The organism is Paracoccus onchidii (genome assembly GCF_028294535.1).
Classification (GTDB): domain Bacteria; phylum Pseudomonadota; class Alphaproteobacteria; order Rhodobacterales; family Rhodobacteraceae; genus Paracoccus; species Paracoccus onchidii.
In genome coordinates this window covers 115343-173013 of sequence record NZ_JAQBIE010000008.1, presented here as the reverse complement: position 1 = coordinate 173013, position 57671 = coordinate 115343, and the positions used below count along the sequence as shown (strand labels likewise).

General features: G+C 60.4%; 53 protein-coding genes (2 of these 53 running past the window's edge). 31 read left to right on the top strand and 22 right to left on the bottom strand.

Annotated elements, in window-relative coordinates:
• The 3 genes in view from araD to PAF17_RS07765 are tightly spaced (at most 14 nt apart) and all read left to right on the top strand, a layout consistent with a single transcriptional unit that may run on beyond the window.
• Window positions 1-1034 carry the 3' portion of an L-arabinonate dehydratase gene (gene araD / locus PAF17_RS07775; RefSeq protein ID WP_271888533.1) on the top strand. The gene continues 715 nt to the left of window position 1, outside the view, so 1034 of the gene's 1749 nt are visible here — the last part of the coding sequence; its start codon lies beyond the left edge, outside the window; it ends in the stop codon at window positions 1032-1034.
• 11 nt (window positions 1035-1045) lie between these two features.
• On the top strand, window positions 1046-1849 hold the full coding sequence (locus PAF17_RS07770; RefSeq protein ID WP_271888532.1) for an HpcH/HpaI aldolase family protein: 804 nt from the start codon (window positions 1046-1048) through the stop codon (window positions 1847-1849).
• A 14-nt stretch (window positions 1850-1863) separates the two neighbouring features.
• Entirely contained in the window at window positions 1864-2997 is a 1134-nt protein-coding gene (locus PAF17_RS07765) for a mandelate racemase/muconate lactonizing enzyme family protein (RefSeq protein WP_271888531.1), read from the top strand.
• A 36-nt stretch (window positions 2998-3033) separates the two neighbouring features.
• Here PAF17_RS07765 and PAF17_RS07760 read toward each other — a convergent pair whose 3' ends face one another.
• Genes PAF17_RS07760 through PAF17_RS07750 form a run of 3 tightly spaced genes read right to left on the bottom strand, consistent with a single transcriptional unit; the run spans window position 3034 to window position 5950 of the window.
• Entirely contained in the window at window positions 3034-4524 is a 1491-nt protein-coding gene (locus PAF17_RS07760; RefSeq protein ID WP_271888530.1) for a tripartite tricarboxylate transporter permease, read from the bottom strand.
• Window positions 4524-5021 (bottom strand): tripartite tricarboxylate transporter TctB family protein, encoded by a 498-nt coding sequence (locus PAF17_RS07755; RefSeq protein WP_271888529.1) that lies wholly within the window; start codon window positions 5019-5021, stop codon window positions 4524-4526. The genes PAF17_RS07760 and PAF17_RS07755 overlap by 1 nt, the downstream gene beginning before the upstream one ends.
• Window positions 5021-5950 carry a Bug family tripartite tricarboxylate transporter substrate binding protein gene (locus tag PAF17_RS07750; protein ID WP_271888528.1) on the bottom strand — a complete coding sequence of 310 codons (930 nt, stop codon included), beginning with the start codon at window positions 5948-5950 and terminating at the stop codon, window positions 5021-5023. Before PAF17_RS07750 ends, PAF17_RS07755 begins: the two co-directional genes overlap by 1 nt.
• Window positions 5951-6178: 228 nt before the next feature.
• On the opposite strand from PAF17_RS07750, the gene PAF17_RS07745 reads away from it, so the two are divergent.
• Window positions 6179-7231, top strand: a complete 1053-nt coding sequence (locus tag PAF17_RS07745; protein ID WP_271888527.1) for a LacI family DNA-binding transcriptional regulator — start codon at window positions 6179-6181, stop codon at window positions 7229-7231.
• Between the two features lie 21 nt (window positions 7232-7252).
• Here the strand turns inward: PAF17_RS07745 and PAF17_RS07740 are convergent, their stop codons facing one another.
• Genes PAF17_RS07740 through PAF17_RS07720 form a run of 5 tightly spaced genes read right to left on the bottom strand, consistent with a single transcriptional unit; the run spans window position 7253 to window position 12653 of the window.
• A complete protein-coding gene (locus PAF17_RS07740; protein WP_271888526.1) occupies window positions 7253-7840 on the bottom strand; it encodes a histidine phosphatase family protein in 588 nt (195 codons plus the stop codon).
• On the bottom strand, window positions 7837-8922 hold the full coding sequence (locus PAF17_RS07735) for an MBL fold metallo-hydrolase (RefSeq protein ID WP_271888525.1): 1086 nt from the start codon (window positions 8920-8922) through the stop codon (window positions 7837-7839). Before PAF17_RS07735 ends, PAF17_RS07740 begins: the two co-directional genes overlap by 4 nt.
• The gene (locus PAF17_RS07730) at window positions 8915-9991 is read right to left on the bottom strand and encodes an ABC transporter ATP-binding protein (protein ID WP_271888524.1); all 1077 of its coding nucleotides are present in this window, start codon (window positions 9989-9991) and stop codon (window positions 8915-8917) included. The genes PAF17_RS07735 and PAF17_RS07730 overlap by 8 nt, the downstream gene beginning before the upstream one ends.
• On the bottom strand, window positions 9979-11685 hold the full coding sequence (locus PAF17_RS07725) for an ABC transporter permease (RefSeq protein WP_271888523.1): 1707 nt from the start codon (window positions 11683-11685) through the stop codon (window positions 9979-9981). Before PAF17_RS07725 ends, PAF17_RS07730 begins: the two co-directional genes overlap by 13 nt.
• On the bottom strand, window positions 11682-12653 hold the full coding sequence (locus tag PAF17_RS07720; RefSeq protein ID WP_271888522.1) for an ABC transporter substrate-binding protein: 972 nt from the start codon (window positions 12651-12653) through the stop codon (window positions 11682-11684). The genes PAF17_RS07725 and PAF17_RS07720 overlap by 4 nt, the downstream gene beginning before the upstream one ends.
• A gap of 190 nt (window positions 12654-12843) precedes the next feature.
• On the opposite strand from PAF17_RS07720, the gene PAF17_RS07715 reads away from it, so the two are divergent.
• The 3 genes from PAF17_RS07715 (at window position 12844) to PAF17_RS07705 (ending at window position 15201) form a co-directional block, all read left to right on the top strand.
• Window positions 12844-13611: a DeoR/GlpR family DNA-binding transcription regulator gene (locus PAF17_RS07715; RefSeq protein ID WP_271888521.1), complete on the top strand. Its 768-nt coding sequence runs from the start codon at window positions 12844-12846 to the stop codon at window positions 13609-13611.
• A gap of 96 nt (window positions 13612-13707) precedes the next feature.
• Complete coding sequence (locus tag PAF17_RS07710; RefSeq protein ID WP_271888520.1) at window positions 13708-14391, top strand: fumarylacetoacetate hydrolase family protein; 684 nt, start codon at window positions 13708-13710, stop codon at window positions 14389-14391.
• 93 nt (window positions 14392-14484) lie between these two features.
• Window positions 14485-15201, top strand: coding sequence for an SDR family NAD(P)-dependent oxidoreductase (locus PAF17_RS07705; RefSeq protein WP_271888519.1), 717 nt, complete (start codon window positions 14485-14487; stop codon window positions 15199-15201).
• Window positions 15202-15285: 84 nt separating this feature from the next.
• On the opposite strand, the gene PAF17_RS07700 is transcribed toward PAF17_RS07705, so the two are convergent.
• Complete coding sequence (locus tag PAF17_RS07700; RefSeq protein ID WP_271888567.1) at window positions 15286-16086, bottom strand: enoyl-CoA hydratase; 801 nt, start codon at window positions 16084-16086, stop codon at window positions 15286-15288.
• A 266-nt stretch (window positions 16087-16352) separates the two neighbouring features.
• On the opposite strand from PAF17_RS07700, the gene PAF17_RS07695 reads away from it, so the two are divergent.
• The 4 genes from PAF17_RS07695 to PAF17_RS07680 all read left to right on the top strand — a co-directional run bounded on the left by PAF17_RS07695 (window position 16353) and on the right by PAF17_RS07680 (window position 21163).
• Window positions 16353-18362, top strand: a complete 2010-nt coding sequence (locus tag PAF17_RS07695) for a TonB-dependent receptor domain-containing protein (RefSeq protein ID WP_271888518.1) — start codon at window positions 16353-16355, stop codon at window positions 18360-18362.
• A 76-nt stretch (window positions 18363-18438) separates the two neighbouring features.
• A complete protein-coding gene (locus tag PAF17_RS07690) occupies window positions 18439-19335 on the top strand; it encodes an ABC transporter substrate-binding protein (protein WP_271888517.1) in 897 nt (298 codons plus the stop codon).
• Window positions 19332-20414, top strand: a complete 1083-nt coding sequence (locus tag PAF17_RS07685) for a FecCD family ABC transporter permease (protein WP_271888516.1) — start codon at window positions 19332-19334, stop codon at window positions 20412-20414. The genes PAF17_RS07690 and PAF17_RS07685 overlap by 4 nt, the downstream gene beginning before the upstream one ends.
• Window positions 20411-21163, top strand: a complete 753-nt coding sequence (locus tag PAF17_RS07680) for a heme ABC transporter ATP-binding protein (protein WP_271888515.1) — start codon at window positions 20411-20413, stop codon at window positions 21161-21163. Before PAF17_RS07685 ends, PAF17_RS07680 begins: the two co-directional genes overlap by 4 nt.
• An 81-nt stretch (window positions 21164-21244) precedes the next feature.
• On the opposite strand, the gene PAF17_RS07675 is transcribed toward PAF17_RS07680, so the two are convergent.
• From PAF17_RS07675 to PAF17_RS07665, 3 genes are all read right to left on the bottom strand, one after another.
• On the bottom strand, window positions 21245-21736 hold the full coding sequence (locus tag PAF17_RS07675) for a hypothetical protein (RefSeq protein ID WP_271888514.1): 492 nt from the start codon (window positions 21734-21736) through the stop codon (window positions 21245-21247).
• 178 nt (window positions 21737-21914) lie between these two features.
• A complete protein-coding gene (locus tag PAF17_RS07670) occupies window positions 21915-22109 on the bottom strand; it encodes a hypothetical protein (RefSeq protein WP_271888513.1) in 195 nt (64 codons plus the stop codon).
• Between the two features lie 348 nt (window positions 22110-22457).
• Entirely contained in the window at window positions 22458-23492 is a 1035-nt protein-coding gene (locus tag PAF17_RS07665) for a LacI family DNA-binding transcriptional regulator (protein WP_271888512.1), read from the bottom strand.
• Between the two features lie 94 nt (window positions 23493-23586).
• Between PAF17_RS07665 and PAF17_RS07660 the strand changes: the two genes are divergently transcribed.
• From PAF17_RS07660 to PAF17_RS07650, 3 genes are all read left to right on the top strand, one after another.
• Window positions 23587-24774: a phytanoyl-CoA dioxygenase family protein gene (locus PAF17_RS07660; protein ID WP_271888511.1), complete on the top strand. Its 1188-nt coding sequence runs from the start codon at window positions 23587-23589 to the stop codon at window positions 24772-24774.
• Window positions 24775-25000: 226 nt separating this feature from the next.
• On the top strand, window positions 25001-27166 hold the full coding sequence (locus tag PAF17_RS07655; protein WP_271888510.1) for a malate synthase G: 2166 nt from the start codon (window positions 25001-25003) through the stop codon (window positions 27164-27166).
• A 162-nt stretch (window positions 27167-27328) separates the two neighbouring features.
• The gene (locus PAF17_RS07650) at window positions 27329-28174 is read left to right on the top strand and encodes a bifunctional allantoicase/(S)-ureidoglycine aminohydrolase (protein WP_271888509.1); all 846 of its coding nucleotides are present in this window, start codon (window positions 27329-27331) and stop codon (window positions 28172-28174) included.
• Here the strand turns inward: PAF17_RS07650 and bhcR are convergent.
• Window positions 28171-29019, bottom strand: a complete 849-nt coding sequence (gene bhcR / locus PAF17_RS07645; protein ID WP_271888508.1) for an HTH-type transcriptional regulator BhcR — start codon at window positions 29017-29019, stop codon at window positions 28171-28173. The two genes, PAF17_RS07650 and bhcR, sit on opposite strands and share 4 nt — an antisense overlap.
• A 169-nt stretch (window positions 29020-29188) precedes the next feature.
• Between bhcR and bhcA the strand changes: the two genes are divergently transcribed.
• The 4 genes from bhcA (at window position 29189) to bhcD (ending at window position 33600) form a co-directional block, all read left to right on the top strand.
• Window positions 29189-30379, top strand: coding sequence for an L-aspartate--glyoxylate aminotransferase BhcA (bhcA, locus tag PAF17_RS07640; RefSeq protein ID WP_271888507.1), 1191 nt, complete (start codon window positions 29189-29191; stop codon window positions 30377-30379).
• Window positions 30379-31350: a beta-hydroxyaspartate dehydratase BhcB gene (gene bhcB / locus PAF17_RS07635; protein ID WP_271888506.1), complete on the top strand. Its 972-nt coding sequence runs from the start codon at window positions 30379-30381 to the stop codon at window positions 31348-31350. Before bhcA ends, bhcB begins: the two co-directional genes overlap by 1 nt.
• 38 nt (window positions 31351-31388) lie before the next feature.
• Window positions 31389-32552 carry a 3-hydroxy-D-aspartate aldolase BhcC gene (bhcC, locus tag PAF17_RS07630; RefSeq protein ID WP_271888505.1) on the top strand — a complete coding sequence of 388 codons (1164 nt, stop codon included), beginning with the start codon at window positions 31389-31391 and terminating at the stop codon, window positions 32550-32552.
• An 82-nt stretch (window positions 32553-32634) separates the two neighbouring features.
• Complete coding sequence (gene bhcD / locus PAF17_RS07625) at window positions 32635-33600, top strand: iminosuccinate reductase BhcD (RefSeq protein ID WP_271888504.1); 966 nt, start codon at window positions 32635-32637, stop codon at window positions 33598-33600.
• 58 nt (window positions 33601-33658) lie between these two features.
• Here bhcD and PAF17_RS07620 read toward each other — a convergent pair whose 3' ends face one another.
• A complete protein-coding gene (locus PAF17_RS07620; protein WP_271888503.1) occupies window positions 33659-34591 on the bottom strand; it encodes a LysR family transcriptional regulator in 933 nt (310 codons plus the stop codon).
• A 122-nt stretch (window positions 34592-34713) separates the two neighbouring features.
• Here PAF17_RS07620 and xdhA point away from each other — a divergent pair, with 122 nt between their 5' ends.
• From xdhA to PAF17_RS07590, 6 genes are all read left to right on the top strand, one after another.
• On the top strand, window positions 34714-36171 hold the full coding sequence (gene xdhA / locus PAF17_RS07615; RefSeq protein WP_271888502.1) for a xanthine dehydrogenase small subunit: 1458 nt from the start codon (window positions 34714-34716) through the stop codon (window positions 36169-36171).
• An 85-nt stretch (window positions 36172-36256) separates the two neighbouring features.
• Entirely contained in the window at window positions 36257-38584 is a 2328-nt protein-coding gene (gene xdhB, locus PAF17_RS07610) for a xanthine dehydrogenase molybdopterin binding subunit (RefSeq protein WP_271888566.1), read from the top strand.
• 1 nt (window position 38585) lies between these two features.
• On the top strand, window positions 38586-39410 hold the full coding sequence (gene xdhC / locus PAF17_RS07605) for a xanthine dehydrogenase accessory protein XdhC (RefSeq protein ID WP_271888501.1): 825 nt from the start codon (window positions 38586-38588) through the stop codon (window positions 39408-39410).
• 71 nt (window positions 39411-39481) lie between these two features.
• On the top strand, window positions 39482-41086 hold the full coding sequence (locus tag PAF17_RS07600; protein WP_271888500.1) for a xanthine/uracil/vitamin C permease: 1605 nt from the start codon (window positions 39482-39484) through the stop codon (window positions 41084-41086).
• Between the two features lie 69 nt (window positions 41087-41155).
• The gene (guaD, locus tag PAF17_RS07595) at window positions 41156-42457 is read left to right on the top strand and encodes a guanine deaminase (protein WP_271888499.1); all 1302 of its coding nucleotides are present in this window, start codon (window positions 41156-41158) and stop codon (window positions 42455-42457) included.
• Window positions 42454-42894 carry a GlcG/HbpS family heme-binding protein gene (locus PAF17_RS07590; protein WP_271888498.1) on the top strand — a complete coding sequence of 147 codons (441 nt, stop codon included), beginning with the start codon at window positions 42454-42456 and terminating at the stop codon, window positions 42892-42894. Before guaD ends, PAF17_RS07590 begins: the two co-directional genes overlap by 4 nt.
• A gap of 52 nt (window positions 42895-42946) precedes the next feature.
• Here the strand turns inward: PAF17_RS07590 and PAF17_RS07585 are convergent, their stop codons facing one another.
• From PAF17_RS07585 to puuE, 3 genes are read right to left on the bottom strand one after another with little or no spacing between them, the layout of a single operon-like run.
• Complete coding sequence (locus PAF17_RS07585) at window positions 42947-44371, bottom strand: uracil-xanthine permease family protein (protein ID WP_271888497.1); 1425 nt, start codon at window positions 44369-44371, stop codon at window positions 42947-42949.
• Window positions 44372-44427: 56 nt separating this feature from the next.
• On the bottom strand, window positions 44428-44913 hold the full coding sequence (locus PAF17_RS07580; RefSeq protein ID WP_271888496.1) for an ureidoglycolate lyase: 486 nt from the start codon (window positions 44911-44913) through the stop codon (window positions 44428-44430).
• Window positions 44910-46322 carry an allantoinase PuuE gene (gene puuE / locus PAF17_RS07575; RefSeq protein ID WP_271888495.1) on the bottom strand — a complete coding sequence of 471 codons (1413 nt, stop codon included), beginning with the start codon at window positions 46320-46322 and terminating at the stop codon, window positions 44910-44912. The genes PAF17_RS07580 and puuE overlap by 4 nt, the downstream gene beginning before the upstream one ends.
• 152 nt (window positions 46323-46474) lie before the next feature.
• Between puuE and uraH the strand changes: the two genes are divergently transcribed.
• Window positions 46475-46828, top strand: a complete 354-nt coding sequence (uraH, locus tag PAF17_RS07570; RefSeq protein WP_271888494.1) for a hydroxyisourate hydrolase — start codon at window positions 46475-46477, stop codon at window positions 46826-46828.
• Here uraH and PAF17_RS07565 read toward each other — a convergent pair.
• A complete protein-coding gene (locus PAF17_RS07565) occupies window positions 46813-47754 on the bottom strand; it encodes a LysR family transcriptional regulator (protein WP_271888493.1) in 942 nt (313 codons plus the stop codon). The two genes, uraH and PAF17_RS07565, sit on opposite strands and share 16 nt — an antisense overlap.
• Window positions 47755-47854: 100 nt before the next feature.
• Between PAF17_RS07565 and PAF17_RS07560 the strand changes: the two genes are divergently transcribed.
• The gene (locus PAF17_RS07560; RefSeq protein WP_271888492.1) at window positions 47855-49084 is read left to right on the top strand and encodes a urate hydroxylase PuuD; all 1230 of its coding nucleotides are present in this window, start codon (window positions 47855-47857) and stop codon (window positions 49082-49084) included.
• A 42-nt stretch (window positions 49085-49126) separates the two neighbouring features.
• Here PAF17_RS07560 and PAF17_RS07555 read toward each other — a convergent pair whose 3' ends face one another.
• Window positions 49127-50140 (bottom strand): zinc-binding alcohol dehydrogenase family protein, encoded by a 1014-nt coding sequence (locus PAF17_RS07555; RefSeq protein WP_271888491.1) that lies wholly within the window; start codon window positions 50138-50140, stop codon window positions 49127-49129.
• Between the two features lie 137 nt (window positions 50141-50277).
• Between PAF17_RS07555 and PAF17_RS07550 the strand changes: the two genes are divergently transcribed.
• Window positions 50278-51195 (top strand): LysR family transcriptional regulator, encoded by a 918-nt coding sequence (locus PAF17_RS07550; RefSeq protein WP_271888490.1) that lies wholly within the window; start codon window positions 50278-50280, stop codon window positions 51193-51195.
• 36 nt (window positions 51196-51231) lie between these two features.
• Here the strand turns inward: PAF17_RS07550 and nagA are convergent, their stop codons facing one another.
• From nagA to PAF17_RS07535, 3 genes are read right to left on the bottom strand one after another with little or no spacing between them, the layout of a single operon-like run.
• On the bottom strand, window positions 51232-52377 hold the full coding sequence (gene nagA, locus PAF17_RS07545; protein WP_271888489.1) for an N-acetylglucosamine-6-phosphate deacetylase: 1146 nt from the start codon (window positions 52375-52377) through the stop codon (window positions 51232-51234).
• Window positions 52378-52405: 28 nt separating this feature from the next.
• On the bottom strand, window positions 52406-53155 hold the full coding sequence (locus tag PAF17_RS07540) for a GntR family transcriptional regulator (RefSeq protein ID WP_271888488.1): 750 nt from the start codon (window positions 53153-53155) through the stop codon (window positions 52406-52408).
• Window positions 53142-54017 (bottom strand): BadF/BadG/BcrA/BcrD ATPase family protein, encoded by an 876-nt coding sequence (locus tag PAF17_RS07535; protein WP_271888487.1) that lies wholly within the window; start codon window positions 54015-54017, stop codon window positions 53142-53144. The genes PAF17_RS07540 and PAF17_RS07535 overlap by 14 nt, the downstream gene beginning before the upstream one ends.
• A gap of 149 nt (window positions 54018-54166) precedes the next feature.
• Between PAF17_RS07535 and PAF17_RS07530 the strand changes: the two genes are divergently transcribed.
• The 4 genes from PAF17_RS07530 to PAF17_RS07515 all read left to right on the top strand — a co-directional run.
• Window positions 54167-55057, top strand: coding sequence for an N-acetylmuramic acid 6-phosphate etherase (locus PAF17_RS07530; protein WP_271888486.1), 891 nt, complete (start codon window positions 54167-54169; stop codon window positions 55055-55057).
• A 31-nt stretch (window positions 55058-55088) separates the two neighbouring features.
• A complete protein-coding gene (locus tag PAF17_RS07525; protein ID WP_271888485.1) occupies window positions 55089-56342 on the top strand; it encodes an ABC transporter substrate-binding protein in 1254 nt (417 codons plus the stop codon).
• 66 nt (window positions 56343-56408) lie between these two features.
• Window positions 56409-57323: a carbohydrate ABC transporter permease gene (locus tag PAF17_RS07520; RefSeq protein WP_271888484.1), complete on the top strand. Its 915-nt coding sequence runs from the start codon at window positions 56409-56411 to the stop codon at window positions 57321-57323.
• 10 nt (window positions 57324-57333) lie between these two features.
• Window positions 57334-57671, top strand: partial view of a carbohydrate ABC transporter permease gene (locus PAF17_RS07515; RefSeq protein WP_271888483.1) — the start only. Its footprint extends 502 nt past the window's final position; only the first 338 of its 840 coding nucleotides appear in the window; its start codon is at window positions 57334-57336; the stop codon falls past the right edge of the window.

Here is a 57671-nt window from a genome sequence, read left to right as displayed (position 1 = left end):
TGGCGGCTGCCTGTGGAATGCGTGCGGTCGAGATGGTCTGGGAGGATCTGAAACCATCGGACATCCTGACTAAAGCCAGCATTCACAACGCTTTGGTCACCTATATGGCCCTTGGCGGCTCAAGCAATGCGGCGATCCATCTGATCGCCGTTGCGCGACGCGCGGGTCTTGCGCTGACGCTGGACGACATGGATGACATGGCTGCGAAAATCCCGGTTCTGGTTAATCTGTTCCCATCGGGCCGCCACCTGATGGAGGATTTCTATTTCGCCGGTGGCCTGCCCGCCCTGCTGCACAAGCTGGAACCCCATCTGGACGGTTCGGCAATGACCGTCGAAGGCCGCACGATCGGCGAGGCGGTTCAAGGCAGTGAATGCTTTGACGACGACATCATCCGAGACCCCGACAACCCGGTCGTCCCGCTCGAGGCTGGCCGGACGCTGGTCTTGTTGCGCGGCAACCTTGCGCCGCAGGGGGCCATCATGAAAACCTCGGCCGCCGATCCCGACAAGTTGCGTCATCGTGGCCCCGCCCTTGTCTTTGACAGCCCGGCGGACATGGCCGCCAGAATACATGATCCGGATCTGGACATTACGAAAGACACGGTTCTTGTGTTGCGCAATTCCGGGCCGGTCGGCGGGCCGGGTATGCCTGAATGGGGCAATCTGCCCATTCCCAAAAAGCTTCTGGAACAGGGTGTCACTGATCTGGTCCGGATATCCGATGGACGCATGAGCGGCACACATTATGGCACCTGTGTGCTGCATGTTGCACCGGAATCCGCCATTGGTGGTCCGCTTGCCTTGATCCGCACCGGCGATTTTATCCTGCTTGATGCCCTTGCGGGACGGCTGGATGTCGAGTTGTCCGATCAGGAGCTTGCAGACCGCAGGCAGGGCTGGACCCGCCCGCCATCACCCTACACGCGCAGTTTCACAGCGCTGTATCAACGGCATGTATCGCAGGCCCATGAAGGCTGTGATTTCGACTTTCTCGAGGGCACCGACCCCGTGCCAGAACCTTCGATTTACTGACAGGCGACATCATGACCATCCGCAACAACTTCAAGTCCGCGCTCGCGTCCGGCAGTCAGATCCCCCTTGGCACATGGCTGATGTCCGGGGCACCGGCGACTGCCGAAGCCCTTGGCCATGCCGGTTTCGATTTCCTGGTGCTCGACATGGAACATGTCCCGGTCGGAATCGAACAGGTGACCCATATCCTGCGCGCCATTGGCCTGACAGCGGCGGATGCCCTGGTTCGCTTGCCCTGGAACGATCCGGTCACCATCAAACGCGTTCTCGACGCGGGCGGGCAGTCCATCATGCTGCCCTTCGTGCAGAATGCAGACGAGGCCCGCGCCGCCGTGTCTGCCGCAAAATACCCGCCAATGGGCACGCGCGGCGTTGCCGCCGTGCATCGCGGCTCGTCCTATGGTGCCGATACAGGATATCTGCACACTGCCAATGACCAGACCTGTGTGATCGTGCAGTTGGAAACCCCCGAAGCCATCGCCAACATGCCCGAAATTGCGCGAATCCCGGGGTTGGACGGAATATTTATCGGCCCGGGCGACCTGGCCGCCGCGATGGGGCATATCGGCAAGATCGATCATCCCGATGTTCAGGCTGCACTTGCAGATGCGGCAGCGCAAGCGGCATCCTTGTCAATTCCGGTGGGCATTGTTGGCGCATCACCTGCAATGGTTGGCACCTATATCAGCATGGGTTATCGTTTCGCGGCTGTCGGTTCGGACATGTCGATGATGACGGCGCGGGCCCGCCAGGTTCTTGGCGACCTCAAGGATCAGGACGCCCGACCGGAAACCGCGGCTGTATCAGCCTATTGAAAGAGAGAATGTGAATGACGCGCTTGACCCGAATCCAGGCCTGGGCCTGCCGCAGCCCCATTCACATTCCGGTTGAAACATCCTTCGGGCGCATGAAAGACCGGCCCGCCGTCTTCCTGCGCATCGAGGATGACTCGGGCGCATTTGGCTGGGGCGAAATTTTTGCGAACTGGCCTGCTTCGGGTGCAGAGCATCGGGTCAACCTGCTGGCCGAAGACATCGCCCCGATGGTGATCGGACACCCGCTTGCGCCCCCGGAATCCATGTTTCATGATCTGGAACAGCGCACGCATATTCGCGCATTGCAATGCGGCGAATTCGGGCCGTTCCGACAGGTCTTGGCGGGACTGGATCAGGCCATGTGGGACATGCTTGCCCGCCGCGCGGATCAACCGGTTCAACAGGCTCTGACCGGCGGACAGGCCAAGCGCGTTCCGGCCTATGCCAGTGGCATCCCCATCGCGGCCGCCCCGCAGATGATTGCCCGGGCGCGAACCGATGGGTTCACCCGCTTCAAGGTCAAGGTCGGTTTCGGGACATCAGATGAAATCGAACAGGTTCATCGCGTCCATGCCAATCTGGCACCGAATGAAACCCTGATGCTGGATGCCAATCAGGCATGGACTGCATCACAGGCGGCGCAATTCCTGGACCAGATCGCCGACCTGCCGATCGGCTGGCTCGAGGAACCGATCCGCGCCGATTGTCCTGATGACGACTGGCGACAGCTGATGGGCCGCATCCCTTTGGCTGGAGGTGAGAATATCGCCGGGCTGACGGATTTCGATGCCGCATTGGCCCTGGGCGTTCTGGATGTCTATCAGCCCGACATCGCGAAATGGGGCGGTTTCTCGGGATGTCTGGCCGTTGCCAGACGCGCGCTGACCCAAGGCCACATCTATTGCCCCCATTTCCTGGGCGGTGGAATTGGGCTTGCCGCATCGGCCCAACTGTTGGCCGCCGCCGGGGGCCCGGGCATGTTGGAGGTGGACGTGAATCCGAACCCCCTACGCGATGCCTTCGGCCCGATAGCAGATCAGATCGAGAACGGTTTCTGGAAATTGCGGGACGCACCCGGTATCGGAATCAACGCCTTGCCCGACGCGGTTCTGGATCTGGTCACACATTACCGCGAACTGACCGCCTGAAACAGGCGGTCAGTTCGTTCGTCCCTCGCCACCGCGCTATGCAAAGACGCCGCGAAGGCGCGCAAAACCGGCGCGCAAAACCGGCCCGAAGATCGCAAGCCCCACGCAGAGAAACAAGAACGCCGCGATCGGACCGTCGGTAAAGAAGGCAAGGAAATTGCCATCATTCAACAAAAGCCCGCGGCGCAGGTTTTGTTCGAATTGCGGCCCAAGCACCAATCCGATCACCAACGGCGCCAGCGGGAAACCCGTCAGCCGCAACACCAGCCCGAAAAAGCCAAAGCCCACCGCCGTCAACACGTCCAAGGGATTGCCGCGCACGGTAACGGCCCCAACGATCCCGAAGGTCACGATTCCGGCGGTTACGATATGCTGGGGGATGGAAAGCAACCGTCCGAAAACACGCACCAGGGGAAAGGCCAGAACGAACATCGCCAGATTGATCAGGATCAGCACGATAAAGATCGCATTCACCAGATCCAGATGTTCGGACATCAGGCGCACACCGGGCGTCACGCCATGCACCACCAACGCACTGAGAAGAATAGCGGTGACGACGTCACCGGGAATCCCCAACGCCAGTGTCGGAATCATCGCGCTGCCGGTCACCGCGTTATTCGATGATTCCGCGGCGACCAGGCCTTCCGGCTCTCCCGTCCCGAATTTGTCGCCCTTGGGGGACAATTGGCGCGCACTTGCATAGCTGATGAACGATGCCGTCGCGGCTCCGGTGCCGGGCAGCGCGCCGACGACGCAACCGATGGCCGAACTGCGCAACAAGGTCGCGATCCGGCTTTTCCATTGCCCCAAGGCCGGCAGCCGGATACGTGTTCCCGACACTTCTGCGGTACCGGAATCGCCGGTTGCAACGCGAAACAAGGCTTCTGACAGGGCAAACAGGCCGATCACGATCGCAATCAGGTCAAACCCCGCCGACAGGAATTGCGTGCCGAAGGTGAAACGCGCGGCGCCGGTTACGGGATCCGTGCCAACCAAGGCCAGCGATAATCCAACCGCGCCCATCAGCAGTCCCTTGGTCGTATTGCCACGCGACACCGCCGCGATGCAGGTAAGGGCCAGCACGATCAGTGCGAAGATCTCGACAGAACCAAAGCTGGTGGCAAATCTTGCCAGCTGGGGCGCAGCCACGATCAGCACCACGCAAGAGATCAACCCCCCAAGCACCGAACTGACGCTGGCCCACCCCAGGGCAAGCCCCGCCTCCCCGCGTTGGGCCATCGGATACCCGTCAAGCGTTGTGGCCGCCGCCTGCGGTGTCCCCGGCGAGTTGATGAGAATTGCCGAAATCGACCCGCCAAAAACCGATCCGCAATAGACCCCAAGCAACAGGGTCAGGCTGGGCACCGTGTCCATTCCAAAGGTGAAGGGCAGGCAGATGGACAGCCCGACCACCGATCCCAACCCCGGCAGGGCGCCAATGACGATCCCCAACCCGGTGCCAAACACCAATGCAGCCAACGTCCCGAAACTGAGGACCGTGGCCATGATTGTCGCCAGATCACCCATCAGAACAGCCCTCCTGACATCAGAACCGGAAGGCGCAGACCCAGAACATGATGAAACAACAGCCAGATCCCGGGTCCAAGCAGAAGCAAGGTCAGGCCAAAGCGCAGCATCTGGCGTTCACCCAGACACCACAATAAAGCCGCCACACCGATCGTCATGGGGACGAGATATCCAAGGAACAGGATCCCCGTGGCCAATGCCAGCAAAATCCCGCCAAACAGGACGACGCGCCCCACGAAATATCGGTCAGGGCCGGCTGCCCGGGCCCAGAACGCCGCATACAACGCACAAAATATGCCCAGCACGATCCATATGACCAATAATATTCGCGGCAGCTGCATCGGTGAATCCGTCGATGCCACGTTCCCGGCGCCCGCCCCCGAGAACGAAGACAGGAACGCGGCAATGGCGATGGCAATCAACGCGATCGCGACCGCCATCTCGCCCGGACGTATTGGAATTGCGCGCCTTTCGGGCACCGGTCCGTCTTGTTGCATCACTTGACCAATCCGGCCTCTTTCAGAATGTCGGCATTCATCTGGCCATTCGCGCGAACAAACGCCTCGAATTCCTCGGGGCCTTGATAGCGGATTCCGGTATTGGTCTTGGCCGCAAGATCGGCGAACGCGTCCGATTCGACGGCTGTCTTGCAGGCAGCGGAAAAGCTGGCCTTATCTTCTTCGGACATGCCCGCAGGTCCGAAGACCCCCTGCCAGACCGAGAATTCCAGATCAAATCCGGCTTCGGCCATGGTTGGCACATCCGGATAGGCATCCAGTCGCTCGGCGGCAAACACAGCCAAAGCAGTGACGTCATTCCCCTCAAGCACGGTTGCCGTATCGACAAAAAGGTCGATCTCTCCGCCGGCCATGGCGTTCATGGCCATCCCGGTTCCGTCGAAAGGCAGGTGAATGGCATTCATTTGCGCAGCCGATGCAAAAGCCGCCATCGCCAGATGCGGGATCGTGCCGGGTCCGGACGATCCATAGACCACCCTGCCCGATCCGCCTTGGTCAACCCAATCCTGCACCGAGGCCTTGTCTGCGCCGGACGCCTGCAACAGGAACACCGGTGTCGAAGTCGTTTGACAGATATAGGAAAATTCGTTCAGACCATAGGCCGTATCACGCAGCGATGGCTGGATCGCCACCGGGCCGATCGGCAGATATCCGATGGTGTTCCCATCAGCTTTGGCCGCAGCCACCGCGGCGGCGCCGATCGTGCCGCTGGCACCGGCATTGTTGCGAATGACGACGGTCCGGTCCAAAGCTGCGGCAAAAGGCGGTTCGAACACGCGTGCGACCGTATCGGTGCCGCCCCCGGCGCTGAACGGCACCACCATTTCCAATGTCTGCGCCTGCGTCGCAGCCGACATGGCGGCGACCGCCAGCGCGGTCTTGAAGCCCAACTTAAGTTGATTATTCATGTGTTCCTCCCCTCGTGGTGCTGCAGGTGGGCCATATCACCGACCCGAACATGACCGGAAACTGGCACCCGCTGACAGCAACAGATAATAGCGCTACGATTTACAAGTCAAACATTCTCTTTAAGATTCGCACCGGCCGGTGTCGGGGTTGCAGGCCTGCGTGGCGGGATCTTGTTCCATCTCGCGACCTCGCGCTATCTATGACAGGCAGGGAACAAGGGAGCAGACATGGACTCCGGCAATTCGGGCGGCGCCAGACCGCCACGCACACGGCGCAAGATGCAGCGCGTCACGATGTCAGACGTCGCAAAGGCGGCCGCTGTGTCACCTTCGACGGTGTCCCTGTTCCTGCGCAAACCATCAGCGGTATCCGAACGCATCGCCTCACGCGTGCAACGCAGCATCGACGAGCTGGGCTATGTGCCCAACTATGTTGCAGGGGGGCTGGCCGCGGCGGGTTCGAAAGTGGTCAGCGTCATCGTGCCATCGCTGCGCAATGCATTCTTTTCCGAAACCGTAGCCGAGTTAGAGCGCCTGCTGGCGCGTGGAGGGTTGCAAACGCTGGTCGGACATACCGAATATTCGCTGGATCAGGAAGAGGCGCTGGTACGTGCCGCCTTGTCCTGGGCACCGGCTGCGGTTGTATTGACCGGGTGTCGACACAACGCCGCCACCCGAAAACTGCTACTGCGTTCAAACACCCCTGTGGTGGAAATGTGGGAACTGGGCGGTCAGGTCATCGATCAGGCCGTTGGCTTCTCGCACGAGCAGGTCGGACGACATATCGCACGACGCTTCATCGATCAAGGCTATGAAAGCGCGGCATTTATCGGCGCGCGTCTGGATGAGGACTTTCGCGCTGCGCAACGCAGCGAAGGATTTCTGGCAGAAATGCAAGAGGCGGGAATCACGGCGCGCTTGGTTGAAAACAGTGCGCCGGCCAGCACATCCAACGGGGTCAGACTCTTTGAAGAGGTTTGCATGAACCCGGTTCGGGCAATCGCCTGTTCCAACGACACATTGGCCCTTGGTGTGCTCTTCGAAGCTCAGCGGCGCGACCTGTCCATCCCGACAGAACTGGCGCTGGCAGGATTCGGCGATCTGGATTTTGCAGCTCAGATGGTGCCGCCATTGACGACGGTTCGCCCCGCGGCTGACAAGATCGCCCGGAAAGTCGCGGAATGCATCCTGAGACCGCAAGCAGAGACCGACCGCCAGAACAGCCCCTTCCCGACAGAACATGACACCGGCTTTACGCTGGTGCCCCGCGCCAGTGGCTGAGCCTTTGTAATAATCGCAGCGCTATGATCGCGCCGAGACCAGGGTTTCTGCGGCCCAGGCGGAATCCCGCATGGCCAATGCAACCTCTTGCCAGCCATCCCCGTCGGCCTTGAACAGATAGGGGGTCGTGTTTTCAGGGGCCGGGCCACCAGCAATGCCACCTGTCAGTTCGCGGGCTGCACGAATAACACCGGAATGCGCGACCAGAACCGGGAAACGGCCTTTGGCATGATCATGGGCGACGGCAATGGAATGCGCGACCCGCGTCACCATATCGGCCCAGGCCTCGCCCTGATCCGGCGTATGCTCGCGCGGCAGAAGATCGGCGACCGGCCGCCCTTCATAAACACCCCAATTGCGTTCACGAATACCGTCCAGCAGGAATGGCTCTTGCCCCGGAAATCCCAGCCTCGCAGTTTCCTGCGCCCGGTTCTGGGGGCTGGCGAACAGCACCATATCCTTGGGCCAGATCCACTCGGACAGACGCTTCGCGCCTTGCCGGCCAGCTTCCGTCAGGACCGCCTCGATCCGTCCGGCGACACGTCCATCGCGATTGGCATCGGTCTGCCCATGCCGGATCAGCACGAATGAAGCATGAGGGATTTTCACAGATTGCACCTTTCATTCAAGAGCAGCTTGGCCCCGAAGCGGGGTTCAAGCAGATAATCTTCGGGTTGCGCACAAAAGAGAGGCGCAAAACGTTCCGCCATCAAGTCGCGCGTCATCGCGATCTGATGGGACAGGGGCGGGTGCACATTCCATCGCAGGAAATATCCGCCCTGCGCAACAATTTCATGCGCAAAGGCTGTCATGTGGCCGGTAAATACAACCGTGGCATCGTCCGCAAAACGGCCCGCGCGCCGCCAGGATTGCAGGATCTGATACGCCATGCCCGTTTCGGCATTCGGTGAATCACAGATCAGAAAGCGTGCGTCCGGATCAAACCCCTGCCGCAAGATCGGGTCCAGCATGATCGCATCGTCCCTGAGGCTGCCCGAATTTATTGCCCGCAAGGTTGCAGCGCGACACGCATCATCCATCGTGACCGCGCCATGCTGCATCAAATGCAGCGCAAGCTCCGGCGCCCGCCCGGATGGCGGCGCGGGGAACAGCAATTGCCGCCCTCTGGTTTCTTGCAGCAGACGATCAAGTGCATCGCGCCGGATCATCTGGGGAACATCATCAAGGTGATATGACGCGTCGATCAGGGCGGTCGCCGCGGGTGGTGGCGGGTCGAATGCAAACCACCGGCTTTCTTCGGACCAATCGCCGGAAAAGAACAATCCCCGCCCCAGGCCGAAATGCAACCACACGCCCCCCAGGGCATGGCCATTCCGACCGGTAATCACCGTCACCCCGTCAATCACGGTTGTGCCGGATTCCGGCAACGGCATGACGGCGGCACCGCCCGGCAAGGATTGCGCCGTCTGAGCGGTGCAATGTATCGGCAAACCCGCGGCAACGGCATATGCCGCACCACCGATGTGATCGACATGATCATGGGTAATGAAAACCCGCGAGCATCCTTCGAGCCACGCCGGATCAAAGGATGATGTCGGCTCTGGCCCGACACCCGCATCCAGCAGCCACAAGGCCTGCCCCGTCCACAGCCTGACGCAAGCCGGCCCCTTTTCACCCAAACCCGACAGAACCTCGACCCAAGCGGAACCGGGGTTTGGCCGGTTATGCATAGCTGGGCATCCCGGTCACGCGAACCTCATGGTCGGGATCGTGAAATGCCCAGACATCATCGATGGACATCCCGACCCCTTCGCCGATCGCGGCGCGGCATGACGAAAACGCAACCAATGTTTCGCCCGCCGCATCCAGCGACAGGCGGAATCTGCCGCCCAGATAGGTGCAATTGGTGACGCGCGCCCGCAACATGGCGGAATCCGAAAGCGTGATCGCCTCGGGGCGGATACTGACATGGGTCGGGGTCGCGGTCCGGCTGCGGGCCCGAACCTCTTGCCCCAACACATCCAGCACCATGCATTCGCCTCGTGTTTTGCCGGTCAACCGCGCGGATACAACCGCACCATCCCCGACGAAACCGGCCACGAAACAATCGGCCGGCTCGCGATACAGGACTTCCGGCGCCGCGAATTGCCGAATTTTGCCGGACTCCATCACCGCGACGCGATCGGCAAGGGCCAGAGCCTCGCCCTGATCATGGGTCACATATACCATCGTGGCACCGGTGCGGCGATGAAACATCGAGAACACCTCTTGCATCGACGCCCGCAACGCCAGATCCAGATTGGCAAGGGGCTCGTCCAACAACACGGCGCGCGGTTCGAACACCAGACAACGCGCCAACGCGACACGTTGGCGCTGCCCCCCCGACAATTGCGCCGGCATCCGGTCCCCATATGCCGTCAATCCGGTCAGCGCCAATGCCTCGGCGACGCGCGCGCGCCGCGCCGCGCGGGGCACGCCACGCACCTCAAGCGGGTAAGCAACATTCGCGAAAACGCTCTTGTGGGGCCACAACGCATAGGATTGAAACACGATGCCGATTTCGCGCGCTTCGGGCGCGACAAAGCGCCCATGACCCGCCACCACCTGATCATCCAGACGAATTTCACCCGCCGTAGGCTGATCGAAACCAGCTGTCAGACGCAAAAGCGTAGTTTTGCCGCAACCCGATGGCCCCAGCAGCGCAACAAATTCGCCCGACCGGATCGTTGCGTCGATCCCTTGCAGCGCCGGCGCGCCGTCGAACTGCTTGGACACATTGGAAAAGCCTAGCTCTGCCACGGAATGACCCCCTTGGGAAATTGCTTCGCGCCGGCCTGAACCAGCCCCATGAGCAACACGATGAGAAGCACGATCGACATCGCCAGGGCCGAAGCCATGACTGTTTCCCCGCTGTCTTCCAGATTGTAGATGACGACGCCAAGGGTCTCGGTTCCCGATGACCACAGCAACGCCGATACTGTCAGCTCGTTCACCGCCGTCAGAAACACCAGAATGGCCCCGGCCGCCGCCGATGGCGCGGCCAGCGGCAAGACAATATCGCGCAACCGGCGACCCAGCCCTGCCCCAACGCTTGCCGCGGCCTCTTCCATGGCAGGATCAAGCTGGGCGATACTGGCCTGAATGGGGCGCAGCATGACCACGAAAAACCGCGCCAGATACGCCATCAGGATAATCCAGATCGTGCCATACAAGGTCAGATCCGTGAACGGCAGGTTCAGGAATGTCAGGATGCAGGCGATCGACAAGACCACCCCAGGCAACGCATAAGGCAGGTCGATCAGCGCATCCAGGGCACGGCTGGCCCAGGAACCGCGGCGTTCCATCAGCCAGGCCAGTGGCAGGCTGATCACCAACAGGATTGCCGCGGCGCTCAGGGCAAGAAACAGCGAATTTCCATAGGCCCGCCTCGTGACGGGCTGATGAAGCAAGACTTCTCGCCAGGCTTCGAATGTGGCGCTTTCCAATGTCAGTGCCACACCATAGGCCGGCAACAACGAGGTCGCCAGCAATGCCGTCAACGGCAAGGCCAGAATGACAAAGATAAAGACCCATAGCGCGATCTCGACCGGCAGGCGCGCCTTGCCCAGCAACAGGGAAAGGGGTTGCGCCGATAGCCCCGCAAGGCCAAAGCCGCGCCGCGCCAGAACATATCGCCCAAACAGCACACCGATGATCGCAACCACGCCGATCAGCAATGCCAGAACCGCGACCTCGGGCAGGACCGAAGGCCCCATCCCGACAAGCCTTTGATAGATCAAGGTCGGCAAGGTGTCATATTGCGCCGGAATCCCCAGCATTGCGGGAATCCCGAAATTTCCCAGCGCCGTCACAAAAGCCATCGCGCCCCCGGCAATCAGCGACGGCATGGACAATGGCAGCACGATCTGCGCCCAGACACGCAGGGAACCAGCCCCCGACATACGGGCCGCCTCGACCAGATCGGCGGGGATCATGCGCAATCCCGCCCGCAAGGTCAGAAACACCAACGAAGCATGCTGGATGCCCAGCAAAAGGATGATCCCCCCCGCCGAATGCAAAGGCTGCGGGCTGCCCAAAGGCGGTGCAAGTCCCAGAATCTTCAGCAAGGTCGATGACGGGCCCGCCATCTGCATCCAGGCCAATGCGGTGATCTGCGGAGGAATCATCATCGGGATCATCAGGCAGAACACCAATGCGGCCTTGCCCCGTATATTCGTCAGCGCCACCAGAAAGGCAAAGGCCCCTCCGATCAGGATCGACAGCAATGTGCCGCCCCCCGCCGTCACCAGGGAATGTTTCAGCGCCGTGCCTGTCGAGGGGCGCGAAAGAACCGTGCTCAGATGGGTGGTCGTGAAACCGTCGCCAAAACCGACCCCTTCCAGCAGCAGGCGTGTGACCGGCCCAAGCGCGACCAGCGCCACCGGCAAGAGGACAAATGGCAACAGCCGGTCAAGTGACCGACTGCCTCCGTGTCGTGTCGAAGCCACGCTCATTGAACGCCGAAAACCTCGCTGAAGCGTGCCTTGTTGGCTTCGGTATCGGCAAGTGCCTTGGCGGGGTCGAAATCCATCAGTGTGATATCGTCACGCGCCGGAAAACCGGCGGGGCTGGCCACGCCATTGCGCGCCGGCATATATCCCATGTCGACAACCAGCTGCTGGCCGGCCTCGCTGAGCAGGAAGTCGACGAATTGCTGCGCCGCTTGCAGTTGTTCCGTTCCCGCGCGGATTGCCACCGGCTCGGTCACATAAGACACCCCTTCTTCGGGAAACACGAACTCGACAGGCGAACCATCGGCCTTGGCCCGTATCGCCAGAAAATCGACCAGCACGCCATAGGGCTTTTCACCCGCCGCGACCGCCTTGAACGTGCCGCCATTGCCGCCCTCGGCGCGGGTGTTGTTCTGCGCCAATGCCTCGTAATAGTCCCAGCCCAGGGACTCGGTTCCCGTCAGGGTCGCCAGATGGATCAAAGCCGCGCCCGAATACAGCGGCGACGGCATCGCCACCATGTTTTCCATATCCGGCTTGGCCAGATCCGCCCAAGCGGTCGGCACCGTTTCCGCGCCCGTGTTATAGACGATCCCGGTCGTGATCAGTTTCGTCGAATGATAAAAGCCCTGGTCGCTATAGAGGGCGGAATCATATGCCTCTGCCTCGGGCGAACGATAGGCCGCCAGCTGGCCGTCCTGGGCCATGCCTTCCAGCGTGACTGTGTCAGCAATAAGAAGCAGATCGAATTGCGGCTGGCCAGCTTCGATTTCGGCGGCGACACGGGCCATCAGCTTGGTCGTGCCATCGCGCACCCATTCGACATCTATATCGGGATTTGCGGCCGTGAAGGCATCAACGGTCTGCTGCGCATCGGCATTCGGCTGAGACGTATAAAGTGTCAGGGTCTCGGCGGCGACAAGCGACGGAAAGACCAATCCTGCAGCGGCGGCCAAAAGCAAACGGGGCATCAATTTCTCCTGCGTGATGCGGCTTCGTTCGAAAATCCGACAAACCGAGTCGGCTTCCTTGGCGGCTACCTACGCGCGGGATGTGACAATTCGATAACGATCAACGAATGTTGGTGAAATTTATATTTCTTGAACCGAGACGGCAGAAGCAAATAGTTTTTCCAGGCAGATTACAAAGGCTCGTTCGAAAATGCCCATTACCGAGGCCGCACGCCGCCGCGACCATATTGCCAACCTCTTGTCGAGCTATGGAGAGCTTTCGGCGAACACACTGTCCCAGATGCTGGGTGTCACGGTCCAGACCCTGCGATCAGACCTGCGGATCCTCGACGAACAGGGCATCGTGCGTCGTCGCCATGGTGGTGCCAGCCTGATCCTCCGCGGCGAGAATATCGACTATCAGCCCCGGCTTGAAGTATCGCGCGACGAAAAGAACCGGATCGCCGCTGCAGTTGCGGATATGGTGCCCAATGGCGCGACGGTCGCGTTGGGAACGGGGACTACGGTCGAGGCCGTGGCACGGGCATTGGTGGGGCATCGGGGGCTGACCGTTGCCACGAACAACCTTCACGTGGTGCTGGCCTTGCGCATGGCCAAGGACATTTCGGTCCTACTTGCAGGGGGAAAATTGCGGCTGCGCGATCTGGACCTGATCGGTGCAGAAGCCAGCGAGTTTTTCGGCGGCATCCGTTTTGATCATGCCATCTTTTCAGTCGGAGGGGTATCGCCGGACGGCGCCCTTCTGGACTTCAACCTGGATGAGATCCGTGCCCGGCAGGCCATATCCGCCGCAGGTCGGCAACGTATTCTGGTGATGGATCATGCCAAGCTGCACCGCAGCGCGCCACATCGCTGGGGGCGGCTGCACGATCTGGACCGCGTGGTCACCGGCGGAATGCTATCTGGCAAGCTTGCGGACGAGCTGACCACGCAGGGTTGCGAATTGATCATGGTTTGACCGATCGCGTTGGCGCATCGGCGGCGTTAGCCAGAGATTGCGAAAATCGCGATGCAAAGTTAGCAATCAAGACATGTGATGCCACCGGAGAACGTCATGACCTATTGCTTTTCACCGCCGCCTGTCATCGGTTTGCCCGTTCGCGGTCAGAAAGCGCTGTTTCCCGTGCGCCGTGTCTATTGCATCGGGCGCAACTTCGCGGCCCATGCCATCGAAATGGGGCATGACCCCGACCGCGAACCTCCATTCTTCTTCCAGAAGAACCCGGACAATCTCGATCCGTCGGGCAATTTTCCCTATCCAGGCAACAGCAACGACGTGCATCACGAGGTCGAGCTGGCAGTGGCCCTGAAAAGCGGCGGCAGCGACATCATCGTGGCCGACGCGCTGAATCATGTGTTTGGCTATGCTGTCGCGCTGGACATGACGCGGCGGGATTTGCAAGGCCAGGCCAAAAAGGCCGGACGCCCCTGGGAAACCGGCAAGGCATTCGAACATTCGGCACCGATCGGGCCGATCCAGCCGGTCACCGCAGTCGGCCACCCTGCCACAGGCCCAATCGAGTTGCTCATAGATGGCCAGAGACGACAATCAGGGAATCTGGATCAAATGATCTGGAAAGTGCCTGAAATCATTTCTTACCTGTCGAAATACTTCGAACTGGCCGCCGGTGATATCATCCTGACCGGGACACCGGCAGGCGTCGGCCCGGTTCAGCGTGGCGACAGGCTCACCGCATCGATCGCGGGCCTTGGCGATTGGAACGTGGCCGTCATCTGATACCATCTCGGGACCATCGCCCCCGGACGCACCCGCGGCCCGACAATCAAAGGCCAGATATTTGCGACCAGCTTGACCTGAAAGGATGTTGTCGTGACCGAAACTGCCCTGATCGTCGGCGCCGGAGACAGCCTTGGCGCCGCCCTTGCACGCCGCTTTGCCCGCGAAGGACTGCATGTTGTTGCCACGCGACGGCGCGGAAATCTTGACGGGTTGACCGCACAAATCCGCGATGCGGGGGGACAGGTCACGGGCCTGCATTCGGACGCGCGCGACGAAGAGGCCGTAAAACAGCTGGTCGCCCAGGCTGAATCCATCGGACCAATCGCGGCATGCGTGTTCAATGTCGGTGGAAACGTGCGTTTTCCCGTCGCCGAGACCACCGCACGGGTTTATCGTAAGGTTTGGGAAATGTGTGCCCTGGCAGGCTTTCTGATCGGGCGCGAGGTTTCGGCATCGATGCTGGAACGCGGGCGCGGCACCATCCTGTTTACCGGCGCAACCGCCTCATTGCGCGGCAATGCGGGCTATGCCGCATTTGCGGGCGGCAAACATGCGCTGCGCGCGCTGGCTGAAAGCATGGCGCGCGAATTGGGGCCACGGGGCATCCATGTGGGACATGTCATCATCGACGGCCTGATCGACAACCCCGAAACCAAGAAGCTGTTTCCCGACATCTTCGAAACCCGCGGCCAGGACGGCATATTGCGGCCCGATGATATCGCCGAGGCCTATTGGCAGTTGCATGCCCAGCCCCGCAACGCCTGGACCTTTGAACAGGATCTGCGTCCGTTCAAGGAACCCTGGTGATGCCGCCACGGACCTGACCGGAATCCACGACTTGCCAATACCTGAAGATGACGCCGGAACGCCTGTCGGTGCAGGTTTCCCTGATCAGGAATCCTGCCAATGCGGCGCACGCTTGTCGATAAAGGCGTTTATGCCTTCCTCGGCGTCCCTGGCCAGCATGTTGTCGACCATGACCTTGCTTGCATATTCATATGCCTCACCAATGGCCATGTCGCGCTGTTCATAAAATGCCCGCTTGCCCGTTGCCAGCGTCATGCTGGATTTCCCGGCGATCTTGCGTGCCATTTCCATGGTCGCATCACGCAGCGCCCCTTTGGGCACGACCCGGTTCACCAGGCCCATCTCGGCGGCGCGGGCCGCGGGCACCATGTCGCCGGTCAGCAACATTTCCATGGCATGTTTGCTGGCAACATTGCGCGACAATGCGACCATCGGCGTGGAACAGAACAGTCCGATATGCACCCCCGGCGTGCTGAAACTGGCCCCCTCATCCGCAATCGCCAGATCGCAACTGGCCACCAGCTGGCAGCCGGCGGCCGTCGCCACGCCACTGACCTCGGCAATGACCGGCTTGGGGCAGGACAGGATTGCCTGCATCAGCGCCGAGCAACTTGACATGATCCGCGCGAAATATTCACGGCCGCGATCCGGGGCAGCCCGTGCTGCCGTAAGCTCCTTCAGGTCGTGACCCGCGCAAAAGGCCGGCCCGTTCGCGGCCAGCACCACGACCCGAACGGCCCGATCTGACGACGCGGCCTGCATCACGCGCGTCAATTGCCCCAACATGCTTTCCGACAATGCATTGCGCCGCGCCACATCGTTCAGCGTTACGCGCAGCACGCCGTCCCCGTCCAGTTCTTGCAGCAAAATCTCCTGTCCGCCCATCGTTCCCCCCAATTCGCGCATCACCTCGGCAGGATGTCGATTTCTGATACAATCGCAAGGGGAACACCCGATGGCCCTGCCAGGGAAAGCACGTTGGCCCCGGCCACCTCCGCCTGTCGCAAAAAGATCACACAGCGCAGAAAAGTCCCCCAGAACCAAGATTTATCACGCCGATCCCTAGTGTCACCGACACGACGATGCCTAAACGAGGCCAGCCAGCGCCCTCGCTAGCCAGATTTCGAACGGTTGGAAAAGAGGGTGCCGAGATGACAAGCAAAATCAATCATATCACGACCATCGGGGTGATGGCGATGTTGCTGGGCGGCGTCGCCCTGCCGGCCATCGCTCAGGATGATCCCGGCCAGGACAATGCGCAGGCGCTGGACGAAATTGTCCTGACGGCCACCGGCTATGCCCAGCAGATCACCGATGCGCCTGCCACGATCACCGTCATCGACGGCGAGGAAATCGCCGAACGACATTACACCAGCATTTCCGACGCGGTGCGCAATGTGCCGGGCGTTGTCGTATCCTCACCTTCTTCCCGCTCGGGCGCCGATGAAATCTCGATCCGTGGTCTGGGCGAGGAATATGTGTTGATTCTGGTGGATGGCCGTCCGTTGGGGAATTCGGAAGAGGCATCCTATAACGGGTTCGGCGCAGGGCTCGCCAAAACACAACTGCCCCCGGCCGCAGCCATTGAACGGATCGAAGTCATTCGCGGGCCGATGTCTTCGCTTTACGGTTCGGCGGCCTCGGGCGGGGTGATCAATGTCATCACCAAACCGGTTTCGGACGAATGGACCGGCAGCATCAATATCGGCGCGACCAGCTATGAGAACAGCGATCTGGGCCAGTCTTCGGAAGGGCGCTTTTATCTAAGTGGGCCGCTGGTCAACGATCGCCTGGGCTTTAGCCTGTTCGGATCATTCTATGACCGCGACAAGCCGCGCATGCGTTACTCATCGCGCGGGACGATCGCGACACAGGAACAGGATCTTTTGCGCCGGTCGCTTGGTGCACGAATGGACTGGGTGATCAACAGCGATCAGGATCTGCGGTTCGAAATTCTCGGCAGCGACAACGACACCACGACCATTGCCGAAGATGGCTCCGTCGGGGGCATCGAGGCCGACAACATGAACTACAGCGTGACGCATAACCTGCGCTGGGGTGCGGGTTTTGACACGACCTCTTATGTGACTTTCGAGGACACCGATTTCGTCAATGGCGACAACGTATCGGGCTATGAGATGTTGAACTTCAACACCAAGACCAACATGTCGTTTGGACGGCACGAGGTCACCGTCGGTCTGGATTACCGCGACGAAAAAACCGTTCACGACCTCGATCGCTTCCTTGCCAATCCGCAAGACCAGAACGCCCGCCCAGAGGCCGAAATGACGCGCTGGAACTGGGCATTGTTCGGTGAAGACAATTTCAGCATCACCGACGACCTGATCGCGACCTTCGGGCTGCGCTATGATGACAACGAGAACTATGGCGACCATTTCACACCGCGCATCTATGGTGTCTGGCACGCCAGCCCCAGCCTGACCATCAAGGGCGGTATCAGCGGTGGATATAACGTGCCAACGCTGAAACAGGCGGACAGCAACATCTTTGAATCGGCCGGTGGCGGAAGTGGAACAGATCAGGGCAACACGAATCTGAAGCCCGAGGAAACGACCAACTATGAAATCGGGGCCGTCTGGGAAAGTCAGGGCGGTGTGCAGCTGGGCCTGACCGCCTATCACACCGAGTTCAAGAACGGCATCGACAGGGAAACCGTCTGTGACATCGATATCGACGGCGATTGCGGGTTGCGACCGGACGGCAGCACCAATTTGTGGATCCAGCAATATGTCAACCGTGACCGCGCCAAGCTGAGCGGGGTCGAAGCGACCGCCGATTTCACCTTGGGCGCGGTCGATGTTGCAATGAACTATACCTATGCCGACAGCGAGATCACCTCGGGCGATGCCAAGGGCGAGAATTTCAATGACAACCCGCGCCACGTGATCAATGTCGATCTGGGCTGGCAGGCAACCGACAGCATCTACACCTGGGCGAACGCTCAGTACCGAAGCGAAACCCAGGACGAAAGCGACGATTACATCGAGGCCCACACGCTGCTTGATATCGGCATGGATTATCAGTTCAGCCAGAACCTGACCGCGAATGCCGCGATCTACAATGTCGGCAACAAGACCTTTGGCACGACCAACTATAATGATGGTCGCGCATTCTATCTGGGCCTGACAAGCACGTTCTGATCCGCATTACCGGGGCCGGACTCGAGTGCCGGCCCCGACAAAGACCGTTTCCATCGAGCCGGCACAGGATAGCGCCATGTTTCGTTACGCAACCGCCCTCTGGGCCATCTTACTGATCGCCCCGGCTCAGGCCGACGTCATCGATCTGGCCGATCAACCGGCATTGCCACGATCCGTTGCCATCTCGCAAAACCCGGACTCGAGCCGCGATCTGGTGCTGTTGGGCGCAGATCTGGTCGAGATCGCGGTCGCGCTTGGGGCGGCAGATCGCATCCTTGCGCGCCCCGAAGCCGTCGATCTGCCGGGACTGGAAGACACCCCGCACAAGATGCGCGAATATGCCGGGGTCGAGGGTATCGCATCCATGCGCCCTGGCGTCGTGGTGGCCTCGAATGCAAGGTTCGAGCAGCTTTTGGCAGGGTTGAGTGACATCCGCATTCCCAATCAGCTGATCGACCGCAGCTTGCCCGCCACCGAAAAAGTCACGCGGATGGCCAGGCTGCTGGAACTGGACGCACGCGGCGAACAGTTAAACCATGAAATCCGGTCAAGCTTTGCCAAGGCACAAGCCATCACCCGGTCCGAACGACCGCTGAGGATCCTGCATGTGTCAAAACAGGGCGCCGGCGGCAGCTTTTCCGCAGGCGGGGCCGGCACGGGCGTGGACAATCTGATCCGGCGCGTCGGTGCCCAGAACGCAGCGGCGGCAATCGGCATGGACCGCTATCGTTCGGTAACGCCAGAGGGGGTCATCCTGATGCAGCCGGATGTGGTGCTGATCTCGCAGGCCGAGCTGCCCGCTTTCGGCAATATCGACGACATCTGGAACGACTATCCCGGGCTGGCCCTGACCCCGGCGGGGCGCGCGAACAACCTGATCATCATGCGGGATCTGCATGTCCGCGCGGACGCGGCCTCCAGCGGCGTGGCGACCCTGGCCCTTGCACAAGCACTGGTCGAGATGTTTCCATGACCACCCCAAACAGCATCGCCAACACCCTCGGCACAACACCCCACCGCCCCAGAGACCACACCCGGCTGATCGGATCGGTGATCGCCATCGTCTTTGGCACCGTCTTTTTGGCAACGATTGCCATCGGGCCGGTCTCGCTGCAATTCGGACAGGTGCTTTCGGCCCTGGGCGCGCGATTTTCCGATGCACCGCTGGACGCGGATACGGCATTGAATGTGGCCGTGGTCTGGGATTTGCGTCTGGCGCGCAGCGTGACCGCGATCATCGTGGGGGCAAGCCTGGCCACATGCGGTGCAGCCATGCAGGGCCTGTTCGGCAACCCGCTGGCTGATCCCGGAATCGTCGGGGTTTCGTCGGGCGCTTCGCTTGGGGCCATCGCGGTCATTGTCCTGCAAGTTTCGACCTTTGGCATCTGGACCCTGCCGATCGGGGCCTTCCTTGCCGGAGTAGGCACGACTTTCCTGATTTATGGTCTGGCGCGCCCCGGTCGCGAAGGGACGGACAGTTCGCAATTGCTTCTTGTTGGAATTGCCGTCAACGCAATTGGCGGTTCAGTCGCCGGATACCTGACCTATCTTGCCACGGCCGAACAACTGCAAAGCCTGACATTCTGGGCAATGGGATCGCTGTCCACCGCCAAATGGCTGACCGTCGGCATCACCATAGGCCCGGCCATCGCAGGCATGGTCCTGCTGATGATCTGGGCGCGACAGCTTGACCTGCTGGCGTTGGGGGAAAGGCAGGCGCGACATCTGGGCGTCGATGTGCCGAAACTACGGCGCAAACTGATCTTTGTCACGGCGTTGCTGGTGGCGGCCGCGGTTTCATTCAACGGAACGATCGGATTCGTGGGGCTGGTGGTGCCCCATATTTTTCGCCTGTTGATCGGGCCGGGGCACCGCCGCCTGATACCGTTTTCAGCCATTGGCGGCGGATTGTTGGTGATGCTGGCCGATCTTGTGGCGCGGTCAATGGACCCGCCGAACGAAATTCCCATCGGGGTGATCATGGGGTCACTGGGCGGGCCATTCTTCCTGTGGATGATCTGGACCGGAAGGGCGCAGGGAAAAGGCACATGATCGAACTGAGGAATATCAGCTTGCGGGCAGATGAGAAAATTCTGCTGGATCGTGTCAACCTGAGTTGCGAACCGGGCACGGTCACCGCATTGGTCGGGCCGAATGGCGCCGGGAAATCAACCCTGCTTTCGGTCATTGCCGGTGATGTCAGACCGGATCAGGGCGAGGTTGTTCTGCAGGACCGTAACATCGGCAAGTTCAGCGTGCGCGATCTTGCACAGATCCGCGCGGTCTTTCCCCAGGGATCCGGGATCCGCTTCGGGTATCACGTGCATGAGGTTGTCTCGATGGGGCGGGCGTTTCGCGACCTGCCCACCAATCAGGATGCCGCCGCGATCGAAGCTGCCATGATGCAATCCGAAGTGGCCCATATGGCTTGGCGCAACGCCCAGACATTGTCGGGCGGCGAACAGGCCCGCACGACATTTGCACGGGTTCTGGTGCAGGAATGCCCTGTCGTTCTGCTCGATGAACCCACGGCGGCGCTTGATCTGCGCCATCAGGAAAAGGTTCTGGAATCCGCGGTCGATCTTGCAAGGGGCGGTGCAACGGTTCTGGCGGTCTTGCATGATCTCAATCTTGCGGCGGCTCATGCCGACCGGATCGTGCTGATGTGCAACGGAGCGATTGCCGCAACCGGCACCCCATGGGAAGTATTGACCCAGGAACAGGTTGGCCGGGTCTATCGGCAGGATGTCTGCGTCATGCCCCATCCATTGCGCGAATGCCCGGTGGTGCTGACATGTTGACCCCCTGCCCGACCCTTTGCCCTGCCCGAACCCCTACAGTGCTTGGATTTATGGTGCCCGTCAGGGTTCCCTGACCGGTCACTAAAGGGATCGGCCAACCGCCCGGGCAAGCTGATGCATGTGCTTCAGGAAATCGCGCGTATCACCACCTTCGCACAAAACCATTGCATGACCATGCGCCAATGAAGTCTGTTCGTGCATACAGGCACGAAACACCGCTATGAACAGGCGTTCCTCATTGGTCAAACGCCCCTGACAGCATTGGCAGAAGGGATTGGCATAGGTGAAACAACTGTGCCGCGCCCGCCGCATCGCATTGATGACCAGCAACATGCGCAACGGCACCGCGGACCCTAACGCCCCCGGATCAACCTGCAATGCCTGATCCAACGGCATCTGGTCATTTTCAACCAGCGCCTGATTGTGAAAAATACGCCGGACGATACGCAATACCCCCGCCTCAGAGCGGGCCAGGTTTTCATATCGGCGTTCCCGGCTGATACGCCGGCGGAGAATTCGGTTCAGCATCGTGCCCTCGGGATGTTGTGCGGCGGGCTGGTTTCGGCTGGCCATACATAAACCTTATTATTTTACTCAGGTTATATCAAGGCCAATCGTCGGCCGCCATGACAACAGGAAAGGCCCGTCCGGCATGCGAACGGGCCTTTCATTGCAGGCTTGCTGGATTCAGTGATCTGGCTGGGTGGCGTCGTGGCTGCCTGACTGGATCCTGAATCTTGCTGGCGCAATCTTATGCGGCATCGGCCTGAAAATGGCCGCACCAATCGCTTTCATTGACCACAGGCCACAGGCCGCGCCCTTCGGCGCTTGGCTGCGACACCGGCGGATTGAAACGGCACAGCCCGGCATCATCCAGCTGTGCGGCGTTGTTCGCCTTGTGATCCTCGAAGAAAGCGCACTGGCTGCAATTGTTCTGGCTGCTCATATTGAAGTTTCCCGTTTCTCGAATTTTCAATGACGCCCGGCGCCTTTGTTCATGAACAGACTTCTAAGCCGAAACGGTCTAATCTTCAATATTTAATTCAACGTTTTCAATTAGTTGACTCATTTCGTCAGTAATGAAACCCGATTGATTTCTTAGGGTATCGCGCGCTTCCGGCAAGCCAATGAAAGGATTGGGAAAATGCCAATGCCGCAGGCGACGAAAGCGGCTCCGCCGTCACAAACACCCCCGAAACCACCAATTTCCACGCAAATACCTGGGGAAAATAACCATATTTGTCAGGATATTACGCCGAAGCAGATCAAAGCCCGCCCGAATCGCCAAGACGAATCAATCGGATTGAGCTTCACCGCAAGCAAGCATTGGGGGCAGCATCAATCGCAATACGGCACCCTTGGCCGGCATTGGCACCGTGCCACGGCTGTGGAGCGACATGAAACATTGGCAGGCGTGGCGAATATCCTCGGCCAGATCGTGATAGATAACGGCATCGATGCGTTCACTGGCCAGCAGTGCGCGGTTTTCCGGGTCAAGATCATGGCCGATCCACAACGGCCGTCGCATGCCCCTGGCGTTCAGCTCATCAAGGATAGGTCGGTTCCATCCGCCAATCGAATAGACCGCCGCCACGGGATGGGCCGCCAACCCATCCGCAACCCGGTGGGAAAAGGCCGGACCATCGCTGCCTTGCACCATGGTGACGATCTGGGCATCCGGCCAATCCTGCGCCATCGCGGCACGAAAACCTTTCTCGCGGTCGGTTTCGCCGTGAAAGGCTTCGTTGCGCTTGGTGACCAATACGCGTTGCGGCGCGGCCGGCGGGCACCATTTGCGGATCAGCCAGGCGGCGGTCTGACCCGCGTTGAAATTGTCCAGTCCGACATAGGCCGCGCGCCCGGTAACCGGCATATCCGTCGCAAGCGTGACCACGGGGATCCCCTCGGCGACCAGTTGGTTGACCGCCTCGCGCAGGATGGCGGTATCGGGTGCCATGACGATGACCCCATCGCTTTTCAACCGCGCCGCACGCCGCAATGACGCCGACATCGCATCTGGCGCGAAACTGGCACGCAGATCGCTGCGGACTCTGAAAATCGCGGTCTGGATCAACGGCAATTCCTGGGTCACGGCGTCTTGCAGTTCATTCAGAAAGGCGACCGGCGCTTCGACCAGAAGATCGATCATCAGTTTGCGCCCCGCCATCGCAAGCTGGGCTTCCTGTGCCTCCAACTGCCGGATCGCGGCCTCAACGCGGTTCGCGGTCTGGTGGCGAATGCCTGCGCGCTGATTCAGCGCCCGATCGACCGTCGCGGTACTTAGCCCGGCCTGACGGGCGATTTCTTTGATCGGAAAACGATGGCTCATCTTGCTGATGGATTTCTGATGGATCTGGCGGACGACGGATGCAGATCGCGACCCTAACCTGAGATCAGAGGAAATCAAATCAGGAGGAGAGACCATGCTTGATCAGAACAGCGTTCACAAACCGGTCTGGCTCGACGACCAGAGCTGCGATATTGCAGAGTTCGAGCGCCACATCGCGCAGGAAACACGCGCCGACCACTATCCGAACGCCGTGGAAATCGCCAGCAACATCCCCATCTATGACGGCGATGCCATGCGGCGGGCGATGGGTGACGAAACCAGGGCGCGCGCAGTAATGGCCGAATGGAATCGCGCCTTCGAGAACGGCCCGGGCATCATCGCGATCCGCAATGGCTTTGACGATCCTGCATTGCTTGATGCAGTCACCGATGCGCTTGGCGCGATCATTGCCGAAGAAGAAGCAGGCGCGGCGGGCAAAGGTGATCATTTCGCCTCTGCGGGTGCCAACAGCCGCATCTGGAACGCGCATGAAAAACTGGCCCTCAAGGCACCCGAACTGTTCGTGCGGTACAATGCCAATGAATTGGTCAGGCGCGTCAGTGAGGCCTGGCTGGGTTCCGGGTATCAGATCACCACACAGGTAAATGTCGTGCGACCGGGTGGCAAATCGCAAACGGTTCATCGCGACTATCACATGGGCTTTCAGGATGTCGAAACGCTGAAAGGCTATCCGGCTTCGCAACACATGCTTTCGGCGTCATTGACCCTTCAAGGCGCCGTCGCCCATAGCGACATGCCCCTGAACAGCGGCCCGACGAAGTTGCTGCCTTACTCGCAAAGCTATCTGCCCGGCTATCTTGCTGTATTGTTGCCCCACTTCCGCGAAATGTTCGAAGCCCGCTATGTGCAACTGCCCCTGAAGAAAGGAGACATGCTGTTTTTCAACCCGGCAACCTTCCACGCCGCCGGTGAAAACCACAGCAGCGACATCCAGCGATTTGCCAACCTGATGCAGATCGGTTCTGCCTATGGTCGCTCGATTGAAATCGTGGATCGCAGCCGCATCTCTTTGGCGATTTATTCCGACCTGATGCAATTTCTGGAAACCGGGGCCCTTACGCCGCGCGAGGCGGACAATGTCGTGGCGGCCGCGGCGGAAGGCTACCCTTTCCCGGCAAATCTGGACATCGATTCCCCATTGTCGGGAATGGCGCCGCCAAGCCAGCAACACATCCTGCGCCAGGCGCTTGCCGAAAACTGGGACCTTGCGCGGCTTGAACGCGAAATCTCTGAACAAAACTCGCGCAAACGCTCGCATTGAGGACGGGCATGGCACCGTCCTTTCGGTGCCATGCTGCCCTGCATCGCGCATTCTCCAATTGGGTCACGCCTGAATACCGGTCGACACATCAAGGTTTTTTTGAAAGTCTTTTCTGAATTTCAGAACGGTTTCCGCGCTGAAATCTGCTAGAACCCGACAAATATCTTTGATTGTACACCACCGTATACCACCCAGTGCGCCACGCTGCCCCGCCAAGGAAGACATGATGCAAAACCCGAATGCGGATTACGCCGTCCTGAACGACCTGAAAATCGACAAGGGCCTGCAACGCTTTGTCGAAGACGAAGTTCTCAAAGGGCTGGATGTTTCACCGGATCAGATCTGGGCAGCCTTGTCGGAAATCGTGCACAAGTTCTCGGACAAGAACCGCGCCCTGTTGCAAACACGCCAGGACATTCAGGCGAAAATCGATGACTGGCATCTTGCCAATCGTGACCAGCCGCATGACCGCGTGGCCTATAAGACGTTCCTGGAAGAGATCGGGTATATCGTCCCCGAAGGCGGGGATTTCTCGATCGAAACGGCCAATGTCGACCCCGAAATCGCCACGGTTGCGGGGCCGCAATTGGTCGTGCCCTCGACGAATGCCCGTTTCGTCCTGAATGCGGCGAATGCGCGTTGGGGCAGCCTGTATGATTGCCTTTACGGCACCGATGCGATGGGTGCGCCGGCCCCCGGCGGCAAGTTTGATGATGGCCGGGGCGCAAGGGTGGTGGCGCGGGCCGCCGTTTTCCTGGACGAGGTTTTCCCGGTCGAATCCACCAGCCATGCAAAGGCGGCAAGCTATCGCATCGTGGATGGCGCGCTAGAGATCGACGGTGCCGCGCTGAAAGACCCCACCTCATTTGTCGGTTATCTGGGCGAAGCCGAAAACCCGCGTTCGGTCTTGTTGCGCAACAACGGCCTGCATGTCGAGCTGGTCTTTGACAACACACATCCCATTGGCGCGGCGTCGCCTTCGGGCCTTGCGGATGTGGTCCTGGAATCGGCAATGTCGGCAATCATAGACCTCGAGGATTCAGTGGCCTGTGTCGATGCGGAAGACAAGGTGCTGGCCTATCGCAACTGGCTGGGGCTGATGCGTGGCGATCTGCAGGAAACCTTCGACAAGGGCGAAAAGCGGATCACTCGCCGCCTGAATGGTGATCGCGGTTTTGTCGGTGCAGATGGGGCTGCGCTGGACCTGAAGGGGCGCTCATTGCTGCTGGTGCGCAATGTCGGCCACCTGATGACCAATCCGGCCATTCTGGACCGAAATGGCAACGAGGCCTTTGAGGGATTGATGGATGCCGTGATCTCGGTTCTGATCGCGATGCATGACCTGAACAAGACGCAAGGCCCGCGTAATTCGGTCAGCGGTTCGGTCTATGTCGTCAAGCCCAAGATGCACGGCCCCGCCGAAGTCGCCTTTGCCGACGAGATCTTCGGCGACGTGGAGCGCGCGCTGGGATTGCCGGAATACACCGTCAAGCTGGGCATCATGGATGAAGAACGTCGCACCAGCGTCAACCTGAAGGAATGCATCCGCGCGGCCAAACATCGCGTTTGTTTTATCAACACGGGCTTTCTGGATCGCACCGGTGACGAGATCCACACCTCGATGGAGGCCGGCCCCTTCAGCCGCAAGGATTTCATCAAGCGCAAGGGCTGGATCACGGCCTATGAAAACCAGAATGTCGATATCGGGCTGGAATGCGGCCTGTCCGGCAAGGCGCAGATTGGCAAAGGCATGTGGGCCATCCCCGACAAGATGGCAGCCATGTTGGAACAAAAGATCGAGCATCCGCGCGCCGGCGCGAATTGCGCCTGGGTGCCCAGCCCGACCGCAGCCACGCTGCATGCGACGCATTACCACAAGGTGAATGTTGCGGCGGTGCAGGCCGATCTGGCGCGAAACGGGCGGCGGGCCTATGTGGAATCGCTGCTGGACATCCCGCTTGCCGCCTATCGGAAATGGACACCCGAGCAGATCCGGCGCGAGGTCGAGAACAACGCCCAGGGCATTCTTGGCTATGTCGTGCGCTGGATCGACCAAGGGGTCGGATGCTCGAAAGTGCCCGACATCAACAATGTCGGCCTGATGGAAGATCGCGCGACCTGCCGCATCTCGGCCCAGCATATCGCAAACTGGCTGCATCACGGCGTGGTCAGCCGCCAGATGGTGGCCGAGATCATGCAGCAGATGGCCGCCGTCGTTGACCGCCAGAATGCCGATGACCCGCTTTATCGCCCGATGGCCCCGGAATTCGACAGCATCGCCTATAAGGCCGCCTGCGATCTGGTCTTTGAAGGGCGCGCGCAGCCTTCCGGCTATACCGAGCCAGTGCTTCATGCCCGCAGGCTGGAACTGAAGGCCGGGCAGCCGGGCTGATAATCGGGAAAGCGGCGGGTCTCACCGCCGCTTTCATCTTTTCCGACAACGCCACGCATATTTTCAAATCTTTCGGAATAGAGCTGTAGTCTCTTTGCATGTGGTCCGTGCCTGACCGGCATCGCATATTCGATTGAAACAATCGTGCGTTCAGGAGCAGTCATGAAACCCAAGTATTATGCGCCGCAGGGCGGGCATCCCGGACAAGAACAGCTTCTGACCGATCGCGCGGTCTTTACCGACGCCTATGCCGTCATCCCCAGGGGCACGATGCGCGACATCGTGACCAGCTTCCTGCCCTTTTGGGAACAAACCCGCCTTTGGGTCATTTCGCGCCCGCTCAGCGGCTTTGCCGAGACGTTCTCACAATATATCATGGAAGTGCAGCCGGGCGGCGGGTCCGACCGCCCCGAAACCGATCCCCGGGCCGAGGCCGTGCTATTTGTCGTCGAGGGTCATGCGACCCTGAATATCGCGGGTGAAGCCCATCAACTGCGCCCCGGCGGCTATGCCTATCTTCCCCCCGCAAGCGCCTGGACATTGCATAACCACGGCAGCGGGACATTGCGCTTTCACTGGATCCGCAAGGCCTATGAGGCCGTGGACGGGTTAGACCTGCCAGATGTCCTGATCCTGAATGAAAACGACATCACCCCGACCCCCATGCCCGGAACCGATGGGAAATGGGCCACCACGCGCTTTGTGGATCCGGCCGATCTGCGTCACGACATGCATGTCACCGTTGTGACCTTTGAACCGGGTGCCGTGATCCCGTTTCTTGAAACGCATGTCATGGAACATGGACTTTACGTGTTGGAGGGCAAGGCAGTCTACCGGTTGAACAATGATTGGGTCGAGGTCGAAGCCGGGGATTACATGTGGCTGCGCGCCTTTTGTCCGCAGGCATGTTACGCAGGCGGGCCGGGGCGGTTCCGCTATCTGTTGTACAAGGATGTAAACCGGCACATGCCCCTTGGACCAGCGGGGCTGCCGGGCGGCACGCGCTAACCCGGCGCAGCGCCGGGTTCACCGCCAATCGCCAGCGTCAATTGCCGTGCCGCCGCGATCACGTGCCGACTGAGCCTTGCGATTTCATCCGCGTGAATGCGGCTGGTCGGCCCGGAAACCGATATGCCTGCCACAGCCTCGCGGTTCACGTCAAAGACGGGGGCCGCGATGCAGCGCATGCCGGTGTTCTTTTCCTCATCGTCGACCGAAAAACCCGCGGCACGAATCTTGTCCAGATCCTGCATCAGCCCGGACCGCGACGTGATCGAACGGGCCGTATATTCCCGCAACGGCATGGCCGCCAGCACCCGCTGCAACCGGTCTTGATCCATATGCGCCAACAGCGCCTTGCCGATCCCAGACGCATGCATGGAAGACAATGTTCCCGGCGGGAAAAATGCCCGGATACTGGCATGGGTTTCCACCTGACTCAGGAACAGGACCGCGCCCTCTTTCTCGACCCCCAGATTTGCGGTTTCGCCGGTCACTTCCATCAGCTTGCGCAGCACGGGACGGGCCCGTTCAACAAGACTGGTGCGGCGCAGAAATCTTGATCCGATGACAAAGGCCCGCGGCCCGATATGCCAGACCTGATCCTGATGGTCGAACTCGACCAGCCCCCGGCCCTCCAATGTAACAAGGATCCGGTAAACCGTCGCGGGCGATTGCCCCATATCGCCGGCAAGGCCCGTCAGCGTCTTGCCCTGAGACTGGCTCAGATATTCGAACACCTCCATCGCGCGGTCCAGTGACTTGATCGTATTCTGGGCGGTGTTGTCGTCCCACCCACGCGGCCTGCCACGCGGCTTTCGGTTGGTGCCGGGTTGATTATCCTGAAACTCCATAAGCAACCTTCGCTCATTTGTGAAAGCCAAGTTCAGTGTATGAAAAAATCAACCTGTTGACAATAAACGGTTAAGTGTCGAACCTTCAAAAATGAAACTTGATTTCAAAATAATTTCCAAGATCTCCCCGCGTCCCTATCCTGCCTGTAACGATGGAAGGAGATCATCCATGAGCTTTCAGAATCCGGTTTTCATCCCCGGTCCGACGAATATCCCCGAAAGCCTGCGCAAGGCTTGCGACATGCCGACAATCGACCACCGCTCGCCCTTGTTCGGCCAGATCCTCCACCCCGCGCGGCAGGGTGTCAGCAAGGTGCTGAAAAGCGAACAGGCCGAGATCTTCATTTTCCCCTCGACCGGCACCGGAGGCTGGGAAACCGCGCTGACCAACACGCTGTCGCCGGGCGACAAGGTTCTGGCGGCACGCAACGGAATGTTCAGCCATCGCTGGATCGATATGTGCCAGCGCCACGGTCTGGATGTCGAAATCATCGAGACCCCGTGGGGCGACGGCCTGCCCGCCAATCGCTATCGCGAGATCCTCGGCGCCGACAGGGATCATCGGATCAAGGCGGTGTTGGCGACCCATAATGAGACCGCTACCGGCGTGAAATCGGATATCGGCGCGCTGCGTCACGCGCTGGATCAGGCGGGGCATCCTGCCATGCTGTTCGTTGACGGCGTGTCCTCGATCGGATCAATGGATTTCCGCTTTGACGAATGGGGCGTCGATATCGCCGTCACCGGATCGCAAAAGGGCTTCATGTTGCCGGCAGGTCTGGCGATCGTCGGCTTCAGCGCCAAGGCGATGGCAGCAACGCAAACGGGCACCCTGCCCCGCACCTTCTTTGACATACATGACATGGCCAAGGGTTATGCCAATAACGCCTATCCCTATACCCCGGCAGTTGGCCTTCTGAACGGTTTGAACGAGGCTTGCACGATGCTGCTGAACGAGGGCCTGGGCAACGTGTTCCAGCGCCATCATCGCATCGCCGAGGGCGTGCGTGCGGCTGTCCACGCCTGGGGGCTGGAACTTTGCGCGACGGATCCCTCGGTCTATTCCGACACGGTCAGTGCGATCCGCACGCCCGCGGGTTTCAACGCCACCGACATCGTGACCCATGCAGCCGAGAAATATGGCGTCGCCTTTGGTGTCGGTCTCGGCGAGGTCGCAGGCAAGGTCTTTCGCATCGGCCATCTTGGCAGCCTGACCGACGTGATGGCGCTTTCGGGCATCGCCACAGCAGAAATGTGCATGGCCGATCTGGGGCTGGACATCAGGCTTGGCGCCGGCGTTGCGGCGGCGCAGGAATATTACCGCGCGACCCCGTCCATTGCCCAAAGGAACGCCGCGTGATGAGAGACGACGCCCTCGATATTCCCAGCTACGAGGATATGCTGGCCGCGCATGATCGCATCAGGCCGCATATCCGATGCACGCCCGTGCGCGTCTCGGATTACCTGAACGATCTGACCGGCGCGTCGCTCTTCTTCAAATGCGAGAATTTTCAGGAACCCGGCGCCTTCAAGGTGCGTGGCGCGGCCAATGCGGTCTTCGGGTTGAATGACGAACAGGCCCGCCGGGGCGTGGCCACCCATTCCTCGGGCAACCATGCCTCCTGCCTCAGCTATGCGGCGATGCGGCGGGGCATTCCCTGCAATGTCGTGATGCCGCATACGGCCCCGCAGGCGAAAAAGGACACGGTGCGCCGCTATGGCGGTCAGATAACGGAATGCGAGCCCTCGACCACCTCGCGCGAGGCAACCTTCGCGCAGGTTCAGGCGGCCACTGGTGGCGATTTCGTGCATCCCTATAACGATCCGCGCGTGATCGCCGGTCAGGGCACCTGTTCCCGCGAATTCATCGAACAGACCGACGGGCTGGATAGTGTCGTCGCGCCAATTGGCGGCGGGGGCATGGTGTCGGGATGTTGTCTGACATTGTCGACGCTGGCACCGGAAACGCAGATCATCGCCGCCGAACCGGAACAGGCCGATGACGCCTATCGCAGCTTCAAGGCAGGGCATATCATCGCCGATGATGCGCCCAAGACCGTTGCGGACGGGTTGCTTGTGCCGCTGAAGGAACGCACCTGGCATTTCGTTTCGCGCCATGTCACCGACATCCTGACCGCATCCGAGCAAGAGATCATCGACGCCATGAAACTGGCATGGAAGCATCTGCGCATCGTGGTCGAACCATCTTCGGCCGTGCCGCTGGCGACGGTTCTGAAAAACCCTGACCGTTTCGCGGGCAAGCGCGTCGGCATCATCATCACCGGTGGCAATGTCGATCTGGACAGGCTTCCCTGGCTGGGTTCCGCCTGACACGGACCGACAGCCTTTACCGTCAAAGGACTATGGACATGAAAGACATGAGCAATCTCGACGACTTCGAAGTCGGCTATGACATCCCCGCCAAGCCCGGCATGGACGAGGCCGACATCCAGACGCCCTGCCTGATCCTTGATCTGGACGCGCTGGAACGCAACATCACCAAGATGGGCGATTATGCCAAGGCGCATGGAATGCGCCACCGGGTGCATGGCAAGATGCACAAATCGGTCGATGTGGCGCAATTGCAGGAACGCATCGGCGGCGCGGTCGGCGTCTGCTGTCAGAAAGTGTCCGAGGCCGAGGTCTTCGTGCGCGGCGGCATCAAGGATGTGCTGGTCTCGAACCAGGTGCGCGACCCGGCCAAGATCGACCGCCTTGCACGCCTGCCAAAACTGGGCAGCCGCATCATCGTCTGCGTCGACGATCTGGCCAATGTCGCCGACCTGTCCGCCGCCGCCGTCAGGCATGGCACACAGCTTGAGGTCTTTGTGGAAATCGACTGTGGCGCGGGCCGCTGCGGCGTGACCACGACCCCCGCCGTGATCGAGATCGCCAAGGCCGTCCAAGCCGCCGAGAACCTGAAATTCACCGGCATTCAGGCCTATCAGGGCGCGATGCAGCATCTGGACAGCTATGAGGCGCGTCAGGAAAAGCTGGACATCGCCATCGCCATGGTCAGGGACGCGGTCGCCGGGCTGAAAGCCGAGGGGATCGAGTGCGAACTGGTTTCCGGCGGTGGCACGGGATCCTATTATTTCGAGTCGAATTCCGGCGTCTATAACGAATTGCAATGCGGCTCCTACGCCTTCATGGATGCGGATTACGGCCGCATTCTGGACAGGGACGGCAAGCGGATCGATCAGGGCGAATGGGAAAACGCCTTCTTCATCCTGACCTCGGTCATGAGCCACGCCAAAGCCGACAAGGCCATCGTCGATGCCGGGCTGAAGGCGCAATCGGTCGATAGCGGCCTGCCCGTCGTCTTTGGCCGCGACGATGTGGAATATGTCAAATGCTCGGACGAACATGGCGTCGTGTCCGACCCTCAGGGCGTGCTGAAGGTCAATGAAAAGCTGAAGCTGGTGCCCGGCCATTGCGACCCGACGGCGAATGTCCACGACTGGTATGTGGGCGTGCGCAACGGCAAGGTCGAATGCGTCTGGCCGGTTTCGGCACGCGGCCGCGCCTATTGATATCGCCGTTCCGACCTGTCCGCCCTTGGCCGCAATCAGGCCCGGGGCGCGACATGCTGACTTGCCCTATCAGGAGAATGACATGCTGATCGTCCCCGAACGCCATATCGCCGATCTGATGACCCGCGAAGCTGCGTTCGACGCGGTAGAACGCGTCTTTGCTGCCATGGCCGCAGGTGATGCCTATAATTTCCCCGTCGTGCGTGAGGCGATCGGCCATGAAGATGCGCTGTACGGGTTCAAGGGCGGGTTCGACCGGGCGGGCCTGACGCTGGGACTGAAGGCCGGGGGGTACTGGCCGAACAATCTGGAAAAGCGGGGGCTGATCAACCACCAGTCGACGGTCTTCCTGTTCGACCCTGACACCGGCAAGGTCAAGGCGATGGTCGGGGGCAACCTGCTGACCGCGCTGCGCACGGCGGCCGCGTCCTCGGTCTCGATCAAGCATCTGGCCCGGACCGACGCAAGGGTTCTGGGCATGGTTGGCGCGGGCCATCAGGCCACGTTCCAGCTGCGCGCCGCGTTGGAACAGCGCAGCTTCGACAAGGTCATCGGCTGGAACTATCATCCCGAGATGCTGCCAAACATCCAGAAAGTCGCGGATGAGGCAGGCGTGCCCTTCGAGGCGGTCGAACTGGACGGGATGCGTCAGGCGGATGTCATCATCTCGATCACCTCGGCCTTTGCGCCTTCGCTGATGGCCGATCATGTCAGTCCCGGGTGCCACGTCGCCTGCATGGGCACCGACACCAAGGGCAAGCAGGAGGTCGAGGCCGCCCTGCTGGCGCGCGCGACGGTCTTTACCGATGAAGTCGCGCAATCCATCACCATCGGCGAGGCCCAGCACGCCGTGGCCCAGGGGCTGATCGCGGAAAGCGATGTGACCCAGATCGGCGCGGTGATCAATGGCACCCATCCCGGTCGAGAGGGCGACGATCAGATCACCCTGTTCGACGGCACCGGCGTCGGATTGCAGGATCTTGCCGTCGCTGCGGCGGTCGTTGATCTGGCCGCCAAGAAAGGCAGCGCGATCGAGGTCGATTTCTGACGAAACCCCGCCGGGTAAAAGCGTTCGACACCGCCCTGTTCCGGGCGGTGTCGTCATTTCAGCGAACGCTATCTTTTTGCTTCCGGGTCGCATTGGGCGACAGCGCCTCGCGACAGCGGCGCAGCATGAAATCGATCAGCAGCCTGACCTTGCTGTCCTGAAACCTGCGATGCGGGTAAAGACAGCCAAACAGCGCGGGTTCGGGCGGCGTCTGCGGCAGCAGCTCGACCAGACGCCCTTCGGCCAGATGATGTGCAACTTCGAACAGGGGTTTGTTGATGATCCCGCGCCCGGCCAGAGCCCAGCCGGTCAGCACATCGCCATCATCGGAATCGTAGCTGCCAGAAACATCCATGCGCAAACTGCCGCCAGCCGTGCGCAGGGTCCAATACCATTCCGGCGACCGCGGATAACGTAACAACAGACAGTTGTGATTGCGCAGATCGTCAGGCGTTTCGGGCATGCCGTGACGATCAAGATATTCTGGTGACGCACAGAGCAGCCGCGGCGTATCGACGATCTTTTTCAGCGTCAGGTTGGAATCCGGCGGTCGCCCGACGAAAAAGGCCACATCCAGGCTGTCTTCCAACAGATCCACCTTGCGATCAGACAGCCGCAATCGCACCGAAACATCGGGGTATTTGTCAACGAACTCGGGGATCAGCGGCGCGATAATGCGTTTGCCGACCCCAAGCGGTGCCGTGACATGTACGCTTCCATGAGGTTGGCTGGAAAAGGCCGAGGCCGCGGCTTCGGCATCTTCCAGGCTTTGCACCACATTGCGCGCATGGTCATAGAAGGCCCGCCCGACATCGGTCGGTGTCAGCTTGCGCGTCGTGCGGTTGAACAAACGTACATCCAACCGGCGCTCCAGCTCCTTGATCCGGTTGCTGGCCACGGCTGGCGTCAGCCGCAGATCGCGTCCTCCTGCGGTGATGCTGCCAAGCTCGACCACGCGCACAAAGACGCGTAAACTTTCAAGATAAGGCATTGCTCCGTCCGATTTTCAACAAATCATTGAAAGAGTATACCCGACTATCCTGTTTTTCAGAGCTCTTTTTCCGGTGATAACTGGATTGTTCCGGCTTTCCAGGCGCGACCAAGGAGGTTTCAATGGCGAACAGAACCGAACTCCGCTTTTTGCTGAACGGCAAGGACATCACATTGGATGCGGTCTCGGCCACCGATACGCTGTTGGACTTCCTGCGCATCGAACGCCGCCTGACCGGAACCAAGGAGGGCTGCGCGGAAGGCGATTGCGGCGCCTGCACGGTACTGGTTGGCCGCCTGCGCGACGGCACCCTGACCTATGAGCCGGTCAATGCCTGTATCCGCCTGCTGGCATCGCTGGATGGCTGTCATGTCGTGACGATCGAATATCTGTCAGGGCCGGATGGCCGGCTGCATCCGGTCCAGCAGGCCATGGTTGAACATCACGGCAGCCAATGCGGCTTCTGCACGCCCGGTTTCGTGATGTCGCTTTACGCCTTGTGGATGGAAAACCCCGCACCCGACGCGACCGACATCGAAACCGCAATTCAGGGGAACCTGTGTCGCTGCACCGGATACGAGCCGATCATCAAGGCGGCACTGGCCGCAACGACGATGGGCAGCCCCGCACAGGATGCGCTGAACACCGAAAGGCAGGCTGTCAGCGCACGTCTTGGGGCTTTAAGCGACGGTGCAAGGGTCGAGCTGTCAAAAGGCAACAGCCGTGCGATCCTGCCGGCCTCGGTCGACGATCTGGCGCAGGCGCTGCAGGATTATCCGCAGGCTACGCTTGTCGCAGGCGCGACGGATGTGGGGCTGTGGGTGACGAAATTCCTGCGCGACATCTCTCCGGTCATATTCCTTGGCCATCTTGACGGACTGCGGCGTATCGAGGTGACGGACAGCGCGATCGAGTTCGGCGCGGGTGTCAGCTATACCGGCAGCCGCGCGGTTCTGGCGCAGCATTTCTCGCATCTGGGCGAATACTGGGACCGGATCGCCGGATGGCAGATCCGCGCCATGGGGACAATCGGCGGAAATGTCGCCAATGGCTCGCCCATCGGGGATACGCCGCCGGTGCTGATTTCGCTGGGGGCCCAGATCGTGCTGCGCAAGGGCACGACGCAGCGCAGCATGCCGGTCGAGGATTTCTTCATCGATTACGGAAAGCAGGATCTCGCCGCGGGTGAATTTCTGGAATCCCTGCGCATTCCGCTGCCCGCCAGCGACATGCGCTATGCGGCCTACAAGATATCCAAGCGGCGGGACGAGGATATTTCCTCGGTTGCGGCCGGGTTTGCGCTGCGCATCAATGATGGCCGGATCACCGAGGCGCGGATTGCATTCGGCGGCATGGCGGCCACACCGAAACGCGCCACCACCGCCGAGGCGGCACTGGTCGGGCAGGCCTGGACCGAGGAAACCCTGCGCGACGCGGCCGATCATTTGGCACAGGATTTCACGCCGCTGACCGATTGGCGCGCCTCGTCCGATTACCGGATGCGGGTCGCCAGAAACCTGTTCCGCCGTTTCTGGCTGGAAGCACAGGACAATGCCACGCCTGTCCGGCTGAGCGCGTGACGGAGGACCCAAGATGACCGACAAGACCGTTGAAGCCCCGCTTGCCACGGACATGCGCAAGGATCCTCCGGTTGCGCAGGAACTGATGCGCGCCGATCAGAACCGCAATGTCATCAAGGGCAGCGTGCATTCCGACCTGCGCCATGACAGCGCCATCAAGCATGTCACCGGACGCGCCGAATATTGCGACGACATCCCCGAACCGGCGGGCACGCTGCATGCCTATCTGGGCCTGTCGACGCGCGCCCATGCCAAGATCGACAAGATCGACCTGAGCGCGGTCAAGGCCGCGCCGGGTGTCATCGGTGTGCTGACCGCAAGCGACATTCCCGGCGTCAACGATGTCTCGCCCACCGGCCGCCATGACGAACCGATCTTTGCCGAACAGAAGGTCGAGTTCTGGGGCCAGCCCGTCTTTGCCGTCGTCGCCGAAACCCGCGATGCGGCACGTCGCGCCGCCAGGCTGGCGCAGATCACCTATCGGGATCTGCCCCATGCGCTTGATCCCGTTGCGGCCCGCGAAGCCGGCATGGGCTATGTCACCCCGCCACTGACGTTGAAACGCGGTGACGCGCTGGCTGCCATGGACAAGGCCCCCCATCGGATCAAGGGTCAGATGGTCGTCGGCGGACAGGATCACATGTATCTGGAAGGGCATATCGCCTTTGCCATCCCCGGCGAGGACGAGGATGTCGCGGTCCATTCCTCGACCCAGCACCCGACCGAAGCCCAGCATATGGTCGCACATGTTCTGGGCGTGCCTTCGAACGCGGTGACCGTGAATGTGCGCCGCATGGGCGGCGGCTTCGGGGGCAAGGAAACCCAGATGAACCTGTTCTGTGCGGTGGCCGCTGTCGCGGCAAAGAAATGGCATCGCCCCGTCAAGATACGCCCGGATCGCGACGACGACATGAGCGCGACCGGAAAGCGCCATGATTTTGTCATCGACTACGAAGTCGGCTTTGACGATGACGGGCGCATTCTGGCGGTCTCGGGTGATTTTGCCGCGCGTTGCGGGTTTTCCTCGGACCTGTCGGGGCCGGTGACGGATCGGGCGCTGTTTCATGCGGACAATGCCTATTTCTATCCCGATGTCGTGCTGAACTCGCATCCGATGAAGACGAACACCGTATCCAATACGGCATTTCGCGGATTTGGCGGGCCGCAGGGCGTGATCGCTGCCGAAAGGATCATCGAGGAAATCGCCTATCATCGCGGACTGGACAGTCTCGAAATCCGCAAGCGCAATTTCTATGGGGACAGGGGCCGCGATGTGACGCCCTATCACCAGACGGTCGAGGACAATATAGCACCGCGCATCATCGCGGAACTGGAACAAAGCGCCGATTATCAAGCGCGGCGTCAGGCGGTTCTGGACTGGAATGCACAGGGCGGGATCATCAGGCGCGGCATCGCGCTGACACCGGTCAAGTTCGGAATCTCGTTCACCGCGACATGGTACAATCAGGCTGGCGCGCTGGTGCATATCTATTCGGATGGCTCGATTCATCTGAACCATGGCGGCACCGAGATGGGCCAAGGCCTGAACACCAAGGTCGCACAGGTCGTCGCGGATGAATTGCAGGTCGATATCGACAAGATCAAGATCACCAGGACCACGACCGAAAAGGTGCCCAACACCTCGGCGACGGCAGCCTCGTCCGGATCGGACCTGAACGGCATGGCCGCACAGGACGCGGCCCGCCAGATCAAGGAACGTCTGAACGGTTTCGCCGCCGAACGCTGGCAAACCACCCCTGAAGATGTGCGCTTTGTCGCCAATGCGATCGAAATCGGCACGACGCGCATCTCCTTTGCCGATCTGATCCGCGAAGCCTATATGGCCCGCATCCATCTGTCGGCTGCCGGCTTCTACAAGACGCCGAAAATCCATTGGGACCGCGCGACCGGCAAGGGGCGACCGTTCTATTATTATGCTTACGGCGCAGCATGTTCCGAGGTTTCGGTCGACACGCTGACCGGCGAATACCGGGTCGAGCGCACCGATATCCTGCATGATGTCGGCAAATCGCTGAACCCGATCATCGACAAGGGCCAGGTCGAGGGTGCCTTTGTTCAGGGCATGGGCTGGTTGACCACCGAGGAATTGTGGTGGGATGACAAGGGACAGCTTCGCACCCATGCCCCGTCGACCTACAAGATCCCGCTGGCCTCGGACCGGCCGCGTGTATTCAACGTCAAGCTGGCAGGGTGGTCGGAAAACCGCGAAAAGACCATCAAACGCTCCAAGGCCGTGGGCGAGCCGCCCTTCATGCTGGGCATTTCGGTGTTCGAGGCCCTGTCCCATGCGGTCGCCAGCACCGTAAACTATCGGGAATGTCCGCGTCTTGATGCACCGGCCACGCCTGAACGGGTTCTTCTGGCCATCGAACGTCTGCAAGGCGCGGGTTAGAATGATGGCCAACGGGTTCGAGCAATTCATGGCAAATCATGCCGATGTCATTCATGTCAGCGTCGATTCCGTTCTGGGTTCGACCCCGCGTGACACGGATGCTGAAATGTTCGTGGCCAAAGATGCGTTTTTCGGCACGATCGGTGGCGGCCAGCTAGAACTTCGCGCAATCGAACGCGCCCGCCGGATGATCGCCACCCAAGAACGTCAGGTCAGCATGGACATGCCCCTTGGCCCCGGAATCGGACAATGCTGCGGGGGGCATGTCACGTTGCGATTGGAACATCTGGACGACAAGGCATGCGAACATATCCTGTCTGATCGCGCCGCCGCGCTTGCCGCGCGACCGGTCGTGCATATCTGCGGCGCGGGACATGTGGGGCGTGCACTTGCATCCTTTCTGGCCCTGCTGCCGGTTCGGACCGTACTGATCGACAGCCGCCAGGACGAGCTGCGGCTGTGCCGTGCCCCGGTCGAGCGCTGCCTGACCGCCCTGCCCGAAGCCGAAATCCGCAATGCCCCGGCAGGCGCGGCTTTTGTGGTCATGACCCATGACCACGCATTGGACTTTCTGCTGACATCCGAGGCACTCGCCCGAGGCGATGCAGCCTATGTCGGCCTGATCGGATCGCAAACCAAACGGACAAGATTCGAACGGTTCCATGCACAGCAATCGCCACGCATCGGCACGTCGCGGCTGGTTTGCCCCATCGGCGCAACCGGCAGCACGGACAAACGCCCCGAGGTCATTGCCGCCTTTGTCGCGGCCGAGGTCATGACCGCGCTGACGCGGGCAAAGGCGCATTCATACGCATATGCCGGTTAACGGCACCAGAGACGCATCCACCGCCAGAGGAGGGCGGCGCGTCTGCACAAGCCCATGGGAGGGGGTATCTGATGTCACAGGCGACCTATAGCTACCGATTGTTCAGTCGGGGCGATTTCAGCGCTTTCTGGGCGCTGTTCACCGACAATCTCGTGAATTTGCTGATCCTGTCAGGGGTCTGCCAGTTCGTCTTTCAGATGCCCGCCGAGATCGTGTTCGGGCGCATCGTGCCGGGCGCCGCGGTCGCGATTCTGGCAGGTGTGGCGGTTTATACCATCATGGCCGGCCGGGCGGCGCAGCGCCATGGTCGTGACGTCACAGCCCTTCCCTATGGGCTGTCGACACCTGTGATGTTCGTCTATCTTTTCGGGGTCATCGGTCCGATCTATTGGGCAACACAAGATCCCCTGCTGGCATGGCAGGTTGGAATCGGTGCGGGCTTCATGGGCGGGATTGTCGCCGCATTGGGCGCGATTATCGGCCCTTTCCTGAAACGGATCACGCCACGCGCCGGGATGCTGGGCACGCTTTGCGGGATCGCGCTGGTCTTTATCGGATCGGTGCCCCTGGCCGAAATTTTCGAGAACCCGATCATCGGATTCACCTCTTTGCTGTTCATCCTGTGGGGGCTGATCGGGCGTTTCCGGTTGCCCGGCAACGTGCCAGCCGGCCTGGTCGCGATTGGCATCGGGACCGTGATCGCGGTTTTCCTGGGGAAATCCAGCTTCACCACCGATGGCATCGGGTTCTACCCCCCTGTTCCCTATCTGGGCGACATGATCGCGGGCATCCAATACCTGTTCGCCAATCCAGAATTGTTCCTGGTGCTGATTCCGGTGCAGATCTACAATTTCATCGAAACCATGAACAACGTCGAATCTGCAGAAGCCGCCGGCGACGAATACCCGGTCGCCATCTGCCAGTTGACGGATGGTGCAGGCACCATGCTGGGGGCGCTGTTCGGTTCCCCCTTCCCGACAACGGTCTATATCGGACATCCGGCCTATAAGCGCCTTGGCGGTCACGCCGGTTACATCATTGGCGTGGCGGTCGTGATCGCGGCGGCGGCCTTTCTGGGCTTTCTGTCGCTGCTGGCCGGCCTGATCCCGATTGCTGCCGCCGCGCCGGTTCTGGTTTTTGTAGCCGTCAGCCTGATCACCAATACCGGCTATGCGGTCAAACCCGCGCATATGGCCGCCGTCGCCTTCGCCATCCTGCCCCATATCTCGAACTTTCTGATCATCAAATGGGGGGCGTTGGTGAACGCATTGCGCAGCACCGGCATCGAAGGTTTGCCCCAACTTGGCGACGACGCACTGACAGCGGCGCTGTTGACCGAGGGTGCGCATTACGAGGGTCATCTGGCGCTGAGCCAGGGCGCGATCATCACGGGTCTGGTCTGGGGCGCGATTGTCGCCGACGTGATCGACGGGCGGTTCCGTCATGCGGGTTACTTTGCCCTTGGCGCGGCGGTCATGTCCTCGGTCGGCATCATCCACAGCTTTACGCTGCAGATGCCGCAGCTCGACGGCATCACCGTCGGCTATCTGATCGTTGGGCTGTTCATGATCGTCTACCCTAAAATCGCCCCGCAAGAAGATCTGGAACATCGCATCATCGTGCCTGACGAGCCTGATTTCATAGATGACGACACCCCGGCGTTCGATCGCGCCTGATGTGAAACACGCCCATAGCCGGGGCGTGGATCCGCCCCGCCCCGGCCCAGCTGAATGAAAGATGACACCATGCTCCAGACCCTGCTACGTGGACGAGTTCTGACCTTTCACCGCGAACCCGCCGGCGCGGAAGACACGGATGCCTACAGCTATATCGAGGATGGCGCATTGCTGTTGGAAGCCGGGCAGATCGTCGCAACCGGGGGCTATGATGACATTGCCCCGCGCGCGACGGGTGCCGAGGTGATAGATCATCGGCCCCATCTGTTGATGCCAGGATTCATCGACACCCATATTCATTTTCCACAGTTGCAGATCGTGGCCAGCTGGGGCAGTCAGCTTCTGGAATGGCTGAACGGATATACCTTCCCAGCCGAGGCCCAATACGGCGATGCCCAACATGCCCGCGCGATGGCGGGGCGTTTTTGTGACCTGCTGACCGATCACGGCACGACGACTGCGGTTGCGTTCTGTTCATCGCACAAGGGGTCTGCCGAGGCACTGTTTTCCGAAGCGCATTCACGCGACATGCGCATGATCGCCGGCAAGACCCTGATGGACCGCAACGCCCCGGACGAAGTGCTGGACACACCGCAATCGGGCTATGACGACAGTGTTGCGCTGATAGAGGCATGGCACGGGCAAGGACGACTGTCCTATGCCATCACCCCACGCTTTGCGATCACCTCGACGCCCGCGCAAATGGAAACGGCCCAAGCTCTGGCTGCGCGCTATCCGCATTGCTACGTCCAGACGCATCTGTCCGAAAACCAGGCCGAAATCGCCTATACGGCGGAACTCTACCCCCAGGCGCGTGACTATCTGGATGTGTATGAAGCCTATGGGTTGCTTGGCCCGCGCACCTTGTTGGGCCACGCAATCCACCTGCGCCCGCGCGAAATTGCGACCATCGCGGAAACACAGTCCCATCCCGTATTCTGTCCGACTTCGAACCTGTTTCTCGGCAGCGGATTGTTTGACGATGCAGGTCTGCGCGCACAGGGGATCACCAATGCCATCGCCACGGATATCGGTGCCGGCACCAGCTTTTCCATGCTGCAAACCCTGAACGAAGGATACAAGATCCTGCAACTTCAGGATCAGAAACTGCACGCGCTGCGGGCATTTCACTGGATCACCCGCGGCAATGCCCATGTTCTGGGCCTGGGGGACCGGATCGGTTCGCTCGACGCGGGAACCGAGGCCGATATCGTCGTGCTGGATTCCCGTGCGACCCCGGCAATGGCCCTGCGCATGGACCGCGCAGAAACGCTGGCGGAGGAACTGTTTGCCCTGCAGATGATGGGTGACGACCGCGCCATCGTGGAAACCTATGTTGCGGGCAATCCGCAAAAGAAAGGCCGTCAATGATTACGATCACCCGACTGGATGCTGCGGATGCCGATACCCTGATCGCCGGGGCCGTCGCACAGGCCGACGATTTGCGCGTGCCTATGTGCATTGCCATTTGCGACGAGGCCGGCCAATTGATCGCCTTTCGCCGGATGGATGGCGGCAAGATCACATCGAGCACCATTGCGATCGACAAGGCTTTCACGGCGGCGGGCGCGAAAAAGGCCACGCATGAATATGGCGCGATCAGCCAACCGGGCGCACCGGCCTATGGCATCCAGTCGGCGATTGGTGGACGCTTGATGGTCGTGGGCGGCGGACTGCCTGTCGTGATGAATGGCGATGTCATCGGCGGCATTGGCGTCAGCTCTGGCACCCCCGATCAGGATCGGCAGGTCGCACAGGCCGGAATTGACGCGTTCCAGCGCAGCATCAGGCAAGCACCCGCAAAGTAAAGGCGGCGCGTTTTCACGCACCGCCCCAACAAGCCAGCTGCGATGCGCAGCCTCAGTGCTTGTCACCTTGACTGATCGAACCTGTCCCATGCCCCGAAAGACCGCCCGATACTTCCTCGGTCGATTCACTGGACAGCTCTTCGGGCAAAATCAGGTTGAGGACAATCGCCACCAGCGCCGCCGGCAGAATGCCCGACGTTCCCAGAACCTTCATCGTTTCAGGCATGTGTTGCAGTGCCGCCGGCTCTAATTGCAAGCCAAGCCCCAGCGATAGCGCAATGGCAAAGATGACCATGTTACGCCGGTTCCAGTTCACATCCGACAACATCGAAATGCCCGCCGCGACAACCATACCGAACATCACGATGACGCCACCGCCCAGAACTTCGATCGGGATCGACGAAATGATGGCGCCAAATTTCGGGTTCAGCCCGCAGACGATCAGAAAGATCGCGCCAATCGTCACGACCCTGCGGCTCATGACACCGGTCATCGCGATCAGGCCGACATTCTGGCTGAACGACGTGTTGGGCAATGCACCGAACAGGCCCGAAACAGCGGTGCCAATGCCGTCCGCAAAGGTCGCACCCTGGATTTCCTTGTCGGTTGCCTCTCGGCCGGCACCGCCCTTGGTAATCCCCGACACATCGCCGACCGTCTCGACCGCTGACACGAATGACATCGCGCAGAAACCGATGACCGACGCCACCGAAAACTCCAACCCGAAATGCAGCGGGTTCGGCAAAGCCAGCGGCGCCGCCCTGCCGACATTGCCCAGATCGACCTCACCCAAGACAAAGGCGACCGCATAGCCGACCAAAAGCCCGATCAGCACCGCCGAAACCGACAGCATGCCGCGTGCAAAGAATTTCAGCGCAATAATGACCACGATCACCACGCCGGCCATGAACCAGTTCAGCCCCGAACCGTATTCCTCGGTTCCGATTGCAGGCACCCCGCCGGCGGCATACTGGATACCGACCTTGACCACCGCCAGACCGATCATGGTGACCACCAACCCCGTGACAAGTGGCGGCAACGCAAAGCGCAGCTTGCCGATAAACAGACCCAGGAAAGTGTGGAACAGACCGCCGGCCGCAATACCGCCCATCAGCACCGCGATGGCATCGACACCTTTGCCCGCGACCAGTGGGATCATGATCGGAATGAAGGCAAAGCTGGTGCCCTGCACAATCGGCAGACGCGCCCCGACCGGGCCAAAACCGATCGACTGAAACAGGGTCGCGACACCCGCAAAGAAGATCGACATCTGGATCATGTAGATCATCTGGGGAAAATCAGGGCTGTTCGAGCCATAGCCGAACCCGGCCGCGCCACAGATGATGATCGCTGGCGTGACATTGGACACGAACATGGCCAGAACATGCTGAATTCCCAATGGGATCGCCTTGTGCAAAGGCGGGGAATAATCTGGGTCCCTAAGTTGTTCCGGCGTCCCTAGTGATGCATCTGACATGGTGATTGCCCCTCTCTGATGATGCTGAGCCGATTCCTCCTGCGGCGAATCCTCGGTTAGGTTTCGATGATGATCTCGTGATCGAAGTAATGTTCTTCGAGGTTTCTGCCCTCGCCGATCCGGTCGACAACGGCGAACAGGCCGGGCTGCGCCAGTGGCGTCAACACGCCATGCCATGTGCCCCGATGGAAATTGATGCCCTGTCCCGGACGGGTCACGAAGGCAAGCGGCATCCCCGGCTGCCCGCCTTCATCCGGGGCCACGATGACCAGAAACGGGTCCATGCTCATCGGCAAGAAAGCCTGACTGCCCATCGGGTGTCGTTCGACCAGATCCAGCAGCATCGGCAGCGTTCGCGGGCGCGCCTCGAACAGGCTGATCCCGGCGCGACCGCCGGAAAAGTCAAGCTGCGCACGGTCGTGATAACGGCCGCACATCCCTGCATTGATGATCTTGTCAGGATCACCACCGATATCGAGAACGTCCCCGAAAGGCGCGAAAGCCGGGGCCGTCAGAGGCTGGGTCCTGATCACGCGCCTCATGTCGCGAACTTGTCTTGCAGGCGAAGCTCGGCGATGCGTTCGACCTGACGGCAGGCTGCGGCAAATTCGGTGTCACGATCATTGGCGATGCGGCGGTGGAACGCGTCCAGAATGCTGGCCTTGGTGTTGTCCTTGACGGCGATGATGAACGGAAATCCGAATTTCTCGGTATAGGTTTCATTCAGCCGGGTGAAGGTGGCGCGTTCATCATCAGTCAGCATGTCCAGCCCGGCCCCTGCCTGCTCAGCGGTGCTTTCGGCCGTCAACCGACCCGCGGCCGCCAGTTTCCCGGCCAGATCGGGATGCGCGGTCAAGACCCCAAGACGCTGCTCCTGCGAGGCCGAGCGAAACACCCGGGCCAAGGCGTTATGCACACCGGCCGCATTGTCATGGGACGGACCCAGTTCCAACGCAAAGGCCCCTTCGGCAATCCAGGGGCTATGTTCGAAAACACCTCCGAATGCGGCCACGAAATCCGACCGTTCCATTTCCGAAGGACGGATCGTTTGCCGCGGAGGGCAATGTTGCCGCCAGTGATCGGCGATCTGCTCGCGCGTTGCGAACCACACCCCCTCATGCGCCTTGAAATGGTCCAGCGCACGCTTCAACGCCATTGCCCGGCCCGGACGTCCGGCAAGGCGGCAATGCAACCCGATCGACAGGATTTTCGGCGCGCCGGCCTGACCTTCGGCATACAGCATGTCAAAGCTGTCCTTCAGGTAGCTTTCGAACTGATCGCCATTCGTGAACCCCGCCTGAATGGCAAAGCGCATGTCGTTGCAATCCATCGTGTACGGCACGATCAGCTGGTCCTTGCCCCCCGCCCTGATCCAATAGGGAAGATCGTCGGCATAGCTATCGGCGATATAGGCAAAATCGCCTTCCTCGGCGGCCAGTTCGACCGTGTTCATCGAGCAGCGGCCCGTATACCATCCTCGCGGCGGGCTGCCCACGACCTCGGTATGCAGCCGGATCGCTTCACGGATCTGGTCGCGCTCTTCCTCGGGCGGCATGTCCTTGTGTTCGACCCATTTCAGGCCGTGGCTTGCGATTTCCCATTTCGCCTGTTGCATCGCGGCGACCTGCTGGGGCGCGCGTGCAAGCGCCGTCGCGACGCCATATACCGTGACTGGTATATCCCTCAAAAGGTTGTGCACGCGCCAAAATCCGGCCCGGCTGCCATATTCATAGATGGATTCCATGTTCCAGTGGCGCTGGCCGGGCCAGGGTGCCGCTCCGGCAATCTCCGACAGGAACGCCTCGGACGCGGCATCACCGTGCAGGATATTGTTTTCGCCGCCTTCTTCGTAGTTCAGGACGATCTGGATTGCGATCCTGGCATCATTGGGCCATTTGACCCCGGGCGCTTGATTTCCATAGCCTGTCATATCTCGCGGGTATCGTGTCACGCAAAGTGTTCCTTCTGTTTGGACCGACCCTAAGTGATAAAATCCAGTATAGTTTTCAAAAAATTCCGAAAGGAGCCTTCGGACAGTCGGGCTTTGCCTCTTCACGGGCAATCAGCCTAGAAATGTGGAAAATCCATGCAAAGGTGCACGAAATGGCCGGCTATCTTACGACACATGTTCTGGACACCGCGCGCGGATGTCCTGCGCAGGGGCTGAAAATCGAACTGTTCCGCATCACCGGCGAGACGCGCGAACTGCTAAAGACCCTGACCACCAATGATGACGGGCGTACCAACGAACAGATCCTGCCGGAATCAGAGTTCGCCATCGGCGAATACGAACTGGTCTTTCATGCCGGGGCCTATCTGGACGAAATCGGCATCCCACCTGAAACCCCGCGCTTTCTGAACATCATACCGATCAGGTTCGGCATGTCCGAGCCTTCGCATTATCACGTGCCCCTGCTGCTTTCTCCGTTCGGGTTTTCAACCTATCGGGGCAGCTGAACGACCTTTCGGCCGACATCCGTGGCCTTGATGGTGGTGGCGATTCGGTCGACCATGAATTCCATGAACAGGCGGGTCTTGGGATCCTGCCGGCGGCGATGGGTGAACAGGCACGCCATTTGAATCGGTTCGGGCGGCGTTTGTTCGGCCACCGGCACCAAGGCACCTGATTGCAGGTGTTCGGCGATTTCAAAACGTGGCTTCATCGCCACCCCCTGCCCGGCCAGGGCCCAGTCGGTCAACACATCGCCATCATCCGATTCATAGCGCCCCGAAACCCGAAACCTTTTCGGACCCGACGGGGTAATCAACCGCCATTGGAATTCGGTGGCTCCGGGAAACCGCAGGCTGAGGCATTCGTGACCGCCTGAAATCAGGTCATCGCCGCTGTCGGGCATGCCCTGTCTTTCGATATATTCGGGCGAGGCGCACAATATCCGTTCGACATCCGCGATCTTGCGGATACGCAGATTGCTATCCTCGGGCTGCCCCAGGAAAAAGGCCAGATCCAGCCCTTCGGTGGTCAGATCCACCTTGCGATCCGTCAAGCGCAGACGCACATTCACCTCTGGGTATTCCTTAAGAAAATCAGGTACTTGCGGCGCAATCAACCGACGTCCCACACCAAGGGGCGCCGCCACATATAGCGACCCCCGCAGGTTTTCGGTGATATTGGTAATTTGCGCCTCGGCGCTTTCGACGGCCTCAAGAATTTCCGTCGCGCCCCGATAAAAGGATTGCCCCTGTTCTGTCGGGGTCAGGCTGCGCGTCGTGCGTTGAAACAGACGCACGCCCAGATGCTCTTCCAGTTGCGAAATCCGCGATGACGTCACTGCCGGGGAAATGCGCAGATCCCGACCTGCCGCAGACATGCTGCCCAGTTCATAGACACGAACGAAGGTGCGGATATTGTCGAGATAGGACATTGTTCTGATTTTTTTGATGCTGCTTGATTTCTCTTAGCAATACCAGAACAAGCATATGTCGCCTAGACTGCAAGCAAGACAATCACTTTTGGGGGGCGCCATGTTTGATGTGGCAATTCTGTGGGACTGGATCGCGTTTTCGGTCCGTTGGCTGCATGTGATCACCGCCATGGCGTGGATTGGCGCGTCGTTTTACTTTATCGCGCTTGATCTGATGCTGAAGCCCAATGACGCCTTGCCCAAAGGTGCCTATGGCGAGGAATGGGAGGTCCACGGCGGCGGTTTCTATCACACCGTGAAATACCTTGTTGCCCCCGAACGCATGCCCGAGCACCTGACCTGGCATAAATGGCAAAGCTATACGACGTGGCTGTCCGGTGCCGCGCTGTTGATGATCATCTATTGGGTCGGGGGCGAATTGTTCCTGCTGGATCCGACCAAGGCGGATCTGTCGCTGTGGCAGGGTATCCTGATCTCGGGCGGATCGCTGACGATCGGCTGGCTGGCCTATGATGCGATGTGTAAATCGAAGCTCAGCGAATATCCGACCGTTCTGATGTTGCTGTTGTTTGCGATTCTGGTGGTTATGTCATGGGGTTACCATCAGATCTTCACCGGACGCGCGGCGTTGCTGCATCTGGGCGCGTTCACAGCGACGATCATGACCGCCAATGTATTCTTCCAGATCATGCCGAACCAGCGCATCGTCGTCGCAGATCTGAAGGCCGGTCGCACGCCCGATGCCAAATATGGCAAGATTGCCAAGGTGCGTTCGACCCATAACAACTATCTGACCCTGCCCGTCGTCTTTCTGATGCTGTCGAACCACTATCCGCTGGCCTTCGCCACCGAATATTCCTGGATCATCGCCAGCCTGATCTTCCTGACCGGCGTGACCATCCGGCATTATTTCAACACCATGCACAAAACCGGGGCGGGGCCGAACTGGACATGGGCCGTGACGGTTGTTCTGATGATCGTGATCGCATGGCTTTCGACCGCCCAACCCGGCGAAACATGGGACGAGGCCGAAGCCCGCGAGCTGACGGCGCAGGAACAGAAATATGCCTCGGCCGCCGGGTTTGATGACGCATACGATACGGTGGTCGGGCATTGTTCAATGTGTCACGCCCGCGAACCGGTCTGGGAAAACATGCACTGGGCACCCAAGGGCGTCTATCTGGAAACACCCGGCGATGTCGCGCGCCATGCCAACCAGATCTATCTTCAGGCCGGGCGCAGCCACGCAATGCCCCCGCCCAACGCGGTTCAGATGGACGAGGACTCGCGGCGTGTCATTTCCACCTGGGTCAAGGAAGCCCGGAAATAGGGCCACCGCGTCCAGCACGGCCAGACGCGGCAGCAAAGAACGTCAAAAACCTTCGAGGGTGATCTTGCCCTTGGCCTTGCCGCTTTCGATCAAAGCATGGGCGCGTTTCAGGTTCTGCGCGTTGATCGTGCCAAAGCTTTCCGTAGCCGTAGACCGGATATGCCCCGCGTCGATCATGCCGGCCACAAGGTTCAGGATTTCACCTTGGCGTGCGATATCCTCGGTCGTGAACAGGGACCGGGTGAACATCAGCTCCCAGTGGATCGAGACGGCTTTCGCCTTCAACGGTAGAATATCCAACCCCTGGGGATCGTCGATCAGTCCGAACCGGCCCTGCGGTGCGATCAGTTCCGCAATCTGGGGCACATAGGTTTCCGAGTAGTTCGTAGAAAACACAAAGGCGGGCGCGCCGATCCCCAAAGCCGCGATTTGTTCCGGCAGGGGTTTGCTGTGGTCCACGACGTGATGCGCGCCCAGTTCCCGGACCCATTCCTGCGTTTCAGGCCGCGAGGCCGTCGCGATAATCGTCAGGTCCGTCTGCTGGCGCAGAAGCTGGATCGCGATCGATCCCACGCCGCCCGCACCGCCAATGATCACGATCGCATTGGCCGCGCCCGGCACCGGTTGTGTCACCTTCAACCGGTCAAAGATCATCTCTTGCGCAGTCAGGCTGGTCAAGGGCAGCGCAGCCGCCGCCGATGGCGCAATTGTCCCGGGGGCCTGCCCGACGATCCGCGCATCGACCAGATGATATTCCGAGTTGGTGCCCGGGCGATTGATCGCCCCCGCATACCAGACCTGATCGCCAATCTTGAACTGATCGACCTGATCGCCCAGCCCGACGACCTCGCCCACGGCATCCCAGCCCAGAATGGCCGCCGCATCGTTTGCCGCCGGGCGTGCCTGGCGAATCTTGGTATCGACGGGATTGACCGATACCGCAGCAATCTTGACCAGGATGTCGTGGCCGGTTGCAACCGGCTTGTCGACTTCCAGATCAAGCAACGCATCTTTGCGATCAATCGCACCGTTCTGGGTATAGCCGATGGCTTTCATGTCACAATCTTTCCTTGTTGCTGTTCCCTGCCGTCTGCACATCGCAGATGACCTGACCACTTGTGACCGGAATTACGCGCTGGACTTGGCCGGATAAACAGGCATCATTCGAATTGATAATCCGGAATATCCATATAATGCTGATCGAGAACATACGGCTCTTTCTGACCATCGCGGAAAAGGGCAGCCTTGTCGCCGCAGGACGCGAAGCCGGCCTGTCGCCGACCACCGTTTCCGAACGCCTTGCCGCGCTTGAAGCCCATTACGGCGTGGTGCTGTTCAACCGCACGACACGTTCGATCAGCCTGACTGACGAAGGCCGCATTCTGCAACAAGGCGCGAAAATGCTGCTGGCCGAGCTGGGGGATCTGGATACGCGCATACGCCATGGCGCCGAAACCCTGTCCGGTCCGATCAGGATCAGCGCCCCCATTGATCTGGGCAGCAGCGTCGTGGCCGATGCGATCTCGGATTTCACCAGACAGCATCCCGCCATCGCAATCGAGCTGTTCCTGTCGGATGGCTATGTCGACATCGTGGGTCAGGGTTTCGATCTGGCCTTGCGGTTTGGCAAGATCACCGACAGCACCCTGCGCACGCGCAGCCTTGGGGCATATCGCCGTATCGTCTGCGCCGCGCAACGCTATGTCGACGCGCATGGTGTGCCTCGGCAGCCCGAAGACCTGGCGCAGCACAACTGTCTAATCATGCGGCTTGGCACGGTTCTGGACAATATCTGGCATTTCGGGTCCGAGAAATCATCAAAGTCGATCCCGGTTCGCGGCAGCATGACCACGAATGACGGCGCATTGGTGCGGCAATGGGCGCGCGAGGGGCATGGAATTATCCTGAAATCGGAACTGGACGTGGCCGAAGACCTCCGGACGGGCAAACTGATTGCCCTGCTGGAGGAATATTCGGCGCCGCCCAAACCACTGCAGATGATGTTCCCGCCGGGCCGTGCCCAGCCCCGTCGTGTTCGCGCCCTTGCCGATGCGATTGCAGCCGCGATCGCACGCAAGAAATCCGACATCGCACAAGAGCCCCGCCCCTGAACAGCCCCCTGACTCCATACCGTCAATAAGCTGATCTCAGATCATGTTCTGTGGCGCAACGGCCGTCAGATTCGCAGAAATCCGGTTCAGCTGGTCGAGACGGGTTGTTCCCGGTGCCATCGCCACATCCTCGAACCCGCAAAACCGGGCCGGCACCGTGGTTGCTGCGCGCAACGCATCTTGCAATGGCACCCCGATCTTGTTGACCAGAACAGACACGGCCGTGGTCAGATCCAGATCGGCCCCGGCCAATGTGCCGTCATCCAGTCGCAATTGTCCGTCGCGCCTGTTGATGCACCGCCCCCCCAGCGCGAACCGATCAAGATCCGTGCCGGCAACGGCCATCGCATCGCTGACCAGAAACAATCGCCCCGGCTCCGAATTCGCCTGCCAGGCAAGACGGATCGTGGCAGGATGGACATGCACGGCATCCGCGATCAACCCCGCATGCACCCCGCCACAGGACAGCGCGGCCCCAACCAGCCCCGGTTCACGGCTGTTCAGCTGGCTCATGGCATTGAACAAATGCGTCGCGCATCGCGCACCTGCCCTGAAATAGCGCTGGCAGGTGTCATACCCGGCGTCACTATGACCCAGCGAAACGATGACACCCGCGCGGGCCAGCGCGGCGACTTGTGCCTCGGTCACGTTTTCAGGGGCCACCGTGACCATGAGGCATGGCAGATCCGCAGCGGCCATGATCAGGTTGCGCAAATCGTCGGCACCCATCGGGCGGATCAACTGCGCATCATGCGCGCCCTTGCGGGCCAGTGAAAGATGCGGCCCTTCCAGATGCAGTCCCGCGACCCCCGGTACATTGGCGGCTATCGCGGCAATTGCCACATCGATGGCTGCGCGCGTGGCCCGCGGCGTGTCGGTTATCAGGGTCGGCAGCACATGCGTCACGCCCAGTTTTCGATGCGCCGCCGCCATGCGCCCCAGCGCCTCAACCGAGACATCGTCACCGAACATGAGACCGGCACCGCCATTCACCTGAAGATCGACATAGCCAATGCTTAGAATGTCCCCGCGCAAATCAATCGACCGCCCCTGCGCAGGCAATTCATCCCAGCGGCCAATCCGTGCCAGAACACCATCTTCGAACTGTGCGAAGGCGTGATGGTGCAGCCGGCTTCCGTCGAAAATCGGTCCGTTGTGATAGATCAGGGTAGACTGGCCCATATCGAGGCGTCCTTGTGTCCGCGGCGTTTCAATGATTCAGCTCGGCGACGAAATCATAGGCATCGCCCCGATACAGCGATCTGGTCAGCTCGGCGATGCGGCCATCGGACAGATAGGAAATACGCTGAATCCGCAGCCCTGCCGCCCCTTCCTGCACCCGCAACAGCTCGGCTTCGCGGGCAGCTATGTTCACGGCCGAGATTTTCTGGATCGCGCGCACCGGGCGCCGCCCCGCAGCGGCCAGAACCTCGTAGAGCGAGGTGGTGATCTCGGTCGGGTTCGACAGGATGTCCAGCGGCAAGGTCGCCCGTTCCAGCGCCAGCGGTTTGCCGTCGGCCTCGCGCAGGCGATAGATGCGTGACACCTGATCACCAGGCGCAAGCCCCAACACCTCGACCTCATCCGTCGAGGCCTGAAACATGCCCCGTTCCAGCCATCGCGACGATGTTTGAACGCCCCGGCGCGCCATATCTTCGGTGAACGAGGTCAGATGCGACAGCGATTGTTCGACCCGGCCCACGCGATCGCGCACGAAGGATCCCGACCCCTGACGTTGCTCGATCAGGCCATCGCGCACAAGGTCATGTATCGCCCTGCGAACCGTCACCCGCGACAATTCCGTGATCTCTGCCAGCTCGCGCTCGGGAGGCAACGAACTGTTGGGCGTCAGGATTCCGGCCTCGATCCCGTCCACAAGACGCTGACGCAGCTGAACATATCGGGGGCCGCCGTTCCGGACGAACCAGCCAGCAGGTGCCAAATACTCAGCTATATTCACGGCTCACCTCCTGCGCCAGCGCCACCGCCCCATCAAGTGGCTCACCAAGCGGGGTATCAACGACGCGTTCCAGTTCCGGCGGCAGATATGGCCGATAGTGCGGGCCTACGCCACCGGTCAGGCACAATCTGGTGTCCGGCTGCCACTGCATGGCCCCGAGCATCGCGACGATATGTCCTGCGCCTTGATGCATGATGCCTCGTGCAACCTGATCGCCCTTGGCTGCCGCCTCGGTAACGCGGGGGGCGAGCGCCGCAATTTCCGCCGGGCCGGATCGGCTTGCGAATGTCAGCACTCCCGCAGGTCCGCCCAGTTCATCCAGCAACCGATCCGTCAAAGCCGAAGGCGCGCCCATGCCGTCAACAGACTGCAAGACAGCGGCAAGCGCATGATGCGCGATCCATTTCGCCGATGCTTCGTCACCCAGAACCGCGCCCCACCCGCCCGCAAGGCAGGCAGTGCCGCCGCGCTGGCCCGCAAAGAAAGAGCCGGTGCCGCAATGCGCGATCGCCCCGTCCTGCATGCCCAATGCCCCGCGCAACGCCGCAGGACGATCATCAGCGATCCGCATGACCGTGAAGGGCATATGCCTGCGCAGACGGCTGGCAATTTCCGGACTGACAACCCCCGCCAAACCAATGAATGCAGGGAAGCGCACCACATCCGCAAAATCGATTCCGATCTGCGCTGCCAGTTGCATCAGCCCCGCCGTGACCTGCGTCACCGCACCGTCGAAATCGGAAAACGCGTTCGCCGGTCCGGTTTCGACATGGAACAACCTTTCGGCCGTGCGACATGCCAGACGACAGCGCGATCCCCCACCATCAATCGCGATCACGGCATTTTCCAAAGGATCAAGCATAGCAGTCCAATAAAACACCAACTTGTAATTTAGTATACCAATTAAATGCCCATTTCAATGACAACCCGCCAACATGCGCAGCTTTCAAAAAATGTTGGACAGGTGGTATTATATAGGTATCGTGATGGCGACAGAAAGGGAAGAATCACTTGGCTGCCGCCACCACAGAGCAACTGCACATGAATGCCGTCGGCCTGGATGCGCGACCTCTGGACGTGATCGCCCGGCAACTGGTGCGTGCACAATGCGATGCTGCGAATGCGGCACTGGATGCCGCGCGGGAAATTGCTATCGGCGCGCGTCTGATGGCCGATACGCTGCGCAATGACGGCGTATTGCACTATGTTGCCGCGGGCTCCTCGGGTCTGATGGCGGCCGCCGATGTACAAGAGCTGGGTGGAACCTTCTCGATCCCGCCGAACAGGCTGCGCATCCATATGGCGGGCGGCCTGCCGGATGGGGTCGAAATGCCCGGCGATACCGAAGATGCGACCGACGAAATCGAACGCAACCTGCAGACCGGACCGAATGATACCATCATTGCCGTATCGGCCAGCGGCACTACGCCCTTTACGTTGCAGGCGGCACGGATCGCGCGCCGGAACGGCGTGCGCCTGATCGCCATTGCCAACAATCCCGGCGCGCCGCTGCTGCAAATGGCCGATGTCGCCATCCTGCTGCCAACGCCGCCCGAACTGGTATCCGGGTCGACCCGCCTTGGCGCCGCGACAGCCCAAAAGATCGCGTTGAACACATTGTCGACGGCAATGGCGGTCGAGCTGGGCCATGTGCATGACGGCATGATGGTCAACCTGCATGCCGACAATGCCAAGCTGCGCCAACGTGCCCAAGCCATGGTCGCCCATATCGCCGCAGCGGATTCTGAAAGCGCGGCGACAGCACTGCAATCTGCGGATGGCAACGTGAAGCTGGCCGTCCTGATGGCCGCGCATTCGCTGTCGCTTCAGGCGGCAGGGGCACGCCTTGAAACCGCACGGGGAAATCTGCGTGTGGCACTGAAAAACCATAACAATAAATAAACAATAATATGTCCGACCGGGAGAAACTGACATGACCAGAACCACCATCGGGATCGCTTTGCTGGGCACCGCATTGACGGCAACCGGCGCGTTCGCCCAGGATGTCACCCTGACCATTGAAAGCTGGCGCAACGACGATCTGTCGCTGTGGCAGGAAAAGATCATCCCTGCATTCGAGGCTGAGCATCCCGGCATCAAGCTGCGTTTCACGCCCTCGGCGCCTGCGGAATACAATGCCGCGCTGAACTCCAAGCTGGATGCCGGATCGGCGGGCGATCTGATTACCTGCCGCCCCTTCGACGCATCGCTGGCGCTGTATGAGGCCGGGCATCTTGCGGATCTGAGCGATATCGAGGCGATGTCGAACTTTTCGGACGTGGCCAAATCCGCTTGGCAAACCGACGACGGATCGGCCGCCTTCTGCGTTCCGATGGCATCGGTGATCCACGGCTTCATCTACAACAAGGACGCCTTCGCGGAACTCGGGCTTGAAGTTCCCACGACCGAAGCCGAATTCTTTGCCGTGCTCGATACGATCAAAGAGGACGGAAATTATATCCCCATGGCCATGGGCACCAATGACCAATGGGAAGCGGCGACGATGGGATACAACAATATCGGGCCGACTTACTGGAAAGGCGAAGAAGGTCGGCTTGCCCTGATTTCCGGCGAGCAGAAGCTGACGGACGAACAATGGGTTGCACCCTATGCGACGCTGGCACGCTGGCGCGACTATCTTGGTGACGGGTTCGAAGCCCAGACCTATCCCGACAGTCAGAATATCTTCACGCTGGGGCGCGCGGCCATCTATCCGGCCGGTTCCTGGGAAATCCCGGGATTCAACGAACAGGCCGATTTCGAGATGGGCGCATTCAAGCCGCCTGTGATGGAGGCCGGCGACACCTGCTATATCTCTGATCACACCGATATCGGCATCGGCATGAACGCGGCCAGCAACCACCCGGAAGCGGCCAGAACCTTCCTTGCATGGGTGGCCAGCCCGGAATTCGCGACAATCTTCGGCAATGCGTTGCCGGGCTTCTTCCCGCTGTCTGACACACCGGTCGAGCTGGAGGATCCATTGGCGCAGCAATTTGCCAGCTGGCGCGCCGATTGTGAATCGACGATCCGCTCGACCTATCAGATCCTGTCGCGCGGCACGCCCAATCTGGAAAACGAGACCTGGGGCGCAGCGGCCGCGGCGATCAAGGGCACCAGCACCCCCGAAGAACTTGGCGCAAGCCTGCAGGAAGGGCTGGCCAGCTGGTACGCGCCCCAGCAGTAATCCTTCCACATCCCAAGGACGCGGGCGGCGCCAGGCTGCCCGCCCCGTTTCGCACAAGGGGAACCCATGTCCCGACCGCGCATACGCTGGCATATCCCGATCTTTCTTGCCCCCGCTGTGGCGGTCTATTCGGCGGTCATGGTCTTTCCGCTGTTCAACACGCTCAGGCTGGCGCTGTTCAGCAAGATCGAACAGCAGCAGGTCTTTGTCGGCTTGCAGAACTTCCAGACCCTGTTTCTGGACCCGAACTGGTCGGAACAGTTCTGGAACGCGCTTGCCAATAATTTCTGGTTTTTCCTGATCCACATGCTGGTCCAGAACCCGATCGGCATCGCGCTGGCCGCGATCCTCAGCCACCCGCGCCTGCGCTTCGCGGCGTTGTATCGTTCGGCCATCTTCATTCCGACCATCCTCAGCTTCGTCATCGTCGGCTTTGCGTGGAAGCTGATCCTGTCGCCGATCTGGGGGATCGCGCCGTCGATGCTGGATGCGGTGGGGCTGAAATTTCTCTATGCGCCGTGGCTGGGCAAGGAGGAATACGCCCTGACCACCCTTGCGCTGATCTCGGTCTGGCAGTTCATCGGCATTCCGATGATGCTGACCTATGCCGCGCTGATCACCATCCCCGAAGAGATCGTCGAGGCCGGAGAGATCGACGGCATCACCGGAATCTCTGCCTTCTGGAAAATCAAGCTGCCGCTGATCCTGCCGACGATCGGCATCATCTCGATCCTGACTTTCGTGGGCAATTTCAACGCATTCGACCTGATATACGTTGCCCAGGGTGCCCTGGCGGGGCCGGATTTCTCGACCGACATCCTTGGCACATTCATGTATCGCACCTTCTTCGGATTCCAGCTGCAACTGGGCGATCCCCACATGGGATCGGCGATTGCGGGCGCGATGTTCGCGATCATCCTGCTGGGCGTCAGCATCTATCTGTTCGCGATCCAGACCCGCATGCGGCGATACCAGCTATGAGGGTGGCCGGATGAACATGACCCGCAGGAACGGCCTGACTGCGCTGGCCATGCATGGCGCCCTGATCGCCTATACGCTGGTGGCGCTGTTTCCGGTCTTTGTCATCGTCATCAACAGTTTCAAAGAGCGCAAGGCGATCTTCCGCGCGCCGCTGGCCCTGCCCGACAGCGAAAGCTTTTCGCTGATCGGCTTCCAGACGGTAATGTCGCAAGGCGACTTTCCACTTTACTTCCAGAACTCGATGATCGTGACCGTCGGATCGCTGTTCTTCATCCTGCTGTTCGGGGCGATGGCGGCTTATGCGCTGTCGGAATACCGGTTCCGGGGGAATAGGCTTCTGGGGCTGTA

Coding starts and splice junctions, on each gene's coding strand:
- PAF17_RS07770 (WP_271888532.1), top strand. CDS start 1,046: ATGACCATCCGCAACAACTTCAAGTCCGCGCTCGCGTCCGGCAGTCAG.
- PAF17_RS07765 (WP_271888531.1), top strand. CDS start 1,864: ATGACGCGCTTGACCCGAATCCAGGCCTGGGCCTGCCGCAGCCCCATT.
- PAF17_RS07760 (WP_271888530.1), bottom strand. CDS start 4,524: ATGGGTGATCTGGCGACAATCATGGCCACGGTCCTCAGTTTCGGGACG.
- PAF17_RS07755 (WP_271888529.1), bottom strand. CDS start 5,021: ATGCAACAAGACGGACCGGTGCCCGAAAGGCGCGCAATTCCAATACGT.
- PAF17_RS07750 (WP_271888528.1), bottom strand. CDS start 5,950: ATGAATAATCAACTTAAGTTGGGCTTCAAGACCGCGCTGGCGGTCGCC.
- PAF17_RS07745 (WP_271888527.1), top strand. CDS start 6,179: ATGGACTCCGGCAATTCGGGCGGCGCCAGACCGCCACGCACACGGCGC.
- PAF17_RS07735 (WP_271888525.1), bottom strand. CDS start 8,922: ATGCATAACCGGCCAAACCCCGGTTCCGCTTGGGTCGAGGTTCTGTCG.
- PAF17_RS07725 (WP_271888523.1), bottom strand. CDS start 11,685: ATGAGCGTGGCTTCGACACGACACGGAGGCAGTCGGTCACTTGACCGG.
- PAF17_RS07720 (WP_271888522.1), bottom strand. CDS start 12,653: ATGCCCCGTTTGCTTTTGGCCGCCGCTGCAGGATTGGTCTTTCCGTCG.
- PAF17_RS07715 (WP_271888521.1), top strand. CDS start 12,844: ATGCCCATTACCGAGGCCGCACGCCGCCGCGACCATATTGCCAACCTC.
- PAF17_RS07710 (WP_271888520.1), top strand. CDS start 13,708: ATGACCTATTGCTTTTCACCGCCGCCTGTCATCGGTTTGCCCGTTCGC.
- PAF17_RS07700 (WP_271888567.1), bottom strand. CDS start 16,086: ATGGGCGGACAGGAGATTTTGCTGCAAGAACTGGACGGGGACGGCGTG.
- PAF17_RS07695 (WP_271888518.1), top strand. CDS start 16,353: ATGACAAGCAAAATCAATCATATCACGACCATCGGGGTGATGGCGATG.
- PAF17_RS07690 (WP_271888517.1), top strand. CDS start 18,439: ATGTTTCGTTACGCAACCGCCCTCTGGGCCATCTTACTGATCGCCCCG.
- PAF17_RS07685 (WP_271888516.1), top strand. CDS start 19,332: ATGACCACCCCAAACAGCATCGCCAACACCCTCGGCACAACACCCCAC.
- PAF17_RS07680 (WP_271888515.1), top strand. CDS start 20,411: ATGATCGAACTGAGGAATATCAGCTTGCGGGCAGATGAGAAAATTCTG.
- PAF17_RS07675 (WP_271888514.1), bottom strand. CDS start 21,736: ATGGCCAGCCGAAACCAGCCCGCCGCACAACATCCCGAGGGCACGATG.
- PAF17_RS07670 (WP_271888513.1), bottom strand. CDS start 22,109: ATGAGCAGCCAGAACAATTGCAGCCAGTGCGCTTTCTTCGAGGATCAC.
- PAF17_RS07665 (WP_271888512.1), bottom strand. CDS start 23,492: ATGAGCCATCGTTTTCCGATCAAAGAAATCGCCCGTCAGGCCGGGCTA.
- PAF17_RS07660 (WP_271888511.1), top strand. CDS start 23,587: ATGCTTGATCAGAACAGCGTTCACAAACCGGTCTGGCTCGACGACCAG.
- PAF17_RS07655 (WP_271888510.1), top strand. CDS start 25,001: ATGCAAAACCCGAATGCGGATTACGCCGTCCTGAACGACCTGAAAATC.
- PAF17_RS07650 (WP_271888509.1), top strand. CDS start 27,329: ATGAAACCCAAGTATTATGCGCCGCAGGGCGGGCATCCCGGACAAGAA.
- bhcR (WP_271888508.1), bottom strand. CDS start 29,019: ATGGAGTTTCAGGATAATCAACCCGGCACCAACCGAAAGCCGCGTGGC.
- bhcA (WP_271888507.1), top strand. CDS start 29,189: ATGAGCTTTCAGAATCCGGTTTTCATCCCCGGTCCGACGAATATCCCC.
- bhcB (WP_271888506.1), top strand. CDS start 30,379: ATGAGAGACGACGCCCTCGATATTCCCAGCTACGAGGATATGCTGGCC.
- bhcC (WP_271888505.1), top strand. CDS start 31,389: ATGAAAGACATGAGCAATCTCGACGACTTCGAAGTCGGCTATGACATC.
- bhcD (WP_271888504.1), top strand. CDS start 32,635: ATGCTGATCGTCCCCGAACGCCATATCGCCGATCTGATGACCCGCGAA.
- PAF17_RS07620 (WP_271888503.1), bottom strand. CDS start 34,591: ATGCCTTATCTTGAAAGTTTACGCGTCTTTGTGCGCGTGGTCGAGCTT.
- xdhA (WP_271888502.1), top strand. CDS start 34,714: ATGGCGAACAGAACCGAACTCCGCTTTTTGCTGAACGGCAAGGACATC.
- xdhB (WP_271888566.1), top strand. CDS start 36,257: ATGCGCGCCGATCAGAACCGCAATGTCATCAAGGGCAGCGTGCATTCC.
- xdhC (WP_271888501.1), top strand. CDS start 38,586: ATGATGGCCAACGGGTTCGAGCAATTCATGGCAAATCATGCCGATGTC.
- PAF17_RS07600 (WP_271888500.1), top strand. CDS start 39,482: ATGTCACAGGCGACCTATAGCTACCGATTGTTCAGTCGGGGCGATTTC.
- guaD (WP_271888499.1), top strand. CDS start 41,156: ATGCTCCAGACCCTGCTACGTGGACGAGTTCTGACCTTTCACCGCGAA.
- PAF17_RS07590 (WP_271888498.1), top strand. CDS start 42,454: ATGATTACGATCACCCGACTGGATGCTGCGGATGCCGATACCCTGATC.
- PAF17_RS07585 (WP_271888497.1), bottom strand. CDS start 44,371: ATGTCAGATGCATCACTAGGGACGCCGGAACAACTTAGGGACCCAGAT.
- PAF17_RS07580 (WP_271888496.1), bottom strand. CDS start 44,913: ATGAGGCGCGTGATCAGGACCCAGCCTCTGACGGCCCCGGCTTTCGCG.
- uraH (WP_271888494.1), top strand. CDS start 46,475: ATGGCCGGCTATCTTACGACACATGTTCTGGACACCGCGCGCGGATGT.
- PAF17_RS07565 (WP_271888493.1), bottom strand. CDS start 47,754: ATGTCCTATCTCGACAATATCCGCACCTTCGTTCGTGTCTATGAACTG.
- PAF17_RS07560 (WP_271888492.1), top strand. CDS start 47,855: ATGTTTGATGTGGCAATTCTGTGGGACTGGATCGCGTTTTCGGTCCGT.
- PAF17_RS07555 (WP_271888491.1), bottom strand. CDS start 50,140: ATGAAAGCCATCGGCTATACCCAGAACGGTGCGATTGATCGCAAAGAT.
- PAF17_RS07550 (WP_271888490.1), top strand. CDS start 50,278: ATGCTGATCGAGAACATACGGCTCTTTCTGACCATCGCGGAAAAGGGC.
- nagA (WP_271888489.1), bottom strand. CDS start 52,377: ATGGGCCAGTCTACCCTGATCTATCACAACGGACCGATTTTCGACGGA.
- PAF17_RS07535 (WP_271888487.1), bottom strand. CDS start 54,017: ATGCTTGATCCTTTGGAAAATGCCGTGATCGCGATTGATGGTGGGGGA.
- PAF17_RS07525 (WP_271888485.1), top strand. CDS start 55,089: ATGACCAGAACCACCATCGGGATCGCTTTGCTGGGCACCGCATTGACG.
- PAF17_RS07520 (WP_271888484.1), top strand. CDS start 56,409: ATGTCCCGACCGCGCATACGCTGGCATATCCCGATCTTTCTTGCCCCC.